General features: G+C 71.4%; 48 protein-coding genes, 1 pseudogene and 1 riboswitch (1 of these 50 running past the window's edge). Of the genes and pseudogenes, 14 read left to right on the top strand and 35 right to left on the bottom strand.

Annotation, left to right across the window (positions count from 1 at the left end; translation table 11 throughout):
* From serA to ACH4E7_RS02405, 16 genes and pseudogenes are all read right to left on the bottom strand, one after another.
* On the bottom strand, positions 1 to 697 hold the 5' end (the start) of the coding sequence (serA, locus tag ACH4E7_RS02480) for a phosphoglycerate dehydrogenase (RefSeq protein ID WP_396247155.1). The gene continues 884 nt to the left of window position 1, outside the view; only the first 697 of its 1,581 coding nucleotides appear in the window; it begins with the start codon at positions 695 to 697; its stop codon lies beyond the left edge, outside the window.
* 247 nt (positions 698 to 944) lie between these two features.
* Complete coding sequence (gene ilvC, locus ACH4E7_RS02475; RefSeq protein WP_396247119.1) at positions 945 to 1,943, bottom strand: ketol-acid reductoisomerase; 999 nt, start codon at positions 1,941 to 1,943, stop codon at positions 945 to 947.
* A gap of 149 nt (positions 1,944 to 2,092) precedes the next feature.
* The gene (ilvN, locus tag ACH4E7_RS02470) at positions 2,093 to 2,617 is read right to left on the bottom strand and encodes an acetolactate synthase small subunit (RefSeq protein ID WP_350744929.1); all 525 of its coding nucleotides are present in this window, start codon (positions 2,615 to 2,617) and stop codon (positions 2,093 to 2,095) included.
* A 31-nt stretch (positions 2,618 to 2,648) separates the two neighbouring features.
* Entirely contained in the window at positions 2,649 to 4,502 is a 1,854-nt protein-coding gene (locus tag ACH4E7_RS02465; RefSeq protein ID WP_396247118.1) for an acetolactate synthase large subunit, read from the bottom strand.
* Positions 4,503 to 4,833: 331 nt separating this feature from the next.
* On the bottom strand, positions 4,834 to 7,788 hold the full coding sequence (locus ACH4E7_RS02460; RefSeq protein WP_396247154.1) for a putative bifunctional diguanylate cyclase/phosphodiesterase: 2,955 nt from the start codon (positions 7,786 to 7,788) through the stop codon (positions 4,834 to 4,836).
* Positions 7,789 to 8,316: 528 nt separating this feature from the next.
* Entirely contained in the window at positions 8,317 to 11,352 is a 3,036-nt protein-coding gene (locus tag ACH4E7_RS02455; protein ID WP_396247117.1) for an AAA family ATPase, read from the bottom strand.
* Positions 11,353 to 11,498: 146 nt separating this feature from the next.
* Positions 11,499 to 11,657 carry a hypothetical protein gene (locus tag ACH4E7_RS02450; protein WP_355673890.1) on the bottom strand — a complete coding sequence of 53 codons (159 nt, stop codon included), beginning with the start codon at positions 11,655 to 11,657 and terminating at the stop codon, positions 11,499 to 11,501.
* 255 nt (positions 11,658 to 11,912) lie between these two features.
* Entirely contained in the window at positions 11,913 to 13,421 is a 1,509-nt protein-coding gene (gene gatB, locus ACH4E7_RS02445) for an Asp-tRNA(Asn)/Glu-tRNA(Gln) amidotransferase subunit GatB (RefSeq protein WP_396247116.1), read from the bottom strand.
* A 78-nt stretch (positions 13,422 to 13,499) separates the two neighbouring features.
* A complete protein-coding gene (locus ACH4E7_RS02440; protein WP_396247115.1) occupies positions 13,500 to 13,739 on the bottom strand; it encodes a hypothetical protein in 240 nt (79 codons plus the stop codon).
* Positions 13,736 to 15,229: an Asp-tRNA(Asn)/Glu-tRNA(Gln) amidotransferase subunit GatA gene (gene gatA / locus ACH4E7_RS02435; RefSeq protein ID WP_396247114.1), complete on the bottom strand. Its 1,494-nt coding sequence runs from the start codon at positions 15,227 to 15,229 to the stop codon at positions 13,736 to 13,738. Before gatA ends, ACH4E7_RS02440 begins: the two co-directional genes overlap by 4 nt.
* Positions 15,230 to 15,234: 5 nt before the next feature.
* Positions 15,235 to 15,531, bottom strand: coding sequence for an Asp-tRNA(Asn)/Glu-tRNA(Gln) amidotransferase subunit GatC (gene gatC / locus ACH4E7_RS02430; RefSeq protein WP_030057414.1), 297 nt, complete (start codon positions 15,529 to 15,531; stop codon positions 15,235 to 15,237).
* Between the two features lie 459 nt (positions 15,532 to 15,990).
* Positions 15,991 to 17,478: pseudogene (locus tag ACH4E7_RS02425) on the bottom strand (putative bifunctional diguanylate cyclase/phosphodiesterase); the annotation flags it as partial.
* Between the two features lie 385 nt (positions 17,479 to 17,863).
* Entirely contained in the window at positions 17,864 to 20,152 is a 2,289-nt protein-coding gene (gene ligA / locus ACH4E7_RS02420) for an NAD-dependent DNA ligase LigA (protein ID WP_396247113.1), read from the bottom strand.
* 19 nt (positions 20,153 to 20,171) lie between these two features.
* A complete protein-coding gene (locus ACH4E7_RS02415; RefSeq protein ID WP_396247112.1) occupies positions 20,172 to 21,182 on the bottom strand; it encodes a methionine synthase in 1,011 nt (336 codons plus the stop codon).
* 34 nt (positions 21,183 to 21,216) lie between these two features.
* The gene (locus ACH4E7_RS02410) at positions 21,217 to 21,906 is read right to left on the bottom strand and encodes an SDR family oxidoreductase (RefSeq protein WP_396247111.1); all 690 of its coding nucleotides are present in this window, start codon (positions 21,904 to 21,906) and stop codon (positions 21,217 to 21,219) included.
* Between the two features lie 13 nt (positions 21,907 to 21,919).
* Entirely contained in the window at positions 21,920 to 22,444 is a 525-nt protein-coding gene (locus ACH4E7_RS02405; RefSeq protein WP_396247153.1) for a TIGR00730 family Rossman fold protein, read from the bottom strand.
* A gap of 293 nt (positions 22,445 to 22,737) precedes the next feature.
* On the opposite strand from ACH4E7_RS02405, the gene ACH4E7_RS02400 reads away from it, so the two are divergent.
* From ACH4E7_RS02400 to ACH4E7_RS02390, 3 genes are all read left to right on the top strand, one after another.
* Positions 22,738 to 23,385, top strand: coding sequence for a hypothetical protein (locus ACH4E7_RS02400; RefSeq protein ID WP_396247110.1), 648 nt, complete (start codon positions 22,738 to 22,740; stop codon positions 23,383 to 23,385).
* 95 nt (positions 23,386 to 23,480) lie between these two features.
* Positions 23,481 to 24,416, top strand: coding sequence for a class I SAM-dependent methyltransferase (locus tag ACH4E7_RS02395; protein WP_396247109.1), 936 nt, complete (start codon positions 23,481 to 23,483; stop codon positions 24,414 to 24,416).
* Complete coding sequence (locus tag ACH4E7_RS02390) at positions 24,413 to 24,925, top strand: hypothetical protein (protein WP_396247108.1); 513 nt, start codon at positions 24,413 to 24,415, stop codon at positions 24,923 to 24,925. Before ACH4E7_RS02395 ends, ACH4E7_RS02390 begins: the two co-directional genes overlap by 4 nt.
* Before the next feature lie 86 nt (positions 24,926 to 25,011).
* On the opposite strand, the gene ACH4E7_RS02385 is transcribed toward ACH4E7_RS02390, so the two are convergent.
* The 4 genes from ACH4E7_RS02385 to ACH4E7_RS02370 all read right to left on the bottom strand — a co-directional run bounded on the left by ACH4E7_RS02385 (position 25,012) and on the right by ACH4E7_RS02370 (position 29,539).
* On the bottom strand, positions 25,012 to 25,569 hold the full coding sequence (locus ACH4E7_RS02385) for a Uma2 family endonuclease (protein ID WP_396247107.1): 558 nt from the start codon (positions 25,567 to 25,569) through the stop codon (positions 25,012 to 25,014).
* 279 nt (positions 25,570 to 25,848) lie between these two features.
* On the bottom strand, positions 25,849 to 27,033 hold the full coding sequence (locus ACH4E7_RS02380; protein ID WP_396247106.1) for an alpha/beta hydrolase family protein: 1,185 nt from the start codon (positions 27,031 to 27,033) through the stop codon (positions 25,849 to 25,851).
* Positions 27,034 to 27,169: 136 nt separating this feature from the next.
* Positions 27,170 to 28,306, bottom strand: a complete 1,137-nt coding sequence (mnmA, locus tag ACH4E7_RS02375) for a tRNA 2-thiouridine(34) synthase MnmA (protein ID WP_396247105.1) — start codon at positions 28,304 to 28,306, stop codon at positions 27,170 to 27,172.
* A 51-nt stretch (positions 28,307 to 28,357) separates the two neighbouring features.
* Entirely contained in the window at positions 28,358 to 29,539 is a 1,182-nt protein-coding gene (locus ACH4E7_RS02370; protein ID WP_396247104.1) for a cysteine desulfurase family protein, read from the bottom strand.
* Positions 29,540 to 29,708: 169 nt separating this feature from the next.
* Between ACH4E7_RS02370 and ACH4E7_RS02365 the strand changes: the two genes are divergently transcribed.
* Complete coding sequence (locus tag ACH4E7_RS02365) at positions 29,709 to 30,485, top strand: IclR family transcriptional regulator (protein ID WP_396247103.1); 777 nt, start codon at positions 29,709 to 29,711, stop codon at positions 30,483 to 30,485.
* On the opposite strand, the gene ACH4E7_RS02360 is transcribed toward ACH4E7_RS02365, so the two are convergent.
* The gene (locus tag ACH4E7_RS02360; protein WP_355673875.1) at positions 30,391 to 31,050 is read right to left on the bottom strand and encodes a trimeric intracellular cation channel family protein; all 660 of its coding nucleotides are present in this window, start codon (positions 31,048 to 31,050) and stop codon (positions 30,391 to 30,393) included. The genes ACH4E7_RS02365 and ACH4E7_RS02360 overlap by 95 nt on opposite strands.
* Positions 31,051 to 31,314: 264 nt before the next feature.
* Here ACH4E7_RS02360 and ACH4E7_RS02355 point away from each other — a divergent pair, with 264 nt between their 5' ends.
* Positions 31,315 to 32,565, top strand: a complete 1,251-nt coding sequence (locus tag ACH4E7_RS02355; protein ID WP_396247102.1) for an acyltransferase family protein — start codon at positions 31,315 to 31,317, stop codon at positions 32,563 to 32,565.
* A 192-nt stretch (positions 32,566 to 32,757) separates the two neighbouring features.
* On the opposite strand, the gene ACH4E7_RS02350 is transcribed toward ACH4E7_RS02355, so the two are convergent.
* The 7 genes from ACH4E7_RS02350 to ACH4E7_RS02320 form a co-directional block, all read right to left on the bottom strand.
* Complete coding sequence (locus ACH4E7_RS02350; RefSeq protein ID WP_396247101.1) at positions 32,758 to 33,810, bottom strand: ABC transporter ATP-binding protein; 1,053 nt, start codon at positions 33,808 to 33,810, stop codon at positions 32,758 to 32,760.
* Positions 33,811 to 33,844: 34 nt separating this feature from the next.
* Positions 33,845 to 34,915 carry an ABC transporter ATP-binding protein gene (locus ACH4E7_RS02345; protein ID WP_355673872.1) on the bottom strand — a complete coding sequence of 357 codons (1,071 nt, stop codon included), beginning with the start codon at positions 34,913 to 34,915 and terminating at the stop codon, positions 33,845 to 33,847.
* Positions 34,912 to 35,922: an ABC transporter permease gene (locus ACH4E7_RS02340; RefSeq protein ID WP_396247100.1), complete on the bottom strand. Its 1,011-nt coding sequence runs from the start codon at positions 35,920 to 35,922 to the stop codon at positions 34,912 to 34,914. The genes ACH4E7_RS02345 and ACH4E7_RS02340 overlap by 4 nt, the downstream gene beginning before the upstream one ends.
* A gap of 99 nt (positions 35,923 to 36,021) precedes the next feature.
* Positions 36,022 to 37,791, bottom strand: coding sequence for an ABC transporter substrate-binding protein (locus tag ACH4E7_RS02335; protein ID WP_396247099.1), 1,770 nt, complete (start codon positions 37,789 to 37,791; stop codon positions 36,022 to 36,024).
* Between the two features lie 66 nt (positions 37,792 to 37,857).
* Positions 37,858 to 38,853, bottom strand: coding sequence for an ABC transporter permease (locus tag ACH4E7_RS02330; protein ID WP_355673869.1), 996 nt, complete (start codon positions 38,851 to 38,853; stop codon positions 37,858 to 37,860).
* 464 nt (positions 38,854 to 39,317) lie between these two features.
* Positions 39,318 to 40,232, bottom strand: coding sequence for an enhanced serine sensitivity protein SseB C-terminal domain-containing protein (locus ACH4E7_RS02325; protein ID WP_396247098.1), 915 nt, complete (start codon positions 40,230 to 40,232; stop codon positions 39,318 to 39,320).
* A 116-nt stretch (positions 40,233 to 40,348) separates the two neighbouring features.
* Positions 40,349 to 41,146 carry an enhanced serine sensitivity protein SseB C-terminal domain-containing protein gene (locus tag ACH4E7_RS02320; protein WP_396247097.1) on the bottom strand — a complete coding sequence of 266 codons (798 nt, stop codon included), beginning with the start codon at positions 41,144 to 41,146 and terminating at the stop codon, positions 40,349 to 40,351.
* A gap of 185 nt (positions 41,147 to 41,331) precedes the next feature.
* A riboswitch (glycine riboswitch) is annotated at positions 41,332 to 41,436 on the top strand.
* A gap of 231 nt (positions 41,437 to 41,667) precedes the next feature.
* Here ACH4E7_RS02320 and gcvT point away from each other — a divergent pair.
* The 6 genes from gcvT (at position 41,668) to ACH4E7_RS02290 (ending at position 47,313) form a co-directional block, all read left to right on the top strand.
* Positions 41,668 to 42,789: a glycine cleavage system aminomethyltransferase GcvT gene (gcvT, locus tag ACH4E7_RS02315; protein WP_396247096.1), complete on the top strand. Its 1,122-nt coding sequence runs from the start codon at positions 41,668 to 41,670 to the stop codon at positions 42,787 to 42,789.
* 89 nt (positions 42,790 to 42,878) lie between these two features.
* Entirely contained in the window at positions 42,879 to 43,256 is a 378-nt protein-coding gene (gene gcvH / locus ACH4E7_RS02310; protein ID WP_396247095.1) for a glycine cleavage system protein GcvH, read from the top strand.
* Between the two features lie 136 nt (positions 43,257 to 43,392).
* Positions 43,393 to 44,673, top strand: coding sequence for a serine hydroxymethyltransferase (gene glyA / locus ACH4E7_RS02305; RefSeq protein WP_396247094.1), 1,281 nt, complete (start codon positions 43,393 to 43,395; stop codon positions 44,671 to 44,673).
* A 190-nt stretch (positions 44,674 to 44,863) separates the two neighbouring features.
* Complete coding sequence (locus ACH4E7_RS02300) at positions 44,864 to 46,231, top strand: L-serine ammonia-lyase (RefSeq protein ID WP_396247093.1); 1,368 nt, start codon at positions 44,864 to 44,866, stop codon at positions 46,229 to 46,231.
* An 82-nt stretch (positions 46,232 to 46,313) separates the two neighbouring features.
* Positions 46,314 to 46,451 carry a hypothetical protein gene (locus ACH4E7_RS02295; protein ID WP_396247092.1) on the top strand — a complete coding sequence of 46 codons (138 nt, stop codon included), beginning with the start codon at positions 46,314 to 46,316 and terminating at the stop codon, positions 46,449 to 46,451.
* A 28-nt stretch (positions 46,452 to 46,479) separates the two neighbouring features.
* Positions 46,480 to 47,313 (top strand): hypothetical protein, encoded by an 834-nt coding sequence (locus tag ACH4E7_RS02290; RefSeq protein ID WP_396247091.1) that lies wholly within the window; start codon positions 46,480 to 46,482, stop codon positions 47,311 to 47,313.
* 16 nt (positions 47,314 to 47,329) lie between these two features.
* Here the strand turns inward: ACH4E7_RS02290 and ACH4E7_RS02285 are convergent, their stop codons facing one another.
* The 3 genes from ACH4E7_RS02285 to ACH4E7_RS02275 form a co-directional block, all read right to left on the bottom strand.
* Positions 47,330 to 48,532, bottom strand: a complete 1,203-nt coding sequence (locus tag ACH4E7_RS02285) for an epoxide hydrolase family protein (RefSeq protein ID WP_396247090.1) — start codon at positions 48,530 to 48,532, stop codon at positions 47,330 to 47,332.
* A gap of 112 nt (positions 48,533 to 48,644) precedes the next feature.
* Positions 48,645 to 49,505 (bottom strand): DMT family transporter, encoded by an 861-nt coding sequence (locus ACH4E7_RS02280; protein ID WP_396247089.1) that lies wholly within the window; start codon positions 49,503 to 49,505, stop codon positions 48,645 to 48,647.
* A gap of 326 nt (positions 49,506 to 49,831) precedes the next feature.
* Positions 49,832 to 50,266, bottom strand: a complete 435-nt coding sequence (locus ACH4E7_RS02275; protein ID WP_396247088.1) for an ATP-binding protein — start codon at positions 50,264 to 50,266, stop codon at positions 49,832 to 49,834.
* Positions 50,267 to 50,430: 164 nt separating this feature from the next.
* Between ACH4E7_RS02275 and ACH4E7_RS02270 the strand changes: the two genes are divergently transcribed.
* The 3 genes from ACH4E7_RS02270 to ACH4E7_RS02260 all read left to right on the top strand — a co-directional run bounded on the left by ACH4E7_RS02270 (position 50,431) and on the right by ACH4E7_RS02260 (position 52,481).
* A complete protein-coding gene (locus ACH4E7_RS02270) occupies positions 50,431 to 51,237 on the top strand; it encodes a helix-turn-helix transcriptional regulator (RefSeq protein WP_396247087.1) in 807 nt (268 codons plus the stop codon).
* Positions 51,234 to 51,434: a DUF397 domain-containing protein gene (locus ACH4E7_RS02265; protein ID WP_396247086.1), complete on the top strand. Its 201-nt coding sequence runs from the start codon at positions 51,234 to 51,236 to the stop codon at positions 51,432 to 51,434. Before ACH4E7_RS02270 ends, ACH4E7_RS02265 begins: the two co-directional genes overlap by 4 nt.
* Before the next feature lie 210 nt (positions 51,435 to 51,644).
* The gene (locus ACH4E7_RS02260; RefSeq protein WP_396247085.1) at positions 51,645 to 52,481 is read left to right on the top strand and encodes a hypothetical protein; all 837 of its coding nucleotides are present in this window, start codon (positions 51,645 to 51,647) and stop codon (positions 52,479 to 52,481) included.
* 268 nt (positions 52,482 to 52,749) lie between these two features.
* Here the strand turns inward: ACH4E7_RS02260 and ACH4E7_RS02255 are convergent, their stop codons facing one another.
* The 4 genes from ACH4E7_RS02255 to ACH4E7_RS02240 all read right to left on the bottom strand — a co-directional run bounded on the left by ACH4E7_RS02255 (position 52,750) and on the right by ACH4E7_RS02240 (position 57,576).
* Positions 52,750 to 53,253, bottom strand: a complete 504-nt coding sequence (locus tag ACH4E7_RS02255) for an ATP-binding protein (RefSeq protein WP_396247084.1) — start codon at positions 53,251 to 53,253, stop codon at positions 52,750 to 52,752.
* A 199-nt stretch (positions 53,254 to 53,452) separates the two neighbouring features.
* Entirely contained in the window at positions 53,453 to 54,667 is a 1,215-nt protein-coding gene (locus ACH4E7_RS02250; RefSeq protein ID WP_396247083.1) for an Ig-like domain-containing protein, read from the bottom strand.
* Between the two features lie 186 nt (positions 54,668 to 54,853).
* A complete protein-coding gene (locus ACH4E7_RS02245; protein ID WP_396247082.1) occupies positions 54,854 to 56,113 on the bottom strand; it encodes an Ig-like domain-containing protein in 1,260 nt (419 codons plus the stop codon).
* A gap of 227 nt (positions 56,114 to 56,340) precedes the next feature.
* The gene (locus tag ACH4E7_RS02240) at positions 56,341 to 57,576 is read right to left on the bottom strand and encodes an Ig-like domain-containing protein (protein WP_396247081.1); all 1,236 of its coding nucleotides are present in this window, start codon (positions 57,574 to 57,576) and stop codon (positions 56,341 to 56,343) included.
* Positions 57,577 to 57,671: the final 95 nt, after the last annotated feature.

The following is a 57,671-nucleotide window of genomic DNA, read 5'->3' as shown; positions in this document are numbered from 1 at the left end:
CGCGGGCGGCGTTGACGATGCGCACGGTCGGCTTGACCTTGTGCAGCGCCTCGTCGCCGATCAGGCCGATGGTCTCGGGGGTCTTGGGGAGGTGGACGGTGATGAAGTCCGAGACCTCCAGCAGCTCCTCCAGCGAGACCAGCTTGACGCCCATCTGCGCGGCGCGGGCGGCCTGGATGTAGGGGTCGTACGCGACGATCTTCATCCCGAACGCGGACATCCGCTGGGCGACCAGGACACCGATCCGGCCGAGGCCGACCACGCCGAGGATCTTCTCACTCAGCTCGACGCCGGTGTACTTGTTGCGCTTCCACTCACCCTGCTTGAGCGCGGCGTTGGCCGGCGCGATGTTACGGGCGACGGAGATCAGCAGGCCGCAGGCCAGCTCGGCGGCGGTGACGATGTTCGAGGTCGGCGCGTTGACGACCATCACGCCGGCCTTGGTGGCGGCGGCGACGTCCACGTTGTCCAGGCCGACGCCGGCCCGGGCGACCACCTTGAGCTTGCGGGCGGCGGCCAGCGCCTCGGCGTCGACCTTGGTGGCGGAACGGATCAGGATCGCGTCCACGTCGGCGATCGCGGTGAGCAGCTCGGTGCGGTCGGCGCCGTTGCAGTGGCGGATCTCGAAGTCGGGGCCGAGGGCGTCGACGGTGGCGGGCGAAAGCTCTTCGGCGATCAGGACGACGCCAGTTTTCACAGTGGTCGCAGTGCTCACGACAGTGTGTCCTTAACTGTCCGGTTCCCCGGGCACACGTAGGTGGCGTGGAGGGCGGGGAAGGTGGCATGCCGCGTAGGTAGACGCACGACGCTGTGGGCCTGACGCGCACTCGGAAGTGTATCGACGGGCTTGGTACCAGGCTGCTCCCGTCCGGCGAAATCACCCGGACGGGAGCAGCCTACTTGTACAAGGGCCCTGTGGGATCAGGGCTACGGGGCGAAGAGGCTCAGGCCTTCTCGTTGACCCAGCTCATCAGCGAGCGCAGCTTCTTGCCGGTGGTCTCCAGCAGGTGGTCCTCGTCGGCCTTCTTGTACTCGTTGTACTTGGGCAGGCCCGCCTTGTACTCGGCGATCCAGGTGTTGGCGAAGGTGCCGTCCTGGATCTCGGCGAGGACCTGCTTCATCGCGGCCTTGGTGTCGGCCGTGATGATGCGCGGGCCGGTGACGTAGTCGCCCCACTCGGCGGTCTCGGAGACCGACCAGCGCATCTTCTCCAGGCCGCCCTCGTACATCAGGTCGACGATGAGCTTCAGCTCGTGCAGGCACTCGAAGTAGGCGATCTCCGGCTGGTAGCCGGCCTCGACCAGGGTCTCGAACCCGGCCTTCACCAGGGCCGCGGTGCCACCGCAGAGGACGGCCTGCTCACCGAACAGGTCGGTCTCGGTCTCCTCGGTGAAGGTGGTCTTGATGACGCCGGCCTTGGTGGCGCCCAGGCCCTTGGCGTACGACAGCGCCAGGGCGAACGCGTTGCCCGAGGCGTCCTGCTCGACGGCCACGATCGCCGGGACGCCGCGGCCCTCCTCGTACTGGCGGCGGACCAGGTGGCCCGGGCCCTTCGGGGCGACCATGCAGACGTCGACGTCCGCCGGGGGCTTGATGAAGCCGAAGCGGATGTTCAGGCCGTGGCCGAAGAACAGGGCGTCGCCGGCCTTCAGGTGCGGGGCGATGTCGGCCTCGTAGACGTCGGCCTGGATCGGGTCCGGCACCAGGATCATGATGACGTCGGCCTCGGCCGCCGCCTCGGCCGGGGTGACCACGCGCAGGCCGGCCTCCTCGGCCTTGGCACGGGACTTGGACTCGGGCTTCAGGCCGACCCGGACATCGGCGCCGGAGTCGCGCAGGGACAGCGCGTGGGCGTGACCCTGGCTGCCGTAGCCGATGACCGCGACCTTGCGGCCCTGGATGATGGACAGGTCGGCGTCGTCTTCGTAGAACAGCTCGGCCACGGGGGCACATCTCCTTGCGTGTTGGTGCCGGGTGCGCGGTTCCTACCGTATGCGCGCCGGCGGGGTGTGGGTCGTTGCGTAAGGGGTGCCGCTCGCCGGCGCCCTTGGAAGGGCGGTGACGGGCGACGGGTGGGCGAGACGGCGCTTGCTCAGGCGCTGCGGTCGAGGGCGCGCAGCGACCGGTCCGTGATGGAACGGGCGCCGCGGCCGATGGCGACCAGGCCGGACTGGACCAACTCCTTGATGCCGTAAGGCTCCAGCATCCGGAGCATGGCCTCCAGCTTGTCCGAGCTGCCAGTGGCCTCGATCGTCACCGCTTCGGGTGACACGTCGACGGTCTTGGCTCGGAACAGCTGGACGATCTCGACGATCTGCGACCGGGTCTCGTTGTCGGCGCGGACCTTCACCAGGACCAGTTCCCGCTGGATCGCAGCGGACTGGTCGAGTTCGACGATCTTTATCACGTTCACGAGCTTGTTGAGCTGCTTGGTGACCTGTTCCAGCGGGAGGTCCTCGACGTTGACCACGATCGTCATCCGGGACACGTCCGGGTGCTCGGTCGGGCCGACGGCGAGGGAGTCGATGTTGAAGCCCCGACGGGAGAACAGCGAGGCGATGCGGGCGAGCACGCCGGGCTTGTTCTCGACCAGGACGGAGAGGGTGTGCTTGGACATGGGATTCCTCAGTCGTTCTGGATAGGGGCTGTCAGTCGAGATCGTCGCCGAAGTCGGGGCGGACGCCCTTGGCGAACTGGATCTCGTCGTTGCTGGTGCCGGCCGCGACCATCGGCCAGACCATGGCGTCCTGGTGGACGATGAAGTCGATGACGACCGGGCGGTCGTTGATCTCCATCGCCTGCTTGATGACCGTGTCCAGGTCCTCGGGGCGCTCGCAGCGCAGGCCGACGCAGCCCATCGCCTCGGACAGCAGGACGAAGTCGGGGATCCGGGTGCCCTGGGCCGGCGGCTCGATGCCGTCGTGGTCGGGGCCCGAGTGCAGCACGGTGTTGGAGTAGCGCTGGTTGTAGAACAGCGTCTGCCACTGCCGGACCATGCCCAGCGAGCCGTTGTTGATGATCGCGACCTTGATCGGGATGCCGTTCAGGGCGCAGGTGACCAGCTCCTGGTTGGTCATCTGGAAGCAGCCGTCGCCGTCGATGGCCCAGACCGCGCTCTCCGGGCGGCCGGCCTTGGCGCCCATGGCCGCCGGGACGGCGTAGCCCATGGTGCCGGCGCCGCCGGAGTTGAGCCAGGTGCCGGGCTTCTCGAAGCGGATGTACTGCGAGCTCCACATCTGGTGCTGGCCGACGCCCGCGGCGTAGATGGCGTCCGGGCCGACGAGCCGGCCGATCCGCTCGATGACCTGCTGCGGGGAGAGCTGGCCGCTCGGGGCCGGCTCGTAGCCCAGCGGGTAGGTCTTCTTCCACTCGTTGAGCTTCTCCCACCACTCCGAGTAGTCGCCCTTGTGACCGGCGTCGAACTCGGCCTGGACGGCGACGATCAGGTCGGCCAGCACCTCGCGGGCGTCGCCGACGATCGGCACGTCCGCCGGGCGGTTCTTGCCGATCTCGGCCGGGTCGATGTCGGCGTGCACGACCTTGGCGTACGGGGCGAAGCCGTCCAGCTTGCCGGTGACCCGGTCGTCGAAGCGGGCGCCGAGGGTGAACAGCAGGTCCGACTTCTGCAGCGCGGTGACCGCCGGGACGGAGCCGTGCATGCCGGGCATGCCCAGGTGCTGCGGGTGGCTGTCCGGGAAGGCCCCGAGCGCCATCAGAGTGGTGACGACCGGGGCGCCGGTCAGCTCGGCGAGGATCCGCAGCTCGGCGGTGGCCTGCGCCTTGATCACGCCGCCGCCGACGTAGAGCACCGGGCGCTTGGCGCTGACCAGCATCTTCGCGGCCTCGCGGATCTGCTTGGCGTGCGGCTTGGTGACCGGGCGGTAGCCGGGCAGCGAGGCCTCGACCGGCCACCGGAAGGTGGTGGTGGCCTGCAGGGCGTCCTTGGCGATGTCGACCAGGACCGGGCCGGGGCGGCCGGTCGCGGCGATGTGGAAGGCCTCGGCGATCACCCGGGGGATCTCGGCCGGGTCGGTGACCAGGTAGTTGTGCTTGGTGATCGGCATCGTGATGCCGCAGATGTCCGCCTCCTGGAAGGCGTCGGTGCCGATCGCCTTGGAGGCGACCTGACCGGTGATCGCGACCATCGGCACGGAGTCCATGTACGCGTCGGCGATCGGGGTGACCAGGTTGGTCGCGCCGGGGCCGGAGGTGGCCATGCAGACCCCGACCCGGCCGGTGGCCTGGGCGTAGCCGGTGGCGGCGTGGCCGGCGCCCTGCTCGTGCCGGACCAGGATGTGGCGCACCTTGGCGGAGTCCATCAGCGGGTCGTACGCGGGAAGGATGGCCCCGCCCGGAATGCCGAAGACGGTGTCCGCGCCCACGGCCTCAAGCGAGCGGATGAGCGACTGGGCTCCGGTCATGGTCTCGGCGACGTGCTGGGGCGCGGGAGCGTGGGCGGCCGGGTTGTCCCCGCGGCGGGGGGATGCGGCGTGCTCAGTCATCTGCCTGTCTCTTCTCGGGTTTTGCCGGTCCGGTGCTGCGGGCCCCGCTACTGCGAGGGTGGGGTCCCGGTCCGGGCCGATCGCCGGCTCTGCCTCAATCGTCCCGCGCAAATCCGATGAATCGGACTTCTCAGGGCAATCGGGCCAGGGGTCTTGCGGGGGTGGAACAGCGTCAGTGCAACAAAAAACCCCTCGTGCCCAAGGGCATGCGAGGGGTGGCGCGTCGGTCTGTCACGAGCGGGGCGTGTGAGCCCACTCAGCCGACGCGCCCGCCAAGTACGAGAATTCGGGTGCGCATGGCAACGACCTTCCTCCTGTCCGGGGTGGCGTGTCAAGCAGGTGGGATCACCGTCTCGCCATGCGGACCAGCCCCTGGACCGGCGACGGCGCGACGTTCGGGCAGGTCGGAAGCCCCCTGGTGCGACTGGGAGGCTCCTCGGTGATCTCCGACACGGCCTCCCTGGACGTCCGTGCGGCCACTCGTCCGGGTGTCCCCGGCCGGGTGGCCGCAACGGGCGGAGAGCGAGCCGAGCGGCTTGGGCAGCGGGTAGCCGCGGCGGGCCAGCGCCCGGCGCAGCCGGGTCTCGTCCAGCGGCGGGGCGAAGGCCGAGCCCTCGGCCTGGCGGCAGCCCAGCTCCTGCAGCACGGCGACCTGGCGGGGCAGGTCCACCCCCTCGGCGGCGGTGGCCATCCCCAGGTCGTGGCCGAGCCGCAGAGCATGCCCGGCCAGGGTTCTGCTGAGCGCGGACTCACCGAGGTCCTGGACCAGCGTGCGGTCCAACTTGAGCCCGTCGAAGGGCAGCCGGGCGAGGGCTCCCAGCGAGCCGTTCCCGGCGCCGTAGCCGGCCAGCCAGGTGGAGACACCGAGCCGGCGCAGCGCGGCCAGCCGGCGGCCGAGTTCGTCGGCGAGCGAGTCCGGGCCCATCCGGGCCACCTCGATCACCAGCTCGTCGGCCGGCAGTCCGCTGTCGCGCAGCGCCGCGGCCACCGTCTCGTACAGGCCGGGCGAGCAGAGCCGCTCGGCGGAGAGCCGTACCGCCACCGGGACGGGCGCCGGCCCGCCACAGCCCCGGGCGGCCAGGGCGCGCCGGTCGGCGGCGGCCGCGACCGCCTCGCGGAGCAGCCAGCGGGAGAACCGGGTGGCCGCGTCGCCGTGCTCGGCCGAGCGCAGGAACTCGGCCGGGGTGAGCAGCAGGCCGCCCACCGAGCACCAGCGGGCCTGGGCCTCGACGCCGACCACCGCGCCGCTGCCGAGGTCCACCACGGGCTGGTGGAGCAGGGTGAAGCCACCCTCCCGGACGGCCACCCGCAGCCGCTCCTCCAGCTCGGTGCGGCGCTCCAGGTCGGCCCGCATGGCGGAGGTGTAGAGCACCACCCGGCCCTTGCCCTCGGACTTGGCCCGGTACATCGCGAGGTCGGCGTTGCGCATCAACTCGTCGGCGGCGGCCCTGGGATCGGCGGCCGGGCCCCGCTCGGGGGTGCCGAAGGCGATGCCGATGCTGGCGGCGACGCTGAGCTCGGCGCCGCCGATCCAGTACGGCTCGGAGAGCGCGACCCGCAGCCGGTCGGCCAACTCCTGGACCTGCAGCCGGCCGAGCGGGCCGCAGACCATCGCGGCGAACTCGTCGCCGCCGAACCGGGCGACGGTGTCCCCGCAGCGCACCGCGCCCTGCAGCCGGCGGGCGGCCTGCACCAGCAGCTCGTCACCGACCTGGTGGCCGGCGGAGTCGTTGACCGCTTTGAAGCCGTCCAGGTCGAGGAAGAGCACCGCGATCCCGGCGCCCGCCCCGCCCTGCTGGCCGCGGGCGCCGAGGGCGCCGCGCAGCCACTGGGTGAACAGTGCCCGGTTGGGCAGGTCGGTGAGCGGGTCGTGGAAGGCGTTGTGCTGCAACTGGGCCTGGAGCATGACGCGTTCGGTGACATCCCGACTGTTGAGCAGCAGGCCGTCGCGGTGCCGGCTGACCGTCGACTCGACGTGCAGCCACTCCCCGGCGCCGGAGCTGATCCGGCACTCCACCCGGGCCGAGAGCTCGGCGGTGCCCGGGGTGCGGTGGGCGGTGAGCCGCACCCGCGCGAGGTAGCGGCGGACCTCGGAGAGCACCCGGTCCACGTCCTCGGGGTGGACCAGGTCCAGCAGGTTGCCGCCGACCAGCTCCTCCGGGTCCCGCCCGTAGACGCCGAGCGCGGCCGGGGAGACGTACGAGAGCACGCCGTTGGCCCCGGCGATCATGATGACGTCGCTGGAGCCCTGCACCAGGGAGCGGAAGTGCGCCTCCTTGTGGCCGAGTTCCTGGGCCAGCGACAGGTTGTCGAGCAGCATGACGCCTTGCCTGAGGATCAGTGCCAGCCCGACGGTGCAGGCGGCCGCGGCCACCACCCGGTCCAACTGGCTTCCGCCGAGAGCGTTGTAGAGGATTCCGGCGGTGCACACGGCGGCGGCCGCGTACGGGGTGAGCGCGCTGAAGGTGGTGGCCACCCGGCGGCGCGGCAGGCCCCCGGCCGAGGGGTGCTCGCGCAGCGGACGGCGCCAGCGCGGGGACCACGGCGCCCATGCCAGCAGCAGGCTGCCGGAGAACCAGCCGGCGTCCAGCAGTTCGCCGGAGTGGTAGTCGCTGCGCAGTTCCGGGGAGGTGAACAGGGCGTCGCACGACACGGTGATGGCGAGTGCCAGCATCGCGGTGTGCACGGCCGCCCGGTTGCCGTCCCGGCCGCCGAAGCGCAGCCCCACCACCAGGCTGACCAGCAGGATGTCCAGCACCGGGTAGGCCAGGTTGAGGGCGATGCACAGCGGGGAGCCGTCCTCGCCGGCCGCGATCCGGCCGAGCGCCAGGCTCCAGCTGAGGGTGAACAGCGAGCCGGCGATCAGCCAGCCGTCCAGCAGCAGGCAGAGCCAGCCGGCCGCCGAGCGGGGGCGCTGGGCGAGCACCAGGACGCCGGTGATGGCGAGCGGGGCGAACAGCAGGAAGGCGTACGCGGCGAGCGAGTCCCGCGGCAGCGGGGTACGCACGACCAGCTCGTACCAGCCCCAGGTGCCGTTGCCGAAGGCGACCATGAGCGAGGAGAGGCCGAACAGCAGCCAGGCCGGGCGGGCGTGCCCGCCGACCGTGCAGCCGTACACCAGGCAGGACAGCGCGGCCGCGAGGGCAGCCGCGGCCAGGCCGAAGTCACCCATGAAGATGGAGAGTTGACTCGACCCCCAGCCGACGGCGGCGCCCAGCGCATAGGCCAGGCAGAGCCCGCCCAGGGCGAGGCCGGGCAGCGCGCGGCTCTCCAGCAGCCGGCGCATCGGGCCGCGCCGGGCGGGTGCCGGCAGGTCGACGGCGGACGTGTCGGTGGGCGGTACGTCCGGCCGTCCGGCTCCGGGCAGCACCGTATCGGTGGAGCTCACTCGGCCTCTCCCCCTCCGGCCCGGAGCCTGGCGCCCCGGCCACGGACCACCGGCCGCGCACCTCTCGGCCGTACGCGGTGGCCTGGCGCCCCGTCAGGACGGTGACCCAGGAGGTGGACGGCCTTCCGGTCGCCGCACCGCACCGATGCTCCCGGTCGGGACCCTACACCAATTCCGTCACTCAATGACACGCACACTCAACTTAGAGTAATGGCGGAAGGGCAGGTGGATGCACCCGGTTCCGACGGATCGGCCCGGTTGGCGGCGGCGCGCGGGCAGGGGCTCACGCGGCGCGCACGGGAGCACGCGACGGCGCCCACCCGCCGCGACCGGCCGGCGGGCCTCTCGGGTCCTTGCCGGCTCCGCCGGGACTCGAGGGACGGCCCTGGTCGCCGACCGCCCGGGCGTGGTCGGCGACCTGCGGTTTCAGCGGCTCGCGGGGGCCAGATCCTCGGGGAACAGCCGCAGTCGGTGGGCCAGCGCGGCGGCCTCGCCGCGACCGCCGACCCCGAGTTTGCCCAGGATGTTGGACACGTGCACGCTTGCGGTCTTCGGAGAGATGTACAGCTCCTCGGCGATCTGACGATTGGTCCAACCGCGCGCGAGCAACCGGAGCACGTCCCGCTCACGGGGGGTGAGGCCGAAGGAGTCTCCCGGGGCCCCGGCCGGCGCGGCCTCGGCGGCCGGGGTCAGGGTCAGCCCGGCCCGCTCGGCCAGGGCGCCGATCTGCGCCCCCAGCAGCCGGTCACCCCGGGCGGCCGCCAGTCCGGACGCCTCGCGCAGCAGTTCGGTCGCCGCCTCGCGCCGGCCGGCCTGCACCTCGGCTTCGCCGCCGCGCAGCAGGGCGAGCGCCAGCGGGTACGGCAGGCCGACCGCCCGCAGCGCGGCGACCGCTTCGGCCCAGTGCCCGGGTGTGTCGGCGGCCCGGGCGCGGGCCAGTTCGGCCTCCAGCAGCCGGGCCCAGCCCAGGTGCAGCGGTACCCGGGGGCGCAGTTCGGCGGCCGCCGCGGCGATCGCGGCCAGCGCCTCGGACCGGCCCGCCTCGGCCTCCGGCAGCCCGCGGGTGTCCGCCTCCACCCCGGCGGCCTCCACCAGCAGCGGGTAGACGTCGGACTCGTGGCCGATCCGGCCGTCCTCGGCGAGCGCGGCGAGCAGTTCGGCCCGGGCCTCCAGCGGCCGCCCGCCGCACGCGGCGACCCGGATCGCCAGTCGGCTGATCGGCACGCTGTGCTGGACCTGGCCGATCCGGTTGGCCGCCCGGGCCTGCGCCAGCATGGTCGCGGCGGTGGGCAGGTCCCCCGCCAGCAGGGCGATCTCGCCGCGCATCCGGTCCAGGAACTCGGCGTGGGTGCCGCTCAGGCTGGTCAGCTCGCAGGCGGCGAGCACCTCGTCGGCCTCCTGGATCCGCCCGAGGTCGAGCAGCCCCTCGACCAGGTTGCCGGTCAGGATGGTGCCGATGTTGCGCAGCAGGCCGTTGCCGTCGGCGAAGTCCAGGCCCTCCCGGGCCAGCCGGACGGCCTCCTCGGCCCGGCCCAGCCCGCGCTGCACGCTGGCCAGGTTGTTGATGCCGCGCAGCAGCAGGTCCGGCACACCCAGCCGGCGGGCCGCGTCGACCGCCCCGACCAGCTCGGCCAGCCCGCCGTCGGCGTCGCCCTGCACGTCGTGGCGCAGGCCGCCCAGGGTCATCCGGGCGTGCACCTCGACCGAGTGGGCGCCGACCTGCTGGGCGATCCGGATCGCCCGCTCGGCCAGCTCGATGTGCTCGGGGCCGGCCTGCTTGACCATCGCCGTCCCGGCGGCCAGCGCGAACACCTCGGCCTGCACCGCGGACGGCGGCAGGTGGTCGACCAGCGCGTACGCGCGGGCGATCTCCTCGTCGTCCCCGGAGCGGCGCAGATTGCCCAGCATCCGGGCCCGGTTGATCCGGAACCAGGCCGAGCGCACCGGGTGCTCCGCCTCGTCGACCAGCCGGATGCCGCGCTTGGCCAGGCTCAGGCCGCGCTCGCGGTCGCCGCAGCGCCGGGCCGCGACCACCGCCTCGGCCAGCACGTCCTCCAGCTGGATCCGGTCGCAGTCCGCGTCGGCGGGGCTGTGGTCGCAGGCGCCGGGCGGGTAGGTCTCGGCCCAGTCGTACGGGCGCAGGGTGTGCGCCAGCACCTCCTCGGAGACCATGTCCCACAGCTCCAGGGCCCGTTCCAGCAGGCCGAGCTGCTCGGCGAAGGCGTTGCGGCGACGGGCGGCGCGGGCGGCGTCCAGGGCGGTCGGCAGGGCGCGGGCCGGGTCGTGCGCCTGGTACCAGTAGTTGGCCAGCCGGGCGGGCAGCGCGTCACCGGGGACGAGGTGCGGCTGGGCCTCCACGGCGAGCGCGAACTTGCGGTTGATCCGGTGCCGTTCACCGGGCAGCAGGTCGTCCGAGACCGCCTCGCGGACCAGCGCGTGCCGGAAGCGGTAGCCCTCGCCCTCGGTGTCGGGGCGCAGGATGTTGGCGCCGACGGCCGCCCGCAGCGCCTCGATCAGCGCCTCCTCGTCGTCGTCCAGGACGGCGGCCAGCAGGGCGTGTTCGACGTGCGAGCCACCCTCGGCGGCGATCCGCACCACCCGCTGGGCCTCCTCGTCCAGGCTTTCGACGCGGACCAGCAGCATGTCCCGCAGTGAGTCGGTCAGCCCCACGCCGCAGCCGTCGTGGAAGGCGGTGGCCAGCTCCTCGACGAAGAACGGGTTCCCCTCCGAGCGGCGGTGGATGCGGTCCACCAGCTGGCGGTCGGGGGCGGCGGTGCCGAGGATGCCGGCCAACTGGGCGGCGACCTCCCGGCGGCCGAACCGGGCCAACTCCAGCCGCTGGACGGTGCGCAGCCGTTCGAGCTCGGCCAGGAAGGGGCGCAGCGGGTGGCGGCGGTGCAGGTCGTCGGTGCGGTAGGTGGCGACCAGCAGCACCCGGGAGCGGTGCAGGGTGCGCACCAGGAAGGCCAGCAGTTCGCGGGTGGAGCGGTCGGACCAGTGCAGGTCCTCGACGGCGAGGACGAGGGTACGCTCCGCGCCGAGCCGTTCGAACAGCCTCGCGGTGTGCTCGAACAGCCGGGCCCGGCTGTACTCGTCGTTGGGTTCGCCGTCCGCCTCGCCGAACTCGGAGAGCAGCCGGGCGAGATGCCCCTCGCTGCCGGCCGCCGCGGCCTCCAGCTCGGCGCCCAGCGAGCGGTGCAGCCGGCGCAGCGCGGCGGCCAGCGGGGCGTACGGCAGGCCCTCGGCGCCGACCTCCAGACAGCTGCCGAGCGTGATGACCGCTCCCCGGTCGCCGGCCCGCTGCAGGAACTCCTCCAGCAGCCGGGTCTTGCCGACCCCGGCCTCGCCGCCGATCAGGACGGCCTGCGGGCTGCCGGTGCCCGCCCGGCGCAGCGCGTCGGTCAGTTCGGTGATCTCGCTGCCGCGGCCGACGAAGACGGGACTGACCGATATCTGCTGCATGGAGGCGAGCATGCCATAGCCGGTGGTGGCGGGAGGAGGGGTTATCTCCCCCGGCGAACGCCCGGCCGAACGCCCGGAGGGGGAGGCGCTCTCCTGCGGCGCCTCCCCCTCCGGAACTCCCTCGGCACCGTCATGGTGCCGGACCGTCAGCATTCGGGCTGACGCACGGGGCGCCGCTGGAAGCGTGCGGCGACCGGACGGCGGCGCAGACGTCGCGCCTCCTTGGCCTCGCGGACCAGGCGCTCGTGTTCGGCGCGGGCCTCAAGCTCGTGGGCCTGCTGCTGGATGAGCTCGTACTCGATCACTTCGGGTTCCCCTTTTGGGTTTCACTGCGTTTCCCTGACGAGTAAGAGCTTCCTCTCCCAGCTGGGGGTGCCACATCGGGAGCGTGCCCGATGTTTCGGGGCCCGGATGCCTTAGATCGGGCTCCGAAAATGGTTTAAGGCCCCGTCTCACCTAGATACATAGGCAAGACGGGGCCTTAGGCCTTACTTAGAGAGCCTTAGATGCCTTAGGCGCCTTAGGAAGGTGGGGTTGACAGCCTAGGCCTCCAAGGCTTCTCAGGCGGAGACGCCCAGCTTCTCCAAGATGAGGTCCTTCACGCGGGCGGCGTCCGCCTGGCCGCGGGTGGCCTTCATGACCGCGCCGACCAGCGCGCCCACGGCCTGGACCTTGCCGTCACGGATCTTGGCGGCGATCGCCTCGTTCTCGGCGATGGCCTGGTCCACGGCGGCGCCCAGCGCGGAGTCGTCCGAGACCACGGCCAGGCCGCGCTTCTCGACGACCTCGTCCGGCTCGCCCTCTCCGGCCAGCACGGCCTCGATGACCTGGCGGGCCAGCTTGTCGTTCAGCTTGCCCTCGGCGACCAGCGCGGCGACCCGGGCGACCTGCGCCGGGGTGATCGGCTGCTCGGTCAGCTCGGTGCCGGTCTCGTTGGCGCGGCGGGCCAGCTCACCCATCCACCACTTGCGGGCCTGGTCGGCCGGGGCGCCGGCCGCGATGGTCTCCTGGATCGGCTCCACCGCACCGGCGTTGAGCACCGACTGCATGTCCTTGTCGGACAGGCCCCACTCGGCCTGCAGCCGGGCACGGCGCACCCGCGGCAGCTCGGGCAGGGCGGCCCGCAGCTCCTCGACCCACTCGCGGGAGGGGGCCACCGGCACCAGGTCCGGCTCGGGGAAGTAGCGGTAGTCCTCGGCGTTGTCCTTGATCCGACCCGAGGTGGTGGTGCCGTTGTCCTCGTGGAAGTGGCGGGTCTCCTGGATGATGGTGCCGCCGTCGGTCAGCACGGTCGCGTGCCGCTGGATCTCGAACCGGGCGGCCCGCTCCACGCTGCGCAGCGAGTTGACGTTCTTGGTCTCCGAGCGGGTGCCGAAGGTCTCGGTGCCGTTCGGGCGCAGCGACAGGTTGACGTCGCAGCGCATCTGGCCCTTGTCCATCCGGGCCTCGGAGACGCCCAGGGAGCGGATGACCTCGCGCAGCTCGGCGACGTACGCCTTGGCGACCTCGGGGGCGCGCTCACCCGCGCCGGTGATCGGCTTGGTGACGATCTCGATCAGCGGGATGCCGGCGCGGTTGTAGTCGAGCAGCGAGTGGGTGGCGCCGTGGATGCGGCCGGTCGCGCCACCGACGTGGCTGGACTTGCCGGTGTCCTCCTCCATGTGGGCGCGCTCGATCTCCACGCGGAAGGTCGAACCGTCCTCCAGCTGTACGTCGAGGTAGCCGTTGAAGGCGATCGGCTCGTCGTACTGCGAGGTCTGGAAGTTCTTGGGCATGTCCGGGTAGAAGTAGTTCTTCCGCGCGAACCGGCACCACTCGGCGATCTCGCAGTTCAGCGCCAGGCCGATCTTGACGGCCGACTCCACGCCCACCGCGTTGACCACCGGCAGCGAGCCCGGCAGGCCCAGGCAGGTCGGGCAGGTCTGGCTGTTCGGCTCGGCGCCCAGTTCGGTCGAGCAACCGCAGAACATCTTGGTCTTGGTACCGAGCTCGACGTGGACCTCAAGGCCCATCACCGGGTCGTACGACGCGAGAGCGTCCTCGTAGGAGACCAGGTTCATGACGCTCACAGCGTCCCTTCTCACTTGAAGCTTGGGAGGTACGGGCCCGGCCGCCGCGTGGTGCGGGGCCGGGCCGGGGCGCTCAGCTCAGCCCAGCAGCACGTCGTCGGAGCCCAGCTGACGCAGCTCGCGCACCAGCAGGGCGGTCCCGGTGATCAGCGCGGCGGCACCGACCAGGGCGTTGACCAACTTGAGGGTGTCGCTCTCGTCGCGGGCCTTGCGGACGTCCTTGACGATGGAGATCGCGCCGAATGCGCTGGTGCCGATGGACAGCCACAGACCCGGCTTCGAATGCTTGAAGCCCTTGGCCTTCTCGATCTTGCTCACAGTGCCGGTGCCTCCTCCAGCAGGGGGTGCCCCCACTTGTCGTTGAGTGCGGCCTCGACGGCGCCGCCCACGCGGTACAGGCGGTCGTCCGCCATCGCGGGTGCGATGATCTGCAGGCCGACCGGGAGATTGTCCTCCGGGGCCAGGCCGACCGGCAGCGACATCGCCGCATTGCCCGCCAGGTTCGACGGAATCGTGCACAGGTCGGCCAGGTACATCGCCATCGGGTCGTCGGCGCGCTCGCCGATCGGGAAGGCGGTGGTCGGCGTGGTCGGCGAGACCAGCACGTCCACCCCGGCGAAGGCGGCGTCGAAGTCGCGCGAGATGAGCGTGCGCACCTTCTGGGCCGAGCCGTAGTAGGCGTCGTAGTAGCCCGAGGAGAGGGCGTAGGTGCCCAGGATGATGCGTCGCTTGACCTCGTCGCCGAAGCCGGCCTCGCGGGTCAGCGCGGTGACGTCCTCGGCCGAGCGGCTGCCGTCGTCGCCGACCCGCAGGCCGTAGCGCATCGCGTCGAAGCGGGCCAGGTTGGAGGAGCACTCCGACGGCGCGATCAGGTAGTAGGCCGGCAGCGCCAGGGTGAAGGACGGGCAGGAGACCTCGACGACCTCGGCGCCCAGCTCGCGCAGCAGCTCCACCGACTCGTTGAAGCGCTGCATCACGCCGGCCTGGTAGCCCTCACCGGCGAACTCCTTGACCACGCCGATCCGCATGCCGCGGACGTCGCGCATCCTCGCGGCCTCGACCACGGCCGGGACCGGCGCGTCGATCGAGGTGGAGTCCAGCGGGTCGTGCCCGGCGATGGCCTCGTGCAGCAGGGCCGCGTCCAGCACGGTGCGGGCGCACGGACCGCCCTGGTCCAGGCTGCTGGAGAAGGCGACCAGGCCGTAGCGGGACACCGAGCCGTAGGTCGGCTTGACGCCGACGGTGCCGGTGACGGCGCCGGGCTGGCGGATCGAGCCGCCGGTGTCGGTGCCGATCGCCAGCGGGGCCTCGAAGGCGGCCAGCGCGGCAGCCGAACCGCCGCCGGAGCCACCGGGGATGCGGGTGAGGTCCCACGGGTTGCCGGTCGGGCCGTAGGCGGAGTTCTCGGTGGAGGAGCCCATCGCGAACTCGTCCATGTTCGTCTTACCGAGGATGACGACGCCGGCGTCCTTGAGACGGCTGGTCAGCGTGGCGTCGTACGGCGGGATCCAGCCCTCGAGCATCTTCGAGCCGCAGGTGGTCGGGATGCCCTTGGTGGTGAAGACGTCCTTCAGCGCCAGCGGGACACCGGCCAGCGGGCCCAGCTCCTCGCCCTTGGCGCGCTTCTCGTCGACGGCCTTGGCGGCGTTCAGCGCGCCCTCGGTGTCGACGTGCAGGAAGGCGTTGACCTTCTTGTCGACGGCCTCGATGCGGTCCAGGTGCGCCTGAGCGACCTCGACGGCGGAGACCTCGCCCTTGGCGATGGCGGCCGCGGTCTCGGCGGCGGTGTAACGGATCAGGTCGGTCATCTCGGTCAGTCCTCCCCGAGGATCTGCGGCACACGGAAACGCTGCTCCTCGGCGGCAGGGGCGCCGGACAGCGCCTGCTCCGGGGTGAGCGACGGCCGCACCTCGTCCGCGCGCATGACGTTGGTCAGCGGCAGCGGGTGGGAGGTCGGCGGGACGTCCTGTCCGGCGACCTCGGAAACGCGGGCGACCGCGCCGATGATCACGTCGAGCTGCTCGGCGAAGTGGTCCAGCTCTTCGGGCTTCAGCTCAAGACGCGACAGCCGGGCGAGGTGGGCGACCTCCTCGCGCGTGATGCCAGGCATGCAGCGATCCTCAGGGTGAGTTCTGGTGAGACCCGGCGATGCCTGCGGCGCCGCCGGGCCCGGGCAGGAGCAGCCGGGTTCGGCGCTCCGTCCTCGTGGTCTTTGGACCCCATCCTATGGGGCCCGGCCCGGCCACCGGCCAATGAGTAAAGGTGTCCCCCCGTTCTGCGGGCAGCGCGGCGCCCCGGGGAACTCCTACTGGGGCCTGGTACGGGCCCAACTCTGGGTGCCGGGTGCCTTGATCTCCAGCTGCGCGGCCTGCATCGGCTGGCTGCACGGCACGGCCCGGACGGCCGGGGGCAGCACGGACGGAGGCAACACGGGCGGGAGCGTCGGCGGCAGCACCGGGGGGAGCGCGGTGGGCTGGGAGAGCGGCTGGGCGACCGGCTTGATGATCGACGGGAGCTGCGGCGGGGCGCCCAGCCGCTCCACCGTCGGGGCGGAGGTGGTGCGGTGCACCCGCAGCCAGGCGGTGGCCTGCTCGGCGGGCAGCGCGGCCGACACCAGCCAGCCCTGGACGGCGTCCACGCCCATGCAGTGCAGCCGCTCCCAGGTCTCGTCGTCCTCGACGCCCTCGGCCACCACGGTCAGACCGAGCGAGTGGGCGAGCTCCACCGAGCAGCGCACCACCGCCGCGTCGTGGTCGTCGGCGACCATCCGGGAGACGAAGGAGCGGTCGATCTTCAGCTCGCCGACCGGCAGGCTGCGCAGCCGCACCAGCGAGGAGTGGCCGGTGCCGAAGTCGTCCAGGGACATCCCGACGCCGTAGCCGCGCAGCTCGGCCAGGGTTTCGGCGGCCCGCCGGGAGTCGTCCAGCAGCAGCCGCTCGGTGATCTCCAGCTGGAGCGCGTGGGCCGGCACCTGGTGGCGGACCAGGTGCCCGGCGACACGCTGGGCGAAGCCGGGGTTGAGCACGTCGCGCGGCGAGACGTTGACCGCGACCTGCACCTGCAGGCCCAGGTCGCGCCAGTAGGCGAGCTGGCCGACCGCCGCCTCCAGCACGTAGTCGGTGAGCCGGGGCATCAGGCCGCTGGACTCGGCGAGCCCGACGAACTCGTCCGGCGAGACCCTCCCCTGCCCGGGCCGCTCCCAGCGCAGCAACGCCTCCAGGCCGACCACCCGGCCGTCGAAGGCCACCTTCGGCTGGTAGTGCAGCTGCACCTCGCCGGCCTCCAGGGCCCGGCGCAGGTCCCCGAGCAGGCCGATCCGGTACGGGGTGTCGGCGTCCTGGGTCTCGTCGTACTGGGCGACGCCGCTGCACTCACGCTGGGCGTGGCCCATCGCCACGTCGGCGCGGCGCAGCAGCGACTCGGCGTCCTGGGCGTGCTGCGGGTAGACGCAGACGCCGGCGCTGGCCTCCAGCACCAGCAACAGTCCGTCCAGCCGAATCGGCGCGGCGAGTTCGGCGATCAGCGCCTTGGCGACCCGCTCCAGGCTGTCCGGGCAGTTGATGCCGGGCAGCAGCACGGCGAACTCGTCGCCGCCCATCCGGGCCACCATCGGGCGGCCGCGCCGGTAGTGGCGGGGCAGGCCGACGAAGACGTCGTCGATGGACTCCCGGGTGGCGCTGCCGGCCGTGCCGCCGGAGCGCAGCGCCCGGTGGAGTCGGCGGGCGATGTGAACCAGCAGCCGGTCACCGGCCGTATGTCCTAGTGTGTCATTGAGTGATCGGAACCGATCGAGATCGAGCAGGATGAGACCGACGCTGTAGCCCTCCTCGCGTTCGGCGATCGCCTCCTGGGCGGCCAGCAGCAGGGCCTGACGGTTGGGCAGGTCCGTCAGTGGGTCGGTCAGCTGGTCGCGGGCGCGGTCCCGGGCGATCCGCCAGGCGGCCACCAGCACCGCCAGCGGCACCGCGAACAGCGGCAGCAGTTCGGGTTCGTACCGGTAGACCAGGACGGCCAGCGGGATGAGCGGCGCGGCTCCGGCCAGCAGCACGCCGAGCAGCAGGACCGCACCCGCCACCCCCTGCGGCGGGCGTGTGGGCGCGCCGCCGGTCGTACGATCCATAAGCCCTGTCCTCCGTCGGGCCCGCCCCGTCAGGCCGCCTTACGGTGAGGCACCGTGCCGGTACCGACAGCTGCCGGGCATGGAGCGACCCCGAGGAGCACCGGCTCAGCCGGTGCCCCCACCCCTGCTGACACTCTGTTGCGTTCCAGGGTATGCCGGGGTCCACCCGGTGGGCAGACTTTCGGACAACCGGAAACGCGCCACCGCGCCCGGATGTCACACAGTGACACAATGCCCGCTTTCACTGAACGACACCCGGTGACGCCGCATCAGGACGATAACAACACGGATCACGGCACCGGCCGCTCGGGGCGGCCTCGAATCAGCCCTCGGCGGGCGCCTCCCGCGGCTCGGCGACCTCCTCCATCTCCGGAAGTCCCAGGTGGGCGCGGGCGGCCGACGGACCGTCGGCGAGCAGCACGGCGAAGCCCGCGTCATCCAGGACCGGCAGGCCGAGCTGAACGGCCTTGTCGTACTTGGACCCCGGGTTGTCGCCGACCACCACAAAATCGGTCTTCTTCGAAACCGAGCCGGTCACCTTCGCTCCACGCGAGGTCAGCGCCTCCTTGGCGCCGTCCCGGGTGTGCCCGGCCAGGGTGCCGGTGACGACGACGGTCAGGCCCTCCAGCGGGCGCTCCGCCTCCTCCTCGTCCGCGAACTCCTCGACGAAGCGGACGCCGGCGTCCCGCCACTTCTCCAGGATCTCGCGGTGCCACTCCTCCTGGTACCACTCGACCACGGACCGGGCGATGATCGGCCCGACCCCCTCGACAGCGGCCAGCTCCTCCTCAGTGGCCGAGAAGATCCGGTCCAGGTCGCGGAACTCGCGGGCCAACTCCTGCGCCGCGACCGGGCCCACGTGCCGGATCGAGAGGCCGTTGAGGAACCGCCAGAGCGGGCGGTCCTTCACCTTCTCCAGGTTCTCCAGCAGCACGCTGGCGGTCTTCTTCGGATCGCCCTTCTGGTTGGCGAAGAAGGTGGCCTCCTTCTCCTTGCCGGTGCGGTCGTCCAGCTTCGGCATGCCCGTCTTCTGGTCGCGCACCAGCACCTTGATCGGCAGCAGCTGTTCCATCGTCAGCCCGAAGATGTCGCCCTCGTCCTTCACCGGCGCCTCGGCCGGCTCCAGCGGCTGGGTCAGCGCGGTGGCCGCGACGTAGCCGAGGCCGTCGATGTCCAACGATGAGCGACCGCCCAGGAAGGCGATCCGCTCGCGGATCTGCGCCGGGCAGAACTGGGCGTTGGGGCAACGCAGGTCAATGTCGCCCTCGGACATCGGACGCAGCTCGGCCCCGCACTCGTGGCAGTGCGAGGGCATCACGAACTCCTGCTCGGTGCCGTCCCGCAGGTCCTCCACCGGCCCGAGGATCTCCGGGATCACGTCACCGGCCTTGCGCAGCACGATGGTGTCACCGAGCAGCACGCCCTTCGCCTTGACGACCTCCTGGTTGTGCAGCGTCGCGTACTGGACCATCGAGCCGGCCACCTTCACCGGCTCGGCCAGCACCGCGTACGGGGTGGCCCGGCCGGTGCGACCGATGCCGACCTTGATCTCGGCCAGCTTGCCGGTGACCTCCTCCGGCGGGTACTTCCAGGCGATCGCCCAGCGCGGGGACTTGGAGGTGGAGCCGAGCCGGCCCTGCAGGGCGATCTCGTCGACCTTGACGACCACGCCGTCGATCTCGTGCTCGACCGAGTGCCGCTGCTCCCCGAAGTGCTTGATGAACGCCCGCACTTCGTCGAGGGTCTTGACCACCTTGTTGTGCCGGGCGGTCGGCAGGCCCCACTCGCGCAGCAGGTCGTAGGCGTGCGACTGGCAGTCGATGTCGAACCCGACCCGGGCGCCGACGCCGTGCACCACCATGTGCAGCGGGCGGGAGGCGGTGACGTGCGAGTCCTTCTGGCGCAGCGAACCGGCGGCGGCGTTACGGGGGTTGGCGAACAGCTTGACGAGGGCCTGCGGGCGCTTGCCCTCCTTGGCGCGTGCCTCGTTCTCCGTCTTGCGGCGCTCGTTCTCCGCCGCGAGCGAGGCGTTCAGCTCCGCGAAGGCCTCGGTCGGGAGGTACACCTCGCCGCGGATCTCGACCAGCTCGGGGACGTCGTCACCCTTGAGCCGGCGCGGGATCTCCTTGATGGTGCGGACGTTGGCGGTGATGTCCTCGCCGACCCGGCCGGTGCCGCGGGTCGCGGCGAGCACCAACTCGCCCTTCTCGTACGTGAGGTTGACGGCCAGGCCGTCCACCTTGAGTTCGCACAGGAAGTGGTAGTCGATGCCCGCCAGTTCACGGGCCACCCGCTCGGCCCAAGCGGCGAGCTCGTCGTCGTCCATCGCGTTGTCGAGGCTGAGCAGCCGCTCGCGGTGCTCGACCTTGGTGAAGCCCTCGGCGACGTCGCCGCCGACCTTCTGCGTCGGCGAGTCCGGGGTGATCAGGGCCGGGTGCTCGGCCTCGATCGCCTCCAGCTCGCGCATCAGCCCGTCGAACTCGGCGTCACTGACGATCGGCGCGTCCTGCTCGTAGTACCGGGCGCGGTGGTCGGTGATCTCCCCCGCCAGCTCGGCGTGCCGCCTGCGCACCTCCGCCGGGACGTCCTCCCAGCCCTCGACAGCCGTCACCGCAAGCCCTCCTACGTTCTCATTCCGGGTTGTCCACCAGGCTCCGCGCCGCCCGCTCGGCGAGCGACAGCGCCTTGCGCGCGTACCCCGGGGAGGCCCCGGCCAGCCCGCAGGTCGGCGTCACCAGCACGCGACGGCCCAGCAGCTCCGGGGCGAACCCGAGCCTGCGCCACAAGGTCCTGACACCCTGGACACTACCGGCCGGGTCCGACACCGCCTGGTCAGTGGAGGGGACGACACCGGCGAGGATCATCGTGCCCTCCTCGACGGCCTCGCCCAGGTCGTCGTCCGAGCGCTCGGTCAGCAGCGAGAAGTCCAGCGAGATCCCGGCGACTCCGGCGCGGCGCAGCAGCGGGATCGGGACGTCCGGGGCGCAGCTGTGCACGACCACGGGCGCGTCCAGGCCGCGGATCAGCTCCCGCAGCACCTCCTCGGCGATCTGCCGGTCGACGGCGCGCAGCCGCTGGAAGCCGCTGGCGGTCTTCACGTTGCCCGCGAGGACGGCGGGTAGCGAGGGCTCGTCCAGCTGAAGGATCACTTGTGCACCGGGGACGCGCTTGCGGACCTCCGCGAGGTGGCGGCGCAGTCCCTCGGTGAGCGAGCCGGCGATGTCCCGGCAGGCGCCGTGGTCGGAGAGCGCCTTCTCGCCGTGCTTGAGCTCGATGCTCGCCGCCAGCGTCCACGGGCCGACGGCCTGGACCTTGAGCGTGCCCCGGTAGCCCTGGGTGAACTCCTCCAGCGCGTCCAGGTCCTCGCCGAGCCAGGAGTGGGCGCGCCGGGTGTCCCGGCCGGGGCGGTCGGAGAAGCGCCAGCCGCTGGGCTCGGTCTGCGCGAACAGCTCGACCAGCAGGCCGGCGCTGCGGCCGATCATGTCGGCGCCCGGGCCGCGCGCGGGCAGCTCGGGCAGGAACGGCAGGTGCTCCAGCGCGCCGGTGGAGGTCTTGGCGGCCTCGCGGGCGTCGGTGCCGGGCAGCGAGCCGACGCCGGTGGCGGCGCCGCGCAGGTCGGGGAAGGGGTGTGGGGTGCTCACCCGTCCGAGCCTAGTGCGCGGCGCCGTTCTCGATTCAGCGCCCCGGGCGGACGCTGATGTCGGTGATCTCGGCGTCCCGGGAGGCGTCCAGGGCGGCGAGGACCGCCTTGGCGACGGACTCGGGCTCGATCCAGCGGCCGGCGTCGTAGTCCTTGCCCTCCTGCTGGTGCACCTTGGCCTGCATCGGGGTGGCGGTGCGGCCGGGGTAGACCGAGGTGACCCGGACGCCGCCCGCGTGCTCCTCCTGGCGCAGCGCGTCGGCGAGCGCCTTGAGGCCGTGCTTGCTGGCCGCGTACGCCGACCACTCGGCGTGGGCGTTGAGGCCCGCGCCGGAGTTGACGAAGACCACGTGACCCTTGGCCTGCCGGAGCGAGGGCAGCATCAGCCGGGTCAGCTCGGCGGGGCCGACCAGGTTGACGTTGAGCGTCTCCTGCCAGGCCTTCACCGGCAGATCGCCGACCGGCCCGAGCTCGACCACGCCCGCGACGTGAAGCAGCGAGTCCAACGTGACGGGCAGCTGCTGGTGCCCGAAGGCCCAGGACAGCTTCGCCGGGTCGCCCAGGTCGCCGACCAGGGTCCTCGCCCCGGGGAAGCGCTCCCGCAGCTCGGCGGCGCGACGGGCGTCGCGGGCCAGCAGCCAGAGCTCATCGCCCCGCTCGGCGAGCTTCTCGGTCAGGACGGCGCCGATGCCGGAACCGGCGCCGGTGATCAGATGTGCAGCCATGCCCCCGATCCTCTCAGGCCTTGAGCTGCACAAACACCTCGGCGGGCGTGTCGGCGAAGCCGATCAGCTCGGAGAGCGGCCGCGGTAGGAAGCCCTCGGCGTCCATCCGCTCCAGCTGGGTGCGCAGGCCCGAGTAGAAGCCCTCGGTGTCCAGGACGACGACCGGCTTCTCGAACATCCCGTGCTTCTTGAGCTCCAGCACCTCGGTGACCTCGTCCAGGGTCCCCAGACCGCCCACCAGCACCACGACGGCGTCCGCGCGGGCCGCCAACTCGGCCTTCCGCTCGGCCAGATCGGCGGTCATGACGAGCTCGTCCGCGCCGACGTAGCCCTTGTGCCTCAGCATCTCGACCAGCACGCCGACCAGTCGGCCGCCCGCCGCCTTCACCTCGTCGGCCAGCAGCCCCATCAGCCCGGCGTTCGAGCCGCCCCACACCAGGGTGTGCCCGCCCTCCCCGAGGAGCCGGGCGAACTCGGCGGCGGGGGCGGAGTAGCGGTCGTCGAGCGAGTACGCGGAGCAGAAGACGCAGATATTCATAGTGCTCATTGGTCTATCACGCCCCACTACCCTCACTCACCCGGTTTGGCCGCCACCGGTCGTGCGTACCTGCGAGGTGCGGCATCCGGATCGCGCCGTCGCTCGATCCCCCAGGTCAGACGTACCGGGCCGGGCTCCGGGAAGTCCTCCGGCCGGGTGAGCGGAGCGGCGGACGCTCGATGGCGGGCTCCCCCGCGGCGGGCTAGCCATGTCCTTGACGCCCTGTCGGATCACCGTGCGGAAACGGTGGCCCGGGGCTTCCCCTGTCGGCTTCACTGAAAGGACATACACGAATGGCTGGCATCACGATGCGTCGGCGGATTCCCGCTCTTCTCGCGGCTACCGGGTTGGCCGTGCTGGTCACCACAGGAGCGGCTCAGGCGAGCGCTCCGGCGGACCATGCGGTATCCGGCGGAGCGCCCTGCACATGGATCGCACAGGGCGCCACGGCTCCCGCTCCGGCTGCCGACCCCTCCGGGCCGGACGGGAAGGAACACTGCAAGGTCGACGTCGGCGCGAAGATCGTCGCCAGCAGCCCGCAGACCATCCCGACGAACACCACCACCAAGATCACCTTCACCCAGGCCGAGTTCGACACGGACGCGATGTTCAACCCGGTGAACTCGACCCTCGTGGTCCACACGCCCGGACGCTACTACCTCCAGGGGAAGCTCTTCTGGGGCTTCCTCCCGAACGCGAGCGCCGTCCGTGAGCTGGAAATCCTGGTCAACGGCGTCCTCGTCTCCGAGGCCGAGAAGGGCGCCGACAACCCCAACGACTCTACGCAGGACACCTCGACGATCGTCGACCTGAAGGCCGGTGACGTGATCGAGCTCGACGCCTTCCAGAACACCGGAAGCGCCGCCAGCTCGGTGCTCTTCACCAACGGCGCCGGGGGCAAGGTCTTCCCGCAGCTCATGGCCGAGCGGTTCGCCCCGTAACCGCCCCCCCGCCGAACCGCCCCGGGGGTGCCGGGCTCCTCGCCCGGCACCCCTGGGGCGTCCGCGGGGAACCGGCAGGCCCTAAGGTGCTGCGCGTGCGTCACCTTGAGATATCCGACCTGATCACGGCGGTGGACCCGCGCGACGGCCGACGGCTCCCGGTCCGGCGCGCCGACGTGGTCCGGCAGCTGCGCGAGGGCGGGGACGAACGCGCGGCCCGGATCGTCGCCGGTCTGCCCGCCGACCGGAACGGCGCACTCGACCCCGATGCCGTGGACCGACTGCTCGTCAGCGTGCACACCGAGCTCCAGCAACTGAGCGAGGAACTCCGCATCGGTGAACGCCTGGTCCACGTGCTCGGCCCGCTCTTCACCGCGATCCGGACGACCACCGGGCTGCCCGGGCCCTACCGCCTGGTCGACATCGGGTGCGGGCTGGGCTACCTGGTCCGCTGGCTCGCCGCCACCGACGCCCTCGGCCCCGACGTCGAACTCGTCGGGGTCGATCTCAACGCCGCGCTGGTCGGCGAGGCCGACCGGCTCGCCCGGGCGGAGGGACTCGACTGCCGCTTCGTGCACGGAAACGCCTTCGCACTGCCGGAGGCCGCGACCGTCTACATCTCCACCGGTGTGCTGCACCACTTCCGCGCCGAGGCCCTGGCCGAGTTCTTCCAGGACCAGGCCGCCTCACCGGCGCTCGCCTTCTGCCACTTCGACATCGCCGCGACGCGACTCGCGCCCGTCGGCGCCTGGATCTTCCACCTCGCCCGGATGCGCCATCCGCTCGGCCGCCACGACGGCTTCGTCTCCGCGCTGCGCGCGCACAGCGACGAGGTGCTCCTGCGTGCCGCCGCCGCACCCGGGATGCGCGCGCTGGTGTACGAGCCGCGCGGTCTGTCGAACCCGTTCTGCACCACGCTGCGCCCGGTCATCGGAGTGCGCCCACCGCTGGAGGCGCCGCTCCGCCGGGCCCTCGGTCGGGCCGCCCGCCGCATGGTCGGCCCGGAACACCTCGCCGGGGCCACCCGATGACGCCCGCCGTACCCCTCGCGTTCCTCGGCCTGGTCGACGCGACGTGCAGCGGCTTCCGCGCCTACGCCGGCCGCGACGCCCGCATCCGCAAACACCGGGCCGCCGCCCGAGCCGCCCTGCGCGGGCTGGCCACCGGGGCCGTCCTGCTGCTCGCCCCCGCGCTGACCGCCGCCCTTCTGCTGCTGACGGCCCCCGACCAGGCCCGGGCCTACGCCACCCTGGCCGCCGGCGGCAACGGCTACCTGCTCCCGCTCATCCCCTACGCCGCCGCCGTACTGCTCTCCCTCGCCGCCTACTTCACCCTGCCGTTCCGGGCCGGCACGCTCGCGATGGTCATCGGCCTCGGCCCGCTCACCCTGCTGCGCCCGCTCGCCGTCGCCGCCGCCTGCCTCGGCGCGGTCCTGGGCGGCGGCGGCGCGTCCGGCCTGCTGGTCGGCGCGATCGCGGGCACGGCCATGCTGTGCGTCGAACCCCTGGTGCACCGCCGCTGGTACCGCCAGGTGCAGTGAGGACCCGCTCGCACGGCGGCCTGCTTACGGCGAAAGCCAGGAGACTCCCGTCCTGCGGCTCCCGACTCCCGTTGTCCACCCGCCGATCAGTCCGCGTACGGCACCAGCTTCGACAAGTTCAGACTGAAGCCGAAGGGCGCCGGAATGGTGATCGTGTCACCGAACTTCCGGTCGCTGCGGGTGTGATACCGGTCCTGGTCCGGCTCGGAGAAGAGCGTCACCGTCTGCTGACGCGGATCCACGATGAGGTACAGCGGGATCCGCATCACGGCGTAGTCGCGCAGCTTGTCCATCCAGTCGTTGCCCGGATTGGACGGCGAGACGATCTCCACGGCGATCAAGGCTTCCTCGGCGGGGGCCTTGTTGCCGGGCTGGGAGAGAGCCTCCAGTGGGAGGTACGTCAGATCCGGCTCGCGCCCCTTGGAGACGTCCGGGCTGACGATCTCGCTCCGCTCGCTGGGAAGGTAGCCGTCCGGAGCGTGCTGCTCGAACTGCCGGCGCACCTGGGCCACGTTGAGCTGGTGGATGTTGGACGGCGACGCCTGCATGATCAACGTGTCTCCTGACCATTCGATCCGGACTCCGTCCGGGGCGATCCGCTCCAGCTCCTCGATGAAGTCGCGGTGCTGCTGGTAGAAGGTCATGTCGTCCCCTCCGGGTGGCGTCCAGGGCTGTCGTCGGCCGTGAGGCGGGGTCGCCCCCCACACGGTTCCACCACTATGACCGACCGCACCCGCGTTCCCCGCCCGTGTCCATCCGGCCGAGCGGACTTCGACCGTCGTGGGTCCGGATGCCCGGTGCCTGGTCGTCGCGTACGACCACCCCGGCGGGCCGGCACGTTTGGCTGGACTCCCCGGACAACCCCGTTCCACCGCCCTGAACGAGCCCGGCCGTCCACACCGGACGGCCGGGCCGCGAGACGATCAAGGGTGCTGGAAGAGCACCTCCGGGTTCGCCGCCGACGGGCCGTCGAGCAGGGGCTGGTGGATTCCCTTCAGGGTCTGGTCGAAGAAGGCTCCGACGTACTCCCGGGTCAGCTGCATCCCGCGCGCCGGCGAGGTGGTCGTCCCCGGGGGGAGGGGAAGGCCGATCTCGGCGGCCAGGACCGCGACGTCCGTGAAGCTGGCGTGGTTGGCGCCCGCGACGGCCAGCCAGGGCTTGTAGCCGTCCCAGCCGGCCCAGGTCTGTCCCCAGGACTCGTCCCCGCCGCCGGCGGCGTGGTTGCCCTGCTTCCCGAGCAGGAGGAACGAGCGCCCGTTGAGCTTGTCGGTCGGGATCGGCGGCCAGAACGTGCCGTCCATGTTCACCCCGGCCAGGATCCGCTGGTCCTCGGCCATCGCCGTCAGCGTTGACGCCCCGCCGATCGAGTGCCCGGCCATGCCGATCCGGTCACGGTCGATCAGGTGGGCCAGGCGCCAGGCCGGCTGATGCCCGGTCAGCCGGTCCAGGACGAACGAAACGTCCTTCGCCCGGCTGTCGGGGAGGCTGTCCGGTGCGCCGCTCGCGCAGAGCGCGCAGCCCGGGGTGCTGCCGTCGGCGAGTGTCTCGCCGGAGTCCTCGTGGGTGTGCCCGACCAGGGCCACCACGTAGCCGTGGCTGGCCAGGTCGGTCGCCAGGCCGGTCAGCGTGGTGCGGGGGTTCTCGAAGCCCGGGGAGAGGACCACCAGCGGGAACTTCCCGCCTGCGGCCTTGGCATCGGTGTAGGCGTGGGTCTTGGTGTCCACGAGGTCCTGCGGCTGGACTCCGGTACCCGGCGGGACCCGCGTCGCCACGAAGCCCTGTGCTTCGCCGAGCGACATGTACGGAGCGGGTTCGCCGGTGTCCCGCCGGGCCGGGTAGACCATCGACACCACCAGCTGCCGCGGCCCGGCCGAGGGTACCCAGGGGTCGGTGCGGTCCTGGTCGGTCAGGTGCAGCACCTCCTCGCCGGCCGCGTACGGCCCGGTCGGGCGGGGCAGCTCGCCGTGGAATGCGGCCGGAGTGCTGGAGACGGCGGCGACGGCCGCGGTGGCGGACTGCGACGGCGAGGCCATCGCGGCCCCGGCCAGCGGGAGGGGCAGGGCGAGGACGAGGGCGGCGACGGCCGCGATGCGGCGGGTTCGGGTCATGGCCCTGAGGTTAGGTTCGCGGCCCGGACCGTCGAGTCAGCCCAATGGATGCAATCTCCGGCCGTGGTCATCCCCGCGATTCAGGGGTGTCATCCATCCGGATGACACCCCTGGTCCGGACGGGACCAGGGTTCGCTCAGGCGTTGACGGCCGGGCGCTCGGTGGTGGCGATGGTGGCGGAGCCGATGACGCGGGTGCCGTCGTACAGCACGACCGCCTGGCCGGGGGCGATGCCGCGGGCCGGGGTGTCCAGGCGGACGTGGAGCTCGCCGTCCACCATGGCGGCGGTGACGGGCACCTCCTCGCCGTGGGCGCGCAGCTGGGCGGTGTAGCGGCCCTCGGTCAGCTGCTCGGTGCCGCACCAGCGGGGGCGGATGGCGGTCAGCGCCGTGACGTCGAGGCCCTCGACCGGGCCGACGGTGACGGTGTTGTTCACCGGCGAGATGTCCAGCACGTACCGCGGCTTGCCGTCGGCGGCCGGACGACCGATGCGCAGGCCCTTGCGCTGGCCGATGGTGAAGCCGTAGGCGCCGTCGTGCTCGCCGAGCTTGGTGCCGTCGACGTCGAGGATGTCGCCGGTGGCGGTGCCGAGGTGCTTGGCCAGGAAGCCCTGGGTGTCGCCGTCGGCGATGAAGCAGATGTCGTGGCTGTCCGGCTTCTTGGCCACGGCCAGGCCCCGGCGCTCGGCCTCCGCCCGGATCTCCTCCTTGGTGGTGTCACCGAGCGGGAAGAGGGAGTGGGCGAGCTGGTCCGCATCCAGCACACCGAGGACGTAGGACTGGTCCTTGGCGGCATCAACGGCGCGGTGGAGCTCGCGTTCCCCGGAAGGCAGGTCGACGATGCGAGCGTAGTGGCCGGTGCAGACGGCGTCGAAGCCCAGCGCGATCGCCTTGTCCAGCAGCGCGGCGAACTTGATCTTCTCGTTGCAGCGCAGGCACGGGTTCGGCGTCCGCCCGGCCGCGTACTCGGCGACGAAGTCGTCGATCACGTCCTCGCGGAAGCGCTCGGCGAGGTCCCAGACGTAGAAGGGGATGCCGATCACATCGGCGGCCCGCCAGGCGTCCCGGGAGTCCTCGATGGTGCAGCAGCCGCGCGCGCCCGTACGGAAGGACTGCGGGTTCGCGGACAGCGCCAGGTGGACGCCGGTCACCTCGTGGCCCGCTTCGACGGCGCGGGCGGCGGCGACGGCGGAGTCGACTCCGCCGGACATCGCCGCGAGTACGCGCAGGCGGCCGGTGGACGGAGTGGTCGGGGCACCCGGGAAGTCAGTCATGGTGGATACAAGGGTACGGGGCCGTCGAACATGCCCGGCCCCGCACAGGAGCTACCGCCGGACCGACGCCAGGCCCGCGTTCCGCGCCCGCTGGACGGCCGGGGCGATCGCCTCGACCAGCGCCGTGACGTCCTCGCGCACCGAGGTGTGGCCGAGCGAGAACCGCAGCGAGGCGCGCGCCAGCAGTGGGTCCACACCCATCGCCAGCAGCACGTGGCTGGGCTGCGGCACCCCGGCCGAGCAGGCCGAGCCGGTGGAGCACTCGATGCCCTGGGCGTCCAGCAGCATCAGCAGCGCGTCGCCCTCGCAGCCGGGGAAGGAGAAGTGGGCGTTGGCGGGCAGTCGGCCCTCGGCGGACGGGTCGCCGTTGAGCACCGCGTCCGGCACGGCGGCCAGCACCCCGGCCACCAGCTCGTCGCGCAGCGCGCCCAGGGTGACCGCGTGCTCGGCCCGGTGCTCGACGGCCCAGGCCGCGGCGGCCGCGAAGCCGGCGGCGGCGGGGGCGTCCAGGGTGCCGGAGCGCACGTCGCGCTCCTGCCCGCCGCCGTGCAGCAGCGGGACGGGCGTGGCGCCGCGGGAGAGCAGCAGCGCGCCGATGCCGAACGGGCCGCCGATCTTGTGCCCGGTGACGGTGAGCGCGGTGAGCCCCGACTCGGCGAAGGAGACCGGGACCTGACCGAGCGCCTGCACCGCGTCGGCGTGCATCGGGATGCCGTACTCGGCGGCCACGGCGGCGAGTTCGCGCACCGGCTGGACGGTGCCGACCTCGTTGTTGGCCCACATCACGGTGACCAGCGCGACTGAGGCCGGATCCCGCTCGATCGCCGCGCGCAGTGCCTCGGGACGCACCCGGCCCAACGGGTCGACCGGCAGGTACTCGACGTCGGCGCCCTCGTGCTCGGAGAGCCAGTGCACCGCGTCCAGCACCGCGTGGTGCTCGACCGGGCTGCACAGCACCCGGGTGCGGGCCGGATCGGCGTCCCGGCGGGCCCAGTACAGGCCCTTGACGGCCAGGTTGTCGGACTCGGTGCCGCCGCCGGTGAGCACGATCTCGCTCGGGCGGGCACCCAGCGACTCGGCCAGCGACTCGCGGGCCTCCTCGACCACCCGGCGGGCACGGCGGCCGGCCGCGTGCAGGGACGAGGCGTTGCCGACCACCCCCAGGTGCGCCGACATCGCGGCGATCGCCTCGGGCAGCATCGGCGTGGTCGCCGCATGGTCCAGGTATGGCATAACCATCCGATTGTAGAGGGCGCCCCGGTGCCGTGATCCAGACCTGCGCACCGATCCGGCCACCGGAGGGCGCGTCGGCCGCACCGCGGTGTCCGGGACTGGTTTGTACCACTGCGCCGCCCAGCGGTTAGCCTGACGGACACTTCTCAAGCGAGTTCCAGGGGGCGTCATGTCGCAGTCGGTCGACCGCGCGCTGACCCTGCTCGGCTCGCTCGGCGACGGACCGCTCTCGCTGGAGCAGGCCGCGCGCAGCCTCGGGGTCCACAAGTCCACCGCGCTGCGGCTGCTGCGCACCCTGGAGGAGCACGGTTTCGTCCGGCGCCAGCCCGACCGGCGCTACCGGGTCGGCGGCCGGGTGCTCTCGCTGGCCCACCGCGCGCTGGAGGACTTCGACGTCCGGCAGGTGGCCGCGCCCTACCTGGCCGCGCTCAACGCTCGCTGCGGCTACACCGTCCAACTGGCCGTACTGCACGACGGCGAGGTGCTCTATCTGGACGAGGTGGCCGGGCCCTGGGCGGCCCGCCCGCCCCGGATCGGACGCCGGGCCCCGGTCACCGGGACGGCGGTCGGCCGGGTGCTGCTCGCCGGGCTGCCGGAGGACGGCGCCCGTGAGGAGGAGCTGCCGCCCGAGCTGGCGGCGGTGCGCCTGCGCGGCTGGGCGGCCGAATCGGCCGAGCACCGGGAGCCGGTGACCTGCGTGGCCGCGCCGGTCGCGGGCAGCGGTGGCCGGACGGTCGCGGCCTGCGCGCTGAGCGCCCCGGCCAGCCGGGTGCCGCCCGCCGAACTGGCCCGGATGCTGCCGGAGTTGCTCTGCACGGCTGAGGCGATCTCGCTCGCGTACGGCGGCTCGCCTACTCCTCGCTGGTGCGAGAACCGTTGCGGTGCCAGGCCCGCGGGGCGCGCCAGCCGTACTTCAGGGCGAGCATCCGCAGCCCGAAGGCGGTGAGCGCGGCGGCGGTCCCGGTGACTCCGGTGAGCCGGTTCGCGCCGATCAGCACGGCCACCAGGGCGGCGCCGACCAGGGCCGGGACGGCGTAGATCTCGCGGTCCCAGCGCAGCAGCGAGGGAATCTCCCCGGCCAGCACGTCGCGGATCACCCCACCGCCGGCCGCGGTCACCATGCCGAGCGCGATCGCCGCGACCGCACCCAGACCGTAGTCGTGCGCCTTGGCGGTGCCGGTGACGCAGAACAGACCGAGGCCGAGGGCGTCCAGGGTCTGCACCGCCCGGTTGATCCGCTCGACCTCCGGGTGCAGGAAGAACACCACCAGACCGGCGGCCAGCGGGGTGAGGAAGTAGCCGAGGTTGGTGAAGGCGGCCACCGGCGTCGCGCCGATCACCAGGTCGCGCATCACCCCGCCGCCGAGGGCGGTGACCTCGGCCAGCACACAGATCCCGAAGATGTCCATGTTCTTGCGGACGGCGAGCAGCGCTCCGGATAGCGCGAAGACGAATATGCCGACGAGGTCCAGCGACTGCTGCACGTCGGAGGGGAAGATCTGCGAACTCACCGTCCATGTGTACCCGATGAGCCCCACACACCGGGAATATGATCACAATTCGGACACAAATGTCTCGCGTACGGGGCTTCCGAGGTGCTTCGCGCACGCACCCCGGACGCCCTCCCCGGCGCCCGCCCCGGACCCGTGCCCGCGCGTTCCGCTAGCCTCCTGCCTGCGAAGCTCATCGAACGTGCAACCAAGCACAGCTCGGGCGCCCCGGTAGCCGGAGCCAAGGCCGCTGCCGCCTCGTCGAGGCTCGGCCGGCTCGACGCCTTGCGCGGCATAGCCGCCCTCTCGGTGGCGATCTACCACCTCGCGTTGCCGTTCTACTGGCTCCACATCGACAAGGCGCCCCGAAACCTGGGGGACCCGGGCATCTTCGGGGTCATGCTGTTCTTCCTGGTCAGCGGGTACATCATCCCGGCCTCGCTGGAGCGGCGCGGGGACGTGCGCTCCTTCTGGGCCGGCCGGTACTTCCGGATCTACCCGGTGGTGATCGTCACCGTGGTGCTGAGCCTGGTGCTCCTGCCCCGTAACCACTCGGTGATCCAGGGCTTCGCGTTCGACCACCCGCTGCTCTCGCTGGCGGGCAACGGCCTGATGTTCCAGGACCTGATGGGCATCCCCAACGTCATCGGGGTCATGTGGACGCTCTCCTACGAGATGCTCTTCTACTTCTTCGTGACGGCCCTGTTCGTCACCGGCCGCCACCGGCAGAGCGCCCCGATCGCGATCGGCTTCGCGGCCGCCGCACTGGTGCTGGGCGCTTGGCTGCCGCTCGGCACGCTCACGGCCGGCGGTCTGCCGGCCACCCGGCACCTGGTGCTGGCCGCCGCGATCATCGTGGTCACCGCGATGGTGTGCATCTTCACCGGCAGGGCGGATCTCGCCCGTCGGGGCGGTGTGATGCTGGGTGGCCTCGGCCTGGTGCTGGTCCTGCTGAACAGCCGGTCCACTGCCTTCGAGACCCTGATGATCTTCGCCACGATGTTCGCCGGCACGGTGCTGTACCGACTGGAGCACGGACAGATCGAGCGACTCCCGGCGATCCTGTGCTGCGCCTTCGTGCTCACGGCGGGTGTCGCGTCCGGCTACATGTACAACCGTGACCAGGCCCTGTGGCGGACCTGGACCGAGACCTGGAAGTCGTTCTCCTTCGCCTACCTGGCCGCCTGGGTCGTCTTCGCGATCGGCATGCTGCTGCGCCACCGCCGCTTCCCGCGCTGGCTGACCTGGCTGGGAACGGTCAGCTACTCGGTGTACCTACTGCACAACCCGATCATCCACTTCATGAACTGGAAGTTGGAGGGCCACCCGCCCCTCACCTCCTGGCAGGACCGCAGCCTGTTCTTCTTCGGCTTCATGGCCGCCCTGCTGGTGATCAGCTACCTCAGCTACCGCCTGATCGAGATCCCGTTCCAGAACCTCGGCCGCAAGGTGATCAAGGCGCTGAACCGCCGTTTCCCGGCCGAACCGGTCACGCGCGAGCCGCAACCGGCCGCCCCGGTCGCACGCGAGCCGTAGCCGGCCGACCCGGCCCGGGAGGCGGAGCCCGTCCCGACCGGCCGCAGCTGACGCAGGGGACTCACCTCCCGAGCAACCGCCCGTGCCGGGCGCACACGATGAAAAGGCCGCCCGCCCCGTTCCGGGGCGGGCGGCCTTTTCCAAACTCGGGGCTGTGCCTAATCGTTCCCCTCGCCCTGCTCGGGGCTGTACCTAATCGTTCCCCTCGCCCTGCTCGGGGAAGTGGCACGCCACCTGGTGCCCGGTCTTCAGCGCCGTCAGCGGCGGCTCCTGGGTGGCGCACACCTCCTGCGCCTTCCAGCAGCGGGTCCGGAACCGGCAGCCGCTGGGCGGGTTGATCGGCGAGGGCACGTCGCCCTTGAGCAGGATCCGCTCGCGCCCGGCCCGCTGGCGCCGGCGCGGGTCCGGCACCGGGACCGCCGACATCAGGGCGTTGGTGTACGGGTGCATCGGGCTGCGGTAGAGCGAGTCCCGGTCGGCGATCTCGACGATCTTGCCGAGGTACATCACCGCCACCCGGTCCGAGACGTGCCGGACCACCGAGAGGTCGTGCGCGATGATCAGGTAGGTCAGGCCGAGCTCCTGCTGCAGGTCGTCCAGCAGGTTGACCACCTGCGCCTGGATCGACACGTCCAGCGCCGAGACCGGCTCGTCCGCGACGATCATCTTCGGCTTGAGCGCGAGCGCCCGGGCGATGCCGATGCGCTGGCGCTGGCCGCCGGAGAACTCGTGCGGGTAGCGGTTGTAGTGCTCCGGGCTGAGCCCGCAGAGCTCCAGCAGGTCCTGGACGGCCTTCTTGACCCCGCCCTCGGGCTGCACGCCCTGGAGCTTGAACGGCGCGCTGACGATGGTGCCGACGGTGTGCCGCGGGTTCAGCGAGGAGTACGGGTCCTGGAAGATCATCTGGATGTCGCGGCGCATCGGCCGCATCGCGCCGACGCCCAGGTGGGTGATGTCGGTGCCCTCGAACTCGACCGTCCCGCCGGTGGGTTCGTCGAGCCGGGTGACCAGCCGCCCCATGGTCGACTTGCCGCAGCCGGACTCGCCGACGACGCCCAGCGTCTCACCGGCGTTGACCGTGAAGTCGATGCCGTCGACGGCCCGCACCGCGCCGGTCTGGCGCCGCAACAGTCCGCCGCGGATCGGGAAGTGCCGGGTCAGGCCGGTCACCTTCAGCAGCGGCTCGCGGTCGGAGGCGGGCGCCGGCGGCGGGATCGCCGCCTGAGTCGCCTGAGTGTCCGTCATCGGTTCTCTCCAGAAAGGTGGTACGAGGCCGGGCTCACAGCCGGGGCGCGATCTCTTCGGCGAAGATGCGGTGCCGCTCGTCGGCCGGCAGGTGGCAGGCGGCGTAGTGGCCGGGCGCGGCCTCGGTCAGCACCGGGAGCTCGCTCGTGGAGCGCCCGCCGGTCAGGGCCGCGTACGGGCAGCGCGGGTGGAAGGCGCAGCCCGACGGCACGTTGATCAGGCTCGGCGGGGTGCCCTTGACCGGGACGAGCCGCTCCTGCAGCTCCCGGTCCAGGCGCGGCATCGACCCCAACAGGCCCCAGGTGTAGGGGTGTTCGGGCGCGTCGAAGAGGGTCTCGGCGGGGCCGCGCTCGATGCACTTGCCGCCGTACATGACCAGGATGTCGTCGGCGAGCTCGGCGACCACCCCGAGGTCGTGGGTGATGATGATGACGGCGGAGCCGAACTCCTCCTGGAGGTCGCGGATGAGGTCCAGGATCTGCGCCTGGACGGTGACGTCCAGGGCCGTGGTGGGCTCGTCGGCGATCAGCAGCGAGGGGTCGTTGACCAGTGCCATGGCGATCATCGCGCGCTGGCGCATGCCGCCGGAGAACTGGTGCGGGTAGTCGTCCACCCGGCGGTCCGGCTGCGGGATGCCGACCCGGTCGAGCATCTCGATCGCGCGGGCCCGGGCCTGCTTCTTGGTGGCCTGCGGGTGGTGCACCCGGTACGCCTCGACGATCTGCGCCCCGACCGTGTAGTAGGGGTGCATCGCGGTCAGCGGGTCCTGGAAGATCATCGCCAGTTCGCGGCCGCGCAGTTGGCGCACCCGCTCCGGGCCGGCCGCGATCAGGTCCTCGCCGTTGAGGCGGATCTCGCCGCTGATCCGGGCCCGCTTGGAGCGGTGCAGGCCCATGATGCCCAGCGAGGTGACGGACTTGCCTGAGCCGGACTCGCCGACGATGCCCAGGGTGCGGCCCTTGTGCAGGTCGAAGCTGACCCCGTCCACCGAGCGGACCAGGCCGTCGTCGGTGTCGAAGTGGATCCGCAGGTCGCGGACGGAGAGGAACGGGTCGCCGGACGGGGTCTGTGCGGCGGGTTCCGTGGTCTTCTGGAGCTCGGTCACGAGAGCCTCACGCGGGGGTCGACGAGGGCGTACAGGAGGTCGACCACGAGGTTGCAGGCGACGACGAAGAAGGCGGCGAGCAAGGTGACGCCGAGGATCTTGGGCAGGTCGTTGTCGGAGATCGCCTGGACGGCGAACTGGCCGACGCCCTGGAGCGAGAAGACCTGTTCAGTGATCAGCGCACCGCCGAGCAGCAGACCGAGGTCCATGCCGAAGATGGTGACGATGGGGGTGAGCGCGGAGCGCAGCCCGTGCCTGACGACCACCTTGCGCTCGACCAGGCCCTTGGCCCGGGCGGTGCGGATGTAGTCCTCGCTCATGGTCTCCAGCATTCCGGCGCGGGTGAGCCGGGCGTAGAGCGCGGAGTAGAGGAAGGCCAGCGAGATCCACGGAAGGATCAGGTTGCGGGCCCACATCAACGGGTCGGCGGTGAAGTCGACGTACTCCAGGTTGTCCAGGATCGGCCACTCGTAGCTGAACAGCGTGAGCAGCAGGGCGCCGGTGAAGAACACCGGCAGCGAGACGCCGGCCAGCGCGATGCCCATGGAGAGCCGGTCGAAGATCGACCGCGGCTTGAGGGCCGAGACGACGCCGGTGGCGACGCCGGAGACCAGCCAGATCACGGCCGCGCCGATGGCGAGCGAGATGGTGACCGGGACCCGCTTGGTGAGCTCGGGCCAGACCTCAAGGTGGTTCTTGAAGGAGTAGCCGAAGCACGGTACGTGGCAGGTGACCGGGTCGGGGCCGAACTTGTACTCGGCGCCGCCGACCAGGCCCTTCAGGAAGTTCCAGTACTGGGTGTACAGCGGTTGGTCGAAGCCGAGGTTCTGCTTGACCGCCGCGATCGCCTCGGGCGACGGGTTCTTCCCGATGTACTGCGCGGCCAGCTGGTCGGCTGTCTCGCCGGCGATGCGCGGGAGCAGGAAGAAGATCGCGAAGGTGACCGCGCTGACCACCAGCAGCAGCACTACGGCCGCGAAGATCCTGCGGATGATGTAGGCAAACACAGTTGGGCGGCTCCGGCGGCCCGCCACCGTCCGGGGTCTTCCGGACGGCGGCGGGCGCCGCTGCCTTCACCTGCCTTCAGGGATTGCGGAGCCAGGCTCTTACTTGGTGGTGCCGATGTTCAGGTAGTCGTACTCACCCGACCAGGCCGGGTTGGACGCCAGGTTGGTGGCGCTGTCCGGGCGGTACAGGAAGACCTTGAAGTCGGTCAGCGGGACGTAGACGGCCTGCTCCATGACCTTCTTGTCGATCTGGGCATAGATCTTCTCGCGGGCCGCCTTGTCCGGGTTGACCGCGGCGTCGTCGATCAGCTTGTTGACCTCGGGGTCGTTCAGCGAGGCGAGGTTGCTGTTGCCGGAGGGCTTGATCGCGCGACCGTCGACGATCTGCTGCAGGAAGCCGTAGCCGGTCGGCCAGTCGGCGCCCCACTGCATCATCATCAGGCCGATGTTGTGGTCCTTGGTGAACTGCGGGGCACCGGCGCTGTCGGTCAGGTACTTGCCCTGCGGGAACTGCTGGATCTCGGCGTTGATGCCGACCTTCTTCAGCGCGGCCTGGATCGAGGTCGCCGCGGCGATCTCGGTGGCGCGCTCGGTGCGGGCGGTCAGCACCGTGTTGAAGCCGCCGTCCTTGCCGCAGGCCTTCAGGGCGTCCTTGGCCTTGGCCTCGTCACCCTTGTTGTCCTTGGTCTCGTACAGGTTGAAGTCCTGGTGGCCCGGGATGTCCGGCGGCAGGACGGTGTTGGCGATCTGGCCGCGGATCGGGCCGCCCTCGGCGGTCTGCACCGAGACCTTGTCGATCGCGAACTGGACGGCCTTGCGGCAGTCCAGGTTGTCGAACGGCGCGACCTGGGTGTTGATCGCCATGTAGACCAGGCGGCCGCCGTAGGCGTTGTCGGTCTTGGCCTTGAGCTTCGGGTCGCGAAGGATCTGCGCCTGGGTCTGCGGGTCGACGCCGCCGCCCACCAGGTCGACCTGGGCATTGCCGGCCAGCAGGTCCTTGTCGATGGTGGCCTGGTCGATGTTCATCTTGAGCACGATCTTGTCCGCGAGCTGCTTGCGGATCGGGTCGGTGCTCTTGTCCCAGTTGGTGTTCGGCACCAGGACGGCCTGCTTGCCGTCCTCGTAGGACTCGAACTTGTAGGCACCCGAGGCCACGACGTGCTTGACGTAGTCGGCGCCGGTGTCCTTGGCCTGCGGGACCGGCACGGTCTGCGGGGCGCTGACCAGGTAGTCGAAGTCCGCGAAGGGGTGCTGGAGGTGGAAGACGATGGTGAGGTCGTCCGGAGTCTCGATCGACTTCAGGTCGCCGGTCTTGTCCTTGTACGGACCCTGGTACGGCGTCGGGTTGTCGACCAGCAGGTCGTGGAAGTACGTCGGGCCGTTGGAGTTCACGTCCGGCGCGAAGTTGGAGCGCTCGACGGCGTACTTGACGTCCTTGGAGGTGATCGGGGTGCCGTCGTCGTACTTCAGGCCCGCGCGCAGCTTGTACGTCCAGGTCAGACCGTCCGCACTGGGCTGGCCCATGGACTCGGCGAGGTCCGGGACGAGCTTGTTGCCGTCCTCGCCCGGGGCCGGGTTGAAGGTGGTCAGCGGACGCCCGTACAGGCGCGAGAAGTTGTAGATGTACGCGTAGTACGTGTTCCCCGGGTCGAGGGAGTCGGGGGTGCCCTTCATCTCGTAGGTGACCGTCCCGCCCTTCTTGTCCGAGGCGTTGACGATGCTCTTGGTGGCCGCGTCCGCGCCGCCGGCCGTGGAGCCGGAGGCCGAGGAGGACGTGTCGCTGCCCTTCGAGCTGGAGGAGCAGCCGGTGACGACCAGGACCGCTGCTGCGGCCGCGGCGGTCAGCGCGACGGTACGGGACCTACGCATGGGTGAGATCAACCCCTTGAGGATGTGGAGGAGGAAGGGTCCTGACGCAGGGTCAGTCGATCAGGGTCAGTTGCTCTTGGGATCGAGGGCGTCGCGGAGCCCGTCGCCGAGCAGGTTGAAGGCGAGCACGGTCAGGAAGATCGCCATGCCGGGGACCACCATGTACTGGGGGTCGACCTGGTAGTACCTGATCGCGTCGTTGAGCATCCCGCCCCAGGAGGCCTGCGGGGGCTGGATTCCGACGCCGAGGAAGCTGAGCCCGGCCTCGAAGAGGATGTTGGTCGGGATCAGGAGGGTCGAGTAGACCAGGATCGGACCGACCAGGTTGGGCAGCAGTTCCTTGAACAGGATGAACGGGCCGCGGGCGCCCAGGCTGCGGGCCGCGTGGACGAACTCCCGCTCGCGCAGTGACAGCGTCTGTCCGCGCACGATCCGGCCCATGTAGGGCCAGTTGAAGAAGCCGATCACGAAGATCAGCACCATGATGTGCAGCGGGAGGCCGTGCAGGCCGAACGCGCCGCCCTGCAGCGAGGCGGAGATCGCGATGGCGAACAGCAGCAGCGGGAAGGCCAGGAAGATGTCCATCACCCGGCTGATCAGGGTGTCCACCCAGCCGCCGTAGTAGCCGGCCATCACGCCGAGCACGGTGCCGATGGTGTTGGACAGCAGGGTCGCGCCGAAGGCGACCAGCAGGGAGACCCAGGAGCCCTCGATGACCCGGGAGAGCAGGTCACGGCCCTGCAGGGGGTCGACACCGAGTGGGTGGTCCCCGCTCATCCCGCCCCAGTCCCCGATCGGCAGGCCGCCGAGGTTGGCGTCCAGGATGTCCGGGTCCTGGTGGAGCGCGTCGGGGTCGAGCCCGAACATCGCCTCGATCGGCTTGGCCAGCACGGCGAGCAGGATCAGCAGGATCACCACGACGCCGCCGGCGACGGCGGCCTTGTCCCGCTTGAAGCGGGTCCAGGCGATCCGACCGAGGGAACGGCCCTCGATCGTCTTGGCCGGGGTCGGGGAGGCCGGTGCCTCCGGTTCGTTCCCGGCGGTTGTCACGGATGCGGTCATGGTCAGTTGGGTCCCCTCGCCGACGGTGGCCGGCCCACGGGTGCCGGGCGCCGGCTTCGGCGGTGCGGCTGCGGACGTGCGGAGGTGCTTAGGAGGAGCGGGTGTTCGCGGCAGTACGGGCGTGCACAGGTACTGCCACCACGCGGGATGGGCGTCGCATGGATCGAGCGGTCGGCGTGCGCGTTCACCTTCGTGGGGCTTCCAGTACGCGCGGTGCGTTGCGCAGAACTCTCCGACATGCGAACAGCCTTGCGCCAGCCCTGACAACCGACAGATGCCCAACTGTGATCTGCGTGCATGCACCTCTCCGGCCCTCGGCATATCCCTCTTCACACGGCTGTAACAGCCATGTCAAGATGTTCGGACTCCGGAATGGGAAATTCGTCCGGAAAGCACCGAAGCCGACCCGATGGAGAATCAAGTCGGCTTCTTGGTAAAGGCTTCGGCAAGAAATGGCTTTGAAATCAGCGGCCCGGGTATCCGGGCCACGCCTGCGGCGGCTGCTGACCCCAGCCCGGCGCGGGCGGCTGGGTGCCGTAGTACCCGGCCTGCGAGTGGTAGCCGGGCGCCGCCGCCGACGGGTACGGACCGGTCGGCGGGCGGCCCGCCTCGCGGTCGAAGAACGGCCGTGCGTTGGCGCGCATCCACAGCGCCACCGGATCGTACTCGTCCGCCATCGCCACCGTGGACACCGCGAGCCCCTCCGGGGCCACCGCGATCGCACGCTGCATCAGCGCCCGCACCGCCTCCACGGCCGGCGGCGAACTCTCGTACAGGTCCAGCCCGATCGCCAGGTACGGCTCCCCCACCGCCGGCTGCACCCAGGCCCGGCGCAGCGCCCGGACCGCACGCACTTCACCGGCCTGCCGCTCCAGCAGCGCGAAGAACTGCTGGGCGTTCACCTGCGGCTCGCTCAGCTTCAACGGACCGGCCGGCAGCCGGTCCAGGCCCGCGGCGATCCGCCGCAGGTCCGCCCAGGGCACGCCGACCCCGCCGCCAGGGGCGTGCGGGTTGAGCCACAGGCCCCAGCGGGTGCGGTACAGCGAGGCGGCGATCTCCCGCCCGGAGATGACCTCGTGGGCCCGGGCCCAGCCGGAGGCCGTCAGCTGCTCGGGCGAGGTCACGGCCGGCGCGTAGCCGTGGCCGCTGATCTCCATGTTCCCGTACTGCGCGTCCGGACTGCCCGGCGTGCCGTGCCAGAGCAGCATCCAGACCTGACCGTCGGCCAGCGCGTGCAGCAGCCGCTCGTACGCGTCGAAGCGCTCCGGCGCGACCTCGCGCAGGGCGTGCTCCAACGCGCCCGGATCCGCCGCCGGGCGCCCGGCCGGCGCCTGGCCCCAGGCCCCCGGCACACCGCCCGTTCCCGCTCCCGCACTCATGCGCCCACCTCGCCGCGCCTCTTTCCTCGAACCAGCCGGCCCGTCGGCCGTCTGCACGCACCCTATGGCGCGGCACCGGCCACCGCCACGGCGACGTGCCTGTTAGCGGACCCCACTCACACCCGCGCGTAGAAAGGCAGTACCCGGGTGAGCAGCCACTCGACCACCGGGTCCTCGGCGAGGTCGAGAAGTACCAGGTGGACGCCGCCGGGCAGCGGCGCGGTTCCCAGCGCCCGGCCGAGCGCCTCGTTCACCGCGCCCGGGTCGGCCGGGGCGGCCGGGTCCAGCTGGACGCCCACGAACATCACGGTCGGTTCGCCCTCGATGCTGGCCAGCGCCCGGCGCGCGGTCAACACCCCGGGCAAGGCCGACAGTTCCGCCCGGCAGGCGGCCAGGAAGTGCTCCGGGTCCTCGCCCGGCACCGGCTCGCGCAGCGCCACCCGGCCGCCGGTCGGCGCCTGCGGGTGCTGCTCCCAACGGTCTTCACGCGGCCCGCGACGCAGCTCGGCCACGCCCTGCGGCGGCACCGGGATGCCCACCGCCGCCTCGGGGTTGACCGCGATGCCCACGCCCAGCGGCAGTCCGCGGGCGAACTCCCAGGCGGGCGCGATCGCGAAGGCCATCCCCGGCGCCTGCTGGAGGAACAGCTCCTGCGAGGAGAACACCGGCACGTACGGGTCGCCGGCCAGCTCGATGGTCGGCAGGTCCAGCGCCTGTCCGGCCGGGTCTCCCCCGCCCGGCAGCGGGATCCACACCTGACTGCGGGCCAGCACCTCGATCACCCGCGGCGTCGCGCCCGGGTCGCCCAGCGCGGCCGCCAGCACCTGCTCCAGCTCGTTGGCCGGCCAGGCACCGCCCGACGGCTCCGACTCCGGCCCGCCCCACCCCTGCTGCTGCCCCACCGGGTACTCCATGCGCGCCTGAACCGCCCTCTGCCGGTCGGCCGCCCACTGCTGTGCCGACGCGGAGAAGTTTAGGGCTCGTGTTCGCCTCTGTGTCGTGTGACCGGGTCCCCCCTCCCCTCCTCCCCGCGGACGTGCCATGATGTGCGCGTCCGTCGGCATGCGCCGCGGGCCCCCACAACTCCACACCGGCCGCTCGAACCCGCGCGGGAGAGCCCGGAGTGCCGCTCAGGCGGTACAGCCGGCGCCGAAGGAGCAAGTCCTCCCCGGAATCTCTCAGGCCCCCCTACCGCACGGGTTAGGCACATCTGGAAAGCGGCGCGCGGCCCTGTCGCGCGCCCACCCACGGTGCAAGCCGCCATGCTGTCCCCCAAGCTGGAAACAGCTGCGGGCAGGTGAGCGGTGAAGCTCTCAGGTTCGACGACAGATGGGGAGACCCACGCCGCCGCATGCCCGCGCGCAGGGTCGGTCCCCGAGCGGGTCCGGTTCCGGCGCGTGCACCCCTGAGTGCCCCGACCGAGGAGTTCCTGGCCATGTCGTCCCTCCGCCTGACCGCGCTCGACGCGCTGCACCGCGCCCTCGGCGCGACCATGACCGACTTCGCCGGCTGGGACATGCCGCTGCGTTACGGCAGCGAGCGCGAGGAGCACCTCGCGGTCCGTACCAAGGCCGGTCTGTTCGACCTCTCGCACATGGGCGAGATCACCGTCACCGGCCCGCAGGCCGGCGAGATGCTGGACCACGCGCTGGTCGGCTTCGTCTCCGCGCTCGGTGAGCTGCGCGCCCGCTACACCATGATCTGCGCCGAGGACGGCGGCATCCTGGACGACCTGATCGTCTACCGCCTGCGCGCGGACGCCTTCCTGGTCGTCGCCAACGCCTCCAACGCCCAGCTGGTCCTGGACGAGCTGATCGCCCGCGCCAAGGGCTTCGACGCCGTCGTCACCGACGACCGCGACACCTACGCGCTGATCGCCGTCCAGGGTCCGGAGTCCACGGAGATCCTGGCCAGGACCACCGAGGCCGACCTGCCCGGACTGAAGTACTACGCGATCCTCCCGGCCCAGGTGGCCGGCCGCGAGGTGCTGCTGGCCCGCACCGGCTACACCGGCGAGGACGGCTTCGAGATCTTCTGCCGCCCGGTCGACGCCGAGGCGATCTGGCAGGCGCTGACCGTCGCCGGCGAGGGCCACGGCCTGGTCCCGTGCGGCCTGTCCTGCCGCGACACCCTGCGCCTGGAGGCGGGCATGCCGCTGTACGGGCACGAGCTGTCCACCGACCTCACCCCGTTCGACGCGGGCCTGGGCCGGGTCGTCCGCTTCGACAAGACCACCAACGAGGGCGCCTTCGTCGGCCGCAAGGCGCTGGAGCAGGCCGCCGCCGCGGCCGAGACCAACCCGCCGAAGGTGCTGGTCGGCCTGGTCTCCGAGGGCAAGCGGGTGCCGCGCGCCGAGTACACCGTGGTCTCCACCGAGGGCGCCCCGATCGGCCGGATCACCTCGGGCGCGCCGTCCCCGACCCTGGGCCAGCCGATCGCGATGGCCTACGTGGACGCGGCCCACGCGGCCCCCGGCACCACCGTCGCGGTGGACGTGCGCGGCAAGCACGAGCCGGTCCAGGTCGTGGCGCTGCCGTTCTACAAGCGCGCCCGCTGACACCCGCCTTTCCCCGTCCACGCACGTCGAAGCCGTCCGTGCGGCGGCCCGCTTCGTCGTACCCGCTTCCCATCCTGGAGAATGACGCCATGAGCAACCCCCAGCACCTGCAGTACACCAAGGAGCACGAGTGGCTGACGGCCGCCGAGGACGGTGTCTCCACGGTCGGTATCACCAAGCACGCCGCCGACGCGCTCGGTGACATCGTCTACGTGCAGCTGCCCGAGGTCGGCGACACCGTGACCGCCGGGGAGACCTGCGGCGAGCTGGAATCCACCAAGTCTGTCAGCGACCTGTACTCCCCGGTGACCGGCGAGGTCACCGAGGTCAACCAGGACGTCCTGGACGACAACGCCCTGGTCAACAGCGCCCCCTTCGAGGGTGGCTGGCTGTTCAAGGTCCGCGTGGAGTCCACGGACGAGCTGCTCAGCGCCGACGAGTACGACGCGCTCACCCACGCCGGCTGACCCGCTCGGCACCGGGCGGGCCGCGCGCACACCGGCCCGCCCCCACCGTCCCTCCGCCCACCCGTCGCCCGCCCCCACCCTTCCAAGCGCGCGCTTCGCACGGCACCCCTGATCCTCCTCCCGGGAAGACCACACCATGACGGTTCTCAACCAGTCCCTGCACGCCCTCGACCCGGAGATCGCCGCCGCGGTCGACGCCGAGCTGCACCGCCAGCAGACCACTCTGGAGATGATCGCCTCCGAGAACTTCGCCCCGGTGGCGGTCATGGAGGCCCAGGGCTCGGTGCTCACCAACAAGTACGCCGAGGGCTACCCCGGTCGCCGCTACTACGGCGGCTGCGAGCACGTCGACGTGGTCGAGCAGATCGCGATCGACCGCATCAAGGCCCTGTTCGGCGCCGAGCACGCCAACGTCCAGCCGCACTCCGGCGCGCAGGCCAACGCCGCCGCGATGTTCGCGCTGATCCAGCCGGGCGACACCATCCTGGGCCTGAGCCTGGCCCACGGTGGCCACCTGACCCACGGCATGAAGATCAACTTCTCCGGCAAGCTCTACAACGTGGCCGCGTACCACGTGGACGAGAAGACCGGTCAGGTCGACATGGCCGAGGTCGAGCGCCTGGCCAAGGAGCACCAGCCGAAGCTGATCATCGCCGGCTGGTCCGCCTACCCGCGCCAGCTGGACTTCGCCGAGTTCCGCCGGATCGCCGACGAGGTCGGCGCCCTGCTCATGGTGGACATGGCGCACTTCGCCGGCCTGGTGGCCGCCGGTCTGCACCCGAACCCGGTGCCCTACGCGGACGTGGTCACCACCACCACCCACAAGACCCTGGGCGGCCCGCGCGGCGGCGTCATCCTGTCCAAGGCCGAGTACGCCAAGAAGATCAACTCCGCGGTCTTCCCCGGCCAGCAGGGCGGCCCGCTGGAGCACGTGATCGCGGGCAAGGCCGTCGCCTTCAAGGTCGCCGCCTCGGAGGAGTTCAAGGAGCGCCAGCAGCGCACCCTGGAGGGCGCCCGCATCCTCGCCGAGCGCCTGCTGCAGGACGACGTCGCCGAGGCCGGTGCCACCGTGCTGTCCGGTGGCACCGACGTCCACCTGGTCCTGGTCGACCTGCGCAACAGCCAGCTCGACGGCCAGCAGGCCGAGGACCGCCTGCACGAGGTCGGCATCACGGTCAACCGCAACGCCATCCCGAACGACCCGCGCCCGCCGATGGTCACCTCGGGCCTGCGCATCGGCACCCCGGCCCTGGCCACCCGCGGCTTCCAGGCCGAGGACTTCCGCGAGGTCGCCGACATCATCGCCGAGGCGCTCAAGCCCGCCTTCGACGAGACCGTCGCCGCCGCGCTGAAGGCCCGCGTCACCGCGCTGGCCGAGAAGTACCCGCTCTACCCCACCCTGGGCAGCCAGGAGTAGGTACCGGCGAGTAGGTGACCTACCGGTGGGCAACCCGCCGGTAGGTGACCGGCCGGTAGCGTGACCGGCCTCACCCCTCATACGTACCAGGGGCCCCGGGGCACCCCGCACACTGGACAGTGAGCGGGGTGCCCCGTCCCATGTCAGCCCTGCCTGCAAGTCCCTCCACGAGACAGACAAGGACGTCCCCGTGGCCATCAGTGTCTTCGACCTCTTCTCCATCGGCATCGGCCCGTCGAGCTCCCACACCGTCGGCCCGATGCGCGCCGCCCGGATGTTCGCCCGCCGGCTGCGGTCCGAAGGCCTGCTGCCCCAGGTGACGGCCGTGCGCGCCGAGCTGTACGGCTCGCTCGGCGCCACCGGCCACGGCCACGGCACGCCGAAGGCCGTCCTGCTCGGCCTGGAGAACAACTCGCCCCGCACCGTCGACGTCGACCAGGCCGACAAGGACGTGGAGCGGATCACCGCCGAGAAGCGGATCAACCTGCTCGGCGAGCACCCCATCGACTTCGACCCGGACAGCCAGCTGGTCCTGCACCGGCGCCGCTCGCTGCCCTACCACGCCAACGGCATGACCCTCTGGGCGTACGCGGCGGACGGCTCCACGCTGCTGGAGAAGACGTACTACTCGGTCGGCGGCGGCTTCGTCGTGGACGAGGACGCGATCGGCGCGGACCGGGTCAAGCCCGACGACACCGCGCTGCGCTACCCCTTCCGCACCGGCGAGGAGCTGCTGCGGCTCACCCGGGAGACCGGGCTGTCGATCTCCGGCCTGATGCTGGAGAACGAGAAGGCCTGGCGCAGCGAGGAGGAGATCCGCACCGGGCTGCTGGAGATCTGGTCCGTGATGCAGGAGTGCGTGCGGGCCGGCATGACCCGCGAGGGGATCCTGCCGGGCGGGCTGAAGGTTCGCCGCCGGGCGGCCGCCGCCGCACGGACGTTGCGTGCCGAGGGGATCGGCCCGGCCAACGCGATGGAGTGGGTGACCCTCTACGCGATGGCGGTCAACGAGGAGAACGCCTCCGGGCGCCGGGTGGTCACCGCGCCGACGAACGGCGCGGCGGGCATCATCCCGGCCGTCCTGCACTACTACCTGAACTTCATCCCGGGCGCGGATGAGGACGGCATCGTCCGCTTCCTGCTCGCGGCCGGCGCCATCGGCATGCTCTTCAAGGAGAACGCCTCCATCTCCGGCGCCGAGGTCGGCTGCCAGGGCGAGGTCGGCTCCGCCTGCTCGATGGCCGCGGGCGGCCTCGCCGAGGTCCTCGGCGGCACCCCCGAGCAGGTCGAGAACGCCGCCGAGATCGGCATCGAGCACAACCTCGGCCTCACCTGCGACCCGGTCGGCGGCCTGGTCCAGATCCCCTGCATCGAGCGCAACGGCATGGCCTCGGTCAAGGCCGTCACCGCGGCCCGGATGGCGCTGCGCGGCGACGGGCGGCACCACGTCTCGCTGGACAAGGCGATCAAGACGATGAAGGAGACCGGCGCCGATATGAAGATCAAGTACAAGGAGACCTCGCGCGGCGGCCTCGCCGTGAACGTCATCGAGTGCTGATCGCGGCCGCGGTTCGCCGAGCCCCCGGACGGTCGCCGTCCGGGGGCTCCCGCGTGTCCGTGGCGGGCGGTACGGTACGGGCGTGAAATTCATGGTCCGTGCGGGGCTTCAGGGGGTCTTGAAGGCCCTATTCACCGGCGATCACCTGTGGTTGGCGGTCACGTTCCTGCTGCTCTCGTTCGTGATCGCGGCTGTCGGGTTCAGGTTGCGCCGCCGGTGACGCAGCCGGGCGGGGACGAGGGGGAGCGATGACGAACCGCTGGGATCCGCAGCGGCAGCAGTGGGTGGAGCAGGCGTCGCCGGGGGCGGGCGGCATGCCGCCCGCCGTGCCCCCACCGCTGGCGCCGCCACTGCTCACCGGGCGACCGGCGGGCCGGTCGGGGACGCCGGGGGACCGGTCGCACCGGCGGGTGCTGCTGGCGGCGGTCGCCGGGGCGCTCCTCGGCGTGCTCGCCGGCGGCGGCTGGTACCTGCTGAACCGGGACGACGGCCGCATGACACTCCCCGGCGCCGTCGGCACGGCCGTACCGACGGTCACCACGGCGCCCTCACCCACCCTGGCGACCGGCCTCCCGTCCCCGACGCCCACGCCGACTTCCACGCCCACCCCGACGCCCACGCCGACAGCGACCGGTCCGCACCTGAGCCTGGTCCAGGACCCGGCGGGATTCAGCCTGCTCGTCCCGGACGGCTGGCGGCGCCGCCCGGACGGCCCGCCGGTCTTCTACGACTCCCCCGACGGCGAGAGCCTGATCCAGGTGTTCTCGATGGGCAGCGACTCCCCGTACGACCAGGCCCTCACCACCGACGCCAGCCTGGCCTCGAACCCCACCAGGTTCCCCAACTACCGCCGGATCCGTCTGGAGCAGACCCCCGGCGGCGGCGCCGAGTTGGAGTACGCCTACGACCTGGCCGGCCACGGGGTGCGCCGGGTGGTCGACCACATCCTGGTCGCCCCGGACGGCCAGGCCTGGGCCGTCCTGGTGGCCGGCCCCGAAGCGAGCTGGCCCACCCCGTCCGGGGACCTGCTGCACTCCGCGGTCGGCTCCTTCTGCCTCGCCGGGCGCTGCCCGACGGGCTGACCGGGCCGGGCGCCGGCTACGACCTGCCGCCCGCGCGCAGCTGTCCGAAGAAGGCCCTGATGTCGGCGGTCAGCAGGTCCGGCTCCTCCATCGCGGCGAAGTGGCCGCCCCGGTCCAGCTCCGTCCAGCGGACGATGTTGTCGGACCGCTCCGCGATGTGCCGCAGGACCAGGAAGTTCTCCTCGGGGAACAGCGCCACGGCGGTGGGGGCGGTCGACGGCTCGGTCGGCCGGCCCCAGTAGTCCGCGTGGGTGCGCTCGTAGTAGAGCCGGGCCGAGGAGCCGGCCGTCCCGGTGAGCCAGTAGAGCATCACGTTGGTGAGCAGCTGGTCGCGGCCGACGGCGTCCTCGGGGCGCTCCGCGGAGTCCGTCCACTCCTTGAACTTCTCGGCGATCCAGGCCAGCTGGCCGACCGGCGAGTCGGTCAGGCCGTACGCCAGGGTCTGCGGCCGGGTGGTCTGGATGTCCGCGTAGCCCTTGCGGTCCCGGTTCCACTCGCGCATCCGCTCCCAGGAGGCCAGCGCCCGCGCCCGCTCCGGCGCGGAGAGCCCGGCGAGCTCCTCCTCGGTGGGCTCGCTCTCCGCCGCGCCCCCGGGGATCAGGTTCAGGTGCACCCCGATCACCCGCTCGGGGTGCACCCGGCCGAGCTCCCGCGAGATCGCCGAACCCCAGTCGCCGCCCTGCACTCCGTACGAGTCGTAGCCCAGCCGCCGCATCAGTTCGGCGAAGGCCGCCGCCACCCGCCGGTACTCCCAGCCGGTCTCCCGGGTCGGGCCGGAGAAGCCGAAGCCGGGCAGGCTCGGGATCACCAGGTGGAAGGCGGGCGCCCCCTCCGCCCCGTGCGCCCGGGGGTCGGTGAGCGGCCCGATCAGCTCGGCGAACTCGACGATCGACCCGGGCCAGCCGTGCGACAGCAGCAGCGGCACCGCGTCCGGCTCCGGGGAGCGGACGTGCAGGAAGTGGATGTTCGCGCCGTCGATCGTGGTGGTGAACTGCGGCCACCGGTTGAGCCGCGCCTCGGCGGCCCGCCAGTCGTACTCGTGCCGCCAGTACCGAGTCAGCTCCATCAGGTAGCCGCGCGGAATCCCGTAGGCCCAGCCGACCCCCGGCAGCTCGTCCGGCCAGCGCGTCCGGTCGAGGCGCTGGCGCAGGTCCTCCAGGTCGCTCTCCGGAACGGCGATGCGGAACGGGTGGATGCCCTCATCGGGCGGCGTCGTCATGTCCGCCGATCGTAGCCGCCCGAACACAGTCAAGATCATGGAACGGCGGCATCCACCTGGCCGTCGGCCCGCCCCTCCGGTCGAGCCGACGGCCGGGTGCGACAGCGGGCGGTTACCGGCGGCCCGGGAGGGCCAGGAACGCCAGCCCGCCGGCGAGGACCGCGAGGCCGCACCAGGAGACGGCGGGCAGCCGCTCTCCCAGGGCCGCGACGCCGAGGACGGCGGCGACGGCGGGTTCGGCGAGCGTCAGCGTGGTGGCGGTCTGGGCGGAGGTGTGGCGCAGGCCGTGGCCGAACAGGCGGTAGGCGAGGAAGGTGGTGATCACCGCGAGGTGCAGCACCACCCCCGTGCCCCGCGCCGAGGCCAGCCACTGCACCGAGCCGCCCAGCAACACCGGCAGCACCAGCAGCGCCGCCCCGCCGAACATCGTGCCCATCACCCCGGCCGACGGGTGCCCGGCCGCGATCAGCCGGCCGCCGATCAGCGAGTACACCGCGTACGACAGCCCCGAGAGCGCCGCCAGCAGCACTCCGACGGGGTCCACCGCCGCGCCGCCACCGGCGAGTTCGGGACCGAGCACCAGCACCCCGCAGCCGAGCACGGCCAGCGCCGTGGCCCCGGCCCACCGCCCGCTTGGTCGCCCCTGCCGGGCGAGCCAGCCCAGCAGCCCGGTGAAGACCGGTGCGCTTCCCAGGGCGATCACGGTGGCCACCGCCACCCCGGTGCGGGTCACCGCCGGGTAGAAGGTGAGCGGGTACCCCGTCACCGCCACGGCCCCCATCGCCAGCAGCCACCGCTCACGCGTGCCGCACCGCCGGGGCAGCGTCCAGGCGGTGCGGTCGGTGAGGAACAGCAGCAGCCCGCCGAGCACCAGCGCGGCGGAGCCGATCCCGGTCGCCGGGGTGCCGGCGGGCGCCAGCGAACTGGCGGTCCCGGTGGTGCCCCAGAGCAGCGCAGCGATGAGGATCGGCACGGGCCCACTGAGGGGACTGGTACGGCGAACAGCAGGGGTCAGGTGGGTACGGGCAGGCGCAGACAAACGATTCGGCACAGTTGTGAACTTCCGTCGTCGAAGACCGTCAGGGGAACTGGTTTCGAGAACGGGCGCACGCCACAGCCCCACGGCGGCCACACCAGGCCGAACCGGGAGTCTCAGGGATCAAGCCACCGAAGCGCGCGCCCGATCAGGCGCTGAGCGGCGGCAGTACGACGTGCCAGTACGAGTTCACAGGCCCGATGGTATCCGGCCTGCGCAGGAAGTCGACGGGGCCGACTTCCTGCGCCACCAGCGGCCCGCGCTCAGTCGTGCGGGTTGGCAGGCGAGGGGAGGTCGAGTTCGCACCAGGTGGTCTTGCCGACGTAGCCCTCGCCGCGCGGGTGGGCGCCCCAGGAGGTGGCGAGGGCGGCGACGAGTTCGAGGCCTCGGCCGGACTCGTCGTCGAGGGCGGCCTGGCGGAGGGCCGGGAGCTCGGGGCTCGCATCGGAGACTTCGATGCGGAGCACGGAGCAGGTGGGGAGGAGGACCCGGACGCCGATCAGACGGTCGCGCGGGCCCCGAGCGTGGTGGCAGGCATTGGTGACGAGCTCGCTGATGAGGAGTACGGCGATCTCGGTGGACTCGTCGGGTACTTGCCAGTCGAAGGCCTGCCGGAGGAGGCGGACGCGAGCGCGACCGGGGGTGCGGGGGTGACGGGGAAGCATCCACTCGATGAGGTCGATTGGCTGAGTGATCATCAAAGTCCTTGAGGGGGAGGTAAGGACGGCTTCACCCACAAGGACTGAGTTCAGCCAATTCACCCTTCAAGAGTCGACAGGCAGGCATAGCCTCAGGAGTTACGCCGGAGGTACAGCGAGAGCTTGAACCGCCCTTTGACCAGGGCAGGGAGGGGTGCGGGGCTGTGAGCACGCCGAAGCAGAACCCGATGTCGTGGAAGTACTGCGGCGATCAGCTCAAGCGGTGGCGTGAGAAGGCGGGCGTGACGCGGGAGCAGTTGAGCCAGGCGGCCAGCTACGACATCGAGAGCGTGCGGTCGATGGAGGCGGGGAGGCGGAAGCCGTCGCTCAAGTTGCTTCAGGTAGCGGATGAATTGTGCGACGCGAAGGGAATGATCGCGGGGGCAGCCGACTACCTGGCGCCCGAGAAGTTCCCCTCATTCTCACAGGACTTCATGAACTACGAGCCCGAAGCGACCGTCCTGAGCTCATACGAAAACCAACTCATCCCTGGCCTTCTTCAGACTGAGGCCACCGCCCACTCCCTGCTGAACGCGCACTGGCCGCCACTGGACGACGACACCGTGGAGGAGCGAGTCTCGGCCCGATTGGCTCGGCAGGTGATCCTGAGCAAGCAGACCAAGTCGTTCAGCTTCCTCATCGATGAGTTCGCCCTCCTGCGCCGGTTCGGCACCGCTTCGGAACACAAGGAGCAACTGGAGCATCTCCTTGATGCCAGCAAACCCAGACACATCGACATCCAGGTAGTGCCTGCCTCGTGCCTCCACCCGGGCGTCAATGGCGCATTCGTCCTGCTGGAAACCGCCGATCACGAGCGCCTTGCCTACGAGGAGGGACAGTCCATGGGCTTCCTGTATTCCGAACCGGAGAAGGTGAATCTGCTGTGGCAGCGCCATGCGATGATCCTCCGGCAGGCCCTCAGCCCCGAGGAGTCGGCTCGTTTCATCAACAAGTTGGCGGAGGAGCCATGAGCACCAACGTGATCTGGGTGAAGTCCAGCTACAGCGGGACCGAGGGCGGCAACTGCGTCGAAGTCGCCGCCGCCCCGTCCGCCGTCCACGTCCGCGACTCCAAGGACAAGGCCGGCCCGACCCTCACCTTCTCCCCCGAAGCATGGTCCGCCTTCGTCTCCTTCGCCCCCGAAGCTCAAGCGGCGCCGGTCGAGTGACTCCTTAGTGGAACGGGTGGGTAACCACCTTCCAACCACCCCGCGCGCAGCAGATATGACTTATCGTCACGACTACGCCGCAGCCGGTTCCCCCGTGTAGCGTGCGCACTAACGAAACAACCCCCGCCGGTGCTACCAACACCGAACGGGGGTCTGACCAGCACGATCGAATGCGAGCTCGATCCTGTGGCTACCCACGACTCTACCGCCATGGCCGCGCCCGGATACGGCAAGCAGTCCGCTCCGGAGCAACTTCCCCGCTGCGCGACCGACTTCGCGCACCTCCCGGCGCGCGAGGCGCACATCGCCTCGCTCGTCGACCACCTCCCCGACGGCGCCGCCATGGACGTCAAAACCCTTGCCGCCCTGCAGCCCCACTACGGGCAGATGGCCTGCCGCACGGTGCTCAACAACCTCTCCGGCGCAGGTCACCTGCGTCGCGTCCGCGAGCGCGTCGGCGACAAGCAGTGCCGCTGGGTGTTCCGCACCTACTTCTCCCGCACGCCTCGATCCGACGCCTGGTGGACGCGATTCATCACCACGGGCGAGGCGTCAACGTCCGGAGCGCCCGATCCCCCCAAGGAGCGAACGCTCAACCGCACCTCCCCCACCTCGGCCGCCTACGCGGCCCTCGCCGCCCTCGGCCTCGCCGACGCCCGTCTCGCGCTCTCCGCCGCCGACTGCGCGACCCTCGAACCGCTCGCCGCCGAGTGGCTGGCCCGGGGCACCACCCCGGCCCTCTTCACCGCCGCCCTCACCGCAGGCCTCCCGCCGGACGGCGTCCACAGCCCGGCAGCCTTCACCCGCCGCCGCCTGCTCGACAAGATGCCCCCGGAACGCCCGCTCCCGCAGCAGCAGCCCACCCGCGTCATCGAGTGCACCGACTGCCGCACCCCCTGCCGCCCGCACGCCCTCCTGGGCGGCCTCTGCCGCACCTGCCGCGGCACCCCCACGGCCCCACCGCCGCACCGGCGCCTTTCCCCCACCGCCGTCCGCGAATATGCCGCGCGCGCCCGCCAGGCAATGATCACATCGCCGAGATCGTGAATATTCACAGGTAGCGGCGTTAACCTATGCAAAATCCAAAGGTGAAGTAGGTTACAAACCTTGTAATCCAAGACACCCGGTTTGCCCATATGCTGAGATCCGTGCGATAGTCAAGACATCGAACTTCGGCGGGCCCGACCTGGCACTGCCGACGCCCATCGCGCGGGCACGCACCCCCTTGGCCGGCGCGATGACTTGCAGGGGCCCCCATCCGCCGGAACACGGCGAACCCGGGGGCCCTGCGCGTATCCGGGGCCGGAAGCGCGACTCAGTGCCGCTCGCGCACCCGCAGCTCGAACCAGACACCCTTGCCGCGCGGCAGCAGGTCCGCGCCCCACCGGTCGGCGATGTCGTCGACGATCTTCAACCCGCGCCCACGCTCATTCACCGGCTTGGCCTCGGCGAGGATCATGCAGGGCAGCGCCCGCGAGGAGTCGCGGACCTCCACCCGCAGCCACCCGGGCTTGCGGCTGACGTGCAGGCCGATGGTGCGCCCGGCAGCATGCCGCACCGCGTTGGACACCAGCTCACTGGTGAGCAACTCTCCGGCTTCCAGGAGCTGGTGGAGGTCCCAGGACTCCAGGACGTCCAGCACCAGCTTGCGAGCCACCGGGCCCGACTCCGGACGGGACGGCAACCGCACCTCGTTCGGCGCGGACTGATCGCACAGCCTGCCCGCGTACATCTCCCGCAGCTCACGGGAGCTGAGCCGCTCCAGCGCCGAGAGCGCGCCCTGGACGTCGATCCAGGACGCGCTGCTCGCGGCGACCACGCCGGCCCCGGGAACCGATGACTGATCTGCTTCGCCCCAACCCGCCATGCGGACCATCATTGCGGAACGCAAGCGGCCGCGTACGGACAATGAGCAAACGATCTCCCCCGGGTCGGCATATGCCGGGGGCAGGAAAGCGGCCGACCCGGGCCTGCACTCGTCAAGCCCGGGTTGACCTCAAGACGCCTCTACCTGGCGATTACCACTGGCTCCACGGCACGTTCCAGCCGCTCAGCCCGTTCGCCGGGTCGAGCGTCTCCTTCTTGGTGGAGTTCTTCACGATCACCACGTCCCCGACCATCGAGCCGTCGTAGAACTTGCCCATCGAGGTGCCGTCCCCGCCGCCCTTGACGTCGCGCAGGCCCACGCAGCCGTGGCTGACGTTGTCCTCACCGAAGGCGTCGCTCCAGTAGTTGCCGTGCACGTACGTCCCGCTGGTGGTCAGCCGCATCGAGTGCGGCACCTGCAGGTCGTACGGCGAGCCGGTCATGCCGGGCAGGGTGCTGGACTGCATCCGCACCGTGCCCTCCTTGGACATGATCACCATGGTGCCGTTCCAGGTGGGGTGTTCGGTCGAGCCGGAGGTGATGTCGATGTCGCTCGACTGCCCGTCCCGGACCACCGTCATCTTGTGCGTGGCGGCGTCAACCGTCGAAACCTGGGATCGCCCGATCGTGAAGGGCTCGTCCCGGTCGGTGCCGTACACCCCCGGGGCGATCTCCACGCTCTTGAGGCGGTAGTGCACCGTCACCTTGGTGCCCGGCTTCCAGTACTGCTCCGGGCGGAAGTCCAGCCGGCGGTCGTCGAACCAGTGGCCCTTGACCGCGGTGCCGTCGCTGGCCTCGAAGGTGATCCCCTTCGCGACCGCGTCCTTGTTCTTGACGTCCTTGCTGAAGTCCACCGAGACGATCATGCCGACGCCGTAGGTGGCGTTGTCGTCCACGTTGTCGGAGGCCTTGGCCAGCGCCTCCGGGGTCAGCGTGGTGAAGCTGCTGTCCGCCGTGGCGACCACGCCGTTGGCGTCCGTGGCCATCGCGCTGACCTGGTAGGCGGTGCCCACCGAGAGACCGGTGGACGGGGTCCAGCTGGCACCGTCCGCGGCGATCGCGCCGGGGACCTCCTTGCCGGTCTTGTCGCTCACCTTGACGGTGGTGAGCTTGCCGCCGGCCGCCCCGATCTTGAGGGCACCCGGCGCCACGTCCACCGCGCCGGTCTTCGGCTCGATGCTGACCGTGGCCGCCGACACCTTCGGCGCCGAACCGGTCGACGCGGCGGCGGGCTTGGAGGCGGCCGCACCGGCCCCCAGATCGGCCTTCGCGGCGCTCCCGCCCCCGTCACCGCCGCCACAGGCCGCGGTCAGCGCCATCGCCCCGCCGACCAGACCGGCGGCCACCACCCTGCCTATCGACCTCAACGTCGATTCCTCCCTCAGAACTCCCCGTGGACCCCGACGCACCCGACAGACCGGAGGACCCGCCCCGTACACGCGCCCGGCCATCGGAAAGGTTGCGTCATTCGAGGGGCTTCTTGCCCCGAAAACCGAGCGGCCCGACCACCCCAACGGGTGAGGTTCGGGCCGCTCGGCGATAAACCTCCGGGCCTACCAGTTGGCCCAGGACACGTTCCAGCCGCCCAGCCCGTTGGAGGGTGCGACGGTCTTCTCCTTGGTGTTCACGATCTTCACGACGTCGCCGACCATCGAGTCGTTGAAGAACTTGCCGGCGACCGAGCTGTCACTGCCGCCCTTCTCGTCCGCCATCGAGATGCAGCCGTGGCTCTTGTTGACCTTGCCGAAGGGGGCGGGGTCGGCCCAGTAGTTGCCGTGCACGAAGGTGCCGGAGGAGGTCAGCCGCATCGCGTGCGGCACGTCCTTGATGTCGTACTCGCCGCCGAGGCCGACGGTGTGCGAGTCCATGTGGGTGACCTTGTCCTTCTCCATGATCACCATCGTCCCGCCCCAGGACGGCGTCGCGTCCGCGCCCAGGGTGACCGGCACGGTGGTGCTCTTGCCGTCCCGCTCGATGGTCATCTGGTGCGACTTGGCGTCCGCGGTGGAGACCATGGAGCGGCCGATGGTGAACGGCTCGTCCTTGTCCACGTCGCCGTAGATGCCCGGCGCGACCTCGACGCTCTTCAGCCGGTAGTGCACCGTCACCTTGGTGCCCGGCTTCCAGTAGTTCTCCGGGCGGAAGTCCAGCCGGTCGTCGTCGAACCAGTGGCCCTTGACCACGGTGCCGTCGCTGGCCTCGACGGTGATGCCCTTCACGACCGCGTCCTTGTTCTTGACGCTCTTGCTGAAGTTCACCGAGACGATCATGCCGACGCCGTAGGTGGCGCCGTCGCTGATGTTGTCGTTGGTGGAGACCTTCTTCTCCGGCGTCAGCGTGGTGAACGAGGTGGTCGACGCGGACACCAGCCCGGCGTCGTCCTTGGCCTGCGCGTTCACCTTGTACGCCATGCCGACGGCGAGCGCCGCCGAGGGCTTCCAGCCGGTGCCGTCCGGAGTGATCGCACCCTCGACCGGCTTGCCGTTCTTGTCGGTCACCTCGACCGTCGTGAGCTTGCCCTTGGAGACGGACACCTGCAGCCCGTTCGGCGCGACGTCGTGGGCGCCGTCCTTCGGCTCGACCGCGAGCTGTGCCGCCGAGGCCTTCGGCGTGGCCGCGTTGCCCCCCGGGGCGGCCGTCCCGTTCGCGTCCGCCGACGCCGTCGCGGCGGCGTCGGCGGACGTACCGCCCTTGTCGTCGTTGCACGCCGCGGTGAGCAGCAGTACCCCACCCATGACCAACGCCATCGCAGCCCTGCGCCCGTAGCGGTTGCTGGTGCGTATCGCGGCGTCGGCCGCCTTACCCGTCTTCACGGAATCTCCCCTCCCGGTGTCCACTCTCTTGACGCGTTGAGTGCCCCCATGAGTTGCACCGGGCGCCGATCTTTCGCGCAGTTGTTCGCCCGCGCGCCTCCGGGGCGCTCGGACCCGGTGGCTCGGGCGGCCCCGACGCGCCGGAGCAGGATAACTGGGCCGTCTGAGTGAGAACTCGGGGGAGGTGGGTGGAACGGGGGTGAATCACGGGTGAAGACGGCGGGCGGTCAGCGCAGGGCGCTCCCGGCCGCCCACTGGTCCCACGGCACGTTCCAGTCGCCCAGCCCGTTCGACGGCGGCACGAAGTCCCCGGTTGAGGCCTTCACCTCCAGCACGTCCCCCGGGAGGGTGTGCTCGAACAGCCAGCCCGCCGGGGTGTCCTTGCTCGTGCCGCCCTTGGTGTCGGCCAGGCCGATACAGCCGTGGCTGGTGTTGGCGGTGCCGAACACCCCCGGGTCGGCCCAGTAGTTGCCGTGCAGGAAGGTGCCGGAGGTGGTCAGCCGCATCGCGTGCGGGACGTCCTTGATGTCGTACTCGTCGCCCATCCCGACGGTCTGCGAGTTCATCCGGGTCAGCTTGTACTTCTCCGACACCACCATCACCCCCCGGTAGGTGGAGTGGTCGGGGCTGCCGCCGGACACCTTGAGCACCCGGACCACCTTGCCGCCCTGCCCGGCCCGGACGGTCAGGGTGTGCGCGTCCAGGTCGACGGTGGAGACCTGCGCCCGGCCGACGGTGAAGTGCAGGTCCCGGCTCTGGGTGCCGAACTCGCCCGGCGCGCCCTGCACGCCCTTGAGCCGCAACGCCACGGTGACCTTGGTGCCGGCCACCCAGTACCGCTGCGGGCGGACGTCGAGGCGCTGGCTGCCGAACCAGTGCGCGGCCACCGGCACCGGCGGGTCGGCGGTGACCTGGACGGCCTTCTCCACCGCGGCCCGGTCGGTGATCGGGCGGCTGAAACGCAGCGAGACCGGCATCCCCACGCCGACCGTGGAGCCGTCCTCCGGGGTGAAGAAGGCGACGAAGGTGTGCGCCCGGGCGACGGTCGAGAACGCCGAGTGCTGGGCCGCCCGCTGTCCCTGGTCGTCCTCGGCGACCGAGTCCAGGGTGAAGGCGGTGCCGAGCGGCAGCGGGCCGTCCGGCGCCCAGGCGGCGCCGTCCGGGCTGATGGTGCCGGGCAGCTCGACGCCCTTGGCGTCGGCCAGTCGGACCGAGACCAGCCGCCCCTGGGTAGCGCTCACCCGCACCGGGCCCTCCGGCGGCACGTCCTGGGCGCCGTCCGCGGGCAGCGCGGTGAGCACCGTCCGGGACGGCGGCGGGGGTGGGGTGTACGACGCGCCGGGCACGGCCCGGTCCTCCGCCGGGGCGGCCGGGGAACCACCGCCACCGCACCCCGTGAGCACCGCGAGGCACCAGCCCGCCACCACCGCGCGCCGCGCCCCCACCCGAACTCGGCGCCACATCCCGGGGCCTCCCACGACTCGAGTCCGACGCCTGGAGCGTCCGACGCCGGGAACAACGAGGGCGAACCGGGCGGGGACACGCGGGGCGGCACGGA

The organism is Kitasatospora sp. NPDC018058, from assembly GCF_044327205.1.
Lineage (GTDB): Bacteria > Actinomycetota > Actinomycetes > Streptomycetales > Streptomycetaceae > Kitasatospora.
This window is presented reverse-complemented; position numbering and strand designations above follow the sequence as displayed.

Coding starts and splice junctions, on each gene's coding strand:
- ilvN (WP_350744929.1), bottom strand. CDS start 2,617: ATGTCCAAGCACACCCTCTCCGTCCTGGTCGAGAACAAGCCCGGCGTG.
- ACH4E7_RS02465 (WP_396247118.1), bottom strand. CDS start 4,502: ATGACTGAGCACGCCGCATCCCCCCGCCGCGGGGACAACCCGGCCGCC.
- ACH4E7_RS02460 (WP_396247154.1), bottom strand. CDS start 7,788: ATGCGCCGGCTGCTGGAGAGCCGCGCGCTGCCCGGCCTCGCCCTGGGC.
- ACH4E7_RS02455 (WP_396247117.1), bottom strand. CDS start 11,352: ATGCAGCAGATATCGGTCAGTCCCGTCTTCGTCGGCCGCGGCAGCGAG.
- gatA (WP_396247114.1), bottom strand. CDS start 15,229: ATGACCGACCTGATCCGTTACACCGCCGCCGAGACCGCGGCCGCCATC.
- gatC (WP_030057414.1), bottom strand. CDS start 15,531: ATGCCTGGCATCACGCGCGAGGAGGTCGCCCACCTCGCCCGGCTGTCG.
- ACH4E7_RS02410 (WP_396247111.1), bottom strand. CDS start 21,906: ATGGCTGCACATCTGATCACCGGCGCCGGTTCCGGCATCGGCGCCGTC.
- ACH4E7_RS02405 (WP_396247153.1), bottom strand. CDS start 22,444: ATGAATATCTGCGTCTTCTGCTCCGCGTACTCGCTCGACGACCGCTAC.
- ACH4E7_RS02400 (WP_396247110.1), top strand. CDS start 22,738: ATGGCTGGCATCACGATGCGTCGGCGGATTCCCGCTCTTCTCGCGGCT.
- ACH4E7_RS02390 (WP_396247108.1), top strand. CDS start 24,413: ATGACGCCCGCCGTACCCCTCGCGTTCCTCGGCCTGGTCGACGCGACG.
- ACH4E7_RS02385 (WP_396247107.1), bottom strand. CDS start 25,569: ATGACCTTCTACCAGCAGCACCGCGACTTCATCGAGGAGCTGGAGCGG.
- ACH4E7_RS02380 (WP_396247106.1), bottom strand. CDS start 27,033: ATGACCCGAACCCGCCGCATCGCGGCCGTCGCCGCCCTCGTCCTCGCC.
- mnmA (WP_396247105.1), bottom strand. CDS start 28,306: ATGACTGACTTCCCGGGTGCCCCGACCACTCCGTCCACCGGCCGCCTG.
- ACH4E7_RS02370 (WP_396247104.1), bottom strand. CDS start 29,539: ATGCCATACCTGGACCATGCGGCGACCACGCCGATGCTGCCCGAGGCG.
- ACH4E7_RS02365 (WP_396247103.1), top strand. CDS start 29,709: ATGTCGCAGTCGGTCGACCGCGCGCTGACCCTGCTCGGCTCGCTCGGC.
- ACH4E7_RS02350 (WP_396247101.1), bottom strand. CDS start 33,810: ATGACGGACACTCAGGCGACTCAGGCGGCGATCCCGCCGCCGGCGCCC.
- ACH4E7_RS02335 (WP_396247099.1), bottom strand. CDS start 37,791: ATGCGTAGGTCCCGTACCGTCGCGCTGACCGCCGCGGCCGCAGCAGCG.
- ACH4E7_RS02330 (WP_355673869.1), bottom strand. CDS start 38,853: ATGACCGCATCCGTGACAACCGCCGGGAACGAACCGGAGGCACCGGCC.
- ACH4E7_RS02325 (WP_396247098.1), bottom strand. CDS start 40,232: ATGAGTGCGGGAGCGGGAACGGGCGGTGTGCCGGGGGCCTGGGGCCAG.
- ACH4E7_RS02320 (WP_396247097.1), bottom strand. CDS start 41,146: ATGGAGTACCCGGTGGGGCAGCAGCAGGGGTGGGGCGGGCCGGAGTCG.
- gcvT (WP_396247096.1), top strand. CDS start 41,668: ATGTCGTCCCTCCGCCTGACCGCGCTCGACGCGCTGCACCGCGCCCTC.
- gcvH (WP_396247095.1), top strand. CDS start 42,879: ATGAGCAACCCCCAGCACCTGCAGTACACCAAGGAGCACGAGTGGCTG.
- glyA (WP_396247094.1), top strand. CDS start 43,393: ATGACGGTTCTCAACCAGTCCCTGCACGCCCTCGACCCGGAGATCGCC.
- ACH4E7_RS02290 (WP_396247091.1), top strand. CDS start 46,480: ATGACGAACCGCTGGGATCCGCAGCGGCAGCAGTGGGTGGAGCAGGCG.
- ACH4E7_RS02285 (WP_396247090.1), bottom strand. CDS start 48,532: ATGACGACGCCGCCCGATGAGGGCATCCACCCGTTCCGCATCGCCGTT.
- ACH4E7_RS02275 (WP_396247088.1), bottom strand. CDS start 50,266: ATGATCACTCAGCCAATCGACCTCATCGAGTGGATGCTTCCCCGTCAC.
- ACH4E7_RS02265 (WP_396247086.1), top strand. CDS start 51,234: ATGAGCACCAACGTGATCTGGGTGAAGTCCAGCTACAGCGGGACCGAG.
- ACH4E7_RS02260 (WP_396247085.1), top strand. CDS start 51,645: ATGGCCGCGCCCGGATACGGCAAGCAGTCCGCTCCGGAGCAACTTCCC.
- ACH4E7_RS02240 (WP_396247081.1), bottom strand. CDS start 57,576: ATGTGGCGCCGAGTTCGGGTGGGGGCGCGGCGCGCGGTGGTGGCGGGC.